General features: G+C 64.6%; 48 protein-coding genes (2 of these 48 cut by a window edge). 24 read left to right on the forward strand and 24 right to left on the reverse strand.

What is annotated here, in order from left to right; all coding sequences use genetic code 11:
- The 3 genes in view from HOP59_RS04105 to HOP59_RS04115 are tightly spaced (each overlapping or abutting the next) and all read left to right on the forward strand, a layout consistent with a single transcriptional unit that may run on beyond the window.
- On the forward strand, positions 1-290 hold the 3' portion of the coding sequence (locus HOP59_RS04105) for a TRAP transporter permease (protein ID WP_234252915.1). 1624 nt of this gene lie to the left of the window's left edge; 290 of the gene's 1914 nt are visible here — the last part of the coding sequence; the start codon falls outside the window, past its left edge; the stop codon is at positions 288-290.
- A complete protein-coding gene (locus tag HOP59_RS04110) occupies positions 287-1705 on the forward strand; it encodes an acyclic terpene utilization AtuA family protein (protein ID WP_234252916.1) in 1419 nt (472 codons plus the stop codon). The genes HOP59_RS04105 and HOP59_RS04110 overlap by 4 nt, the downstream gene beginning before the upstream one ends.
- Entirely contained in the window at positions 1692-2060 is a 369-nt protein-coding gene (locus HOP59_RS04115) for an AtuA-related protein (protein WP_234252917.1), read from the forward strand. Before HOP59_RS04110 ends, HOP59_RS04115 begins: the two co-directional genes overlap by 14 nt.
- Positions 2061-2123: 63 nt before the next feature.
- Here HOP59_RS04115 and HOP59_RS04120 read toward each other — a convergent pair whose 3' ends face one another.
- From HOP59_RS04120 to HOP59_RS04145, 6 genes are all read right to left on the reverse strand, one after another.
- Positions 2124-3014, reverse strand: a complete 891-nt coding sequence (locus HOP59_RS04120) for an ABC transporter ATP-binding protein (RefSeq protein ID WP_234252918.1) — start codon at positions 3012-3014, stop codon at positions 2124-2126.
- Between the two features lie 11 nt (positions 3015-3025).
- Entirely contained in the window at positions 3026-3880 is an 855-nt protein-coding gene (gene ntrB, locus HOP59_RS04125; RefSeq protein WP_234252919.1) for a nitrate ABC transporter permease, read from the reverse strand.
- Between the two features lie 25 nt (positions 3881-3905).
- A complete protein-coding gene (locus HOP59_RS04130; RefSeq protein WP_234252920.1) occupies positions 3906-5210 on the reverse strand; it encodes a CmpA/NrtA family ABC transporter substrate-binding protein in 1305 nt (434 codons plus the stop codon).
- A 317-nt stretch (positions 5211-5527) separates the two neighbouring features.
- Positions 5528-6820: a nitrate regulatory protein gene (locus HOP59_RS04135; protein WP_234252921.1), complete on the reverse strand. Its 1293-nt coding sequence runs from the start codon at positions 6818-6820 to the stop codon at positions 5528-5530.
- 91 nt (positions 6821-6911) lie between these two features.
- Entirely contained in the window at positions 6912-8264 is a 1353-nt protein-coding gene (locus HOP59_RS04140) for a NarK family nitrate/nitrite MFS transporter (RefSeq protein WP_010629444.1), read from the reverse strand.
- Between the two features lie 363 nt (positions 8265-8627).
- Complete coding sequence (locus HOP59_RS04145) at positions 8628-9353, reverse strand: murein L,D-transpeptidase catalytic domain family protein (RefSeq protein ID WP_010629443.1); 726 nt, start codon at positions 9351-9353, stop codon at positions 8628-8630.
- Between the two features lie 170 nt (positions 9354-9523).
- Here HOP59_RS04145 and HOP59_RS04150 point away from each other — a divergent pair, with 170 nt between their 5' ends.
- On the forward strand, positions 9524-11164 hold the full coding sequence (locus HOP59_RS04150) for a L,D-transpeptidase family protein (RefSeq protein WP_234252922.1): 1641 nt from the start codon (positions 9524-9526) through the stop codon (positions 11162-11164).
- Between the two features lie 50 nt (positions 11165-11214).
- Here the strand turns inward: HOP59_RS04150 and HOP59_RS04155 are convergent, their stop codons facing one another.
- The 4 genes from HOP59_RS04155 to HOP59_RS04170 all read right to left on the reverse strand — a co-directional run bounded on the left by HOP59_RS04155 (position 11215) and on the right by HOP59_RS04170 (position 16584).
- Complete coding sequence (locus HOP59_RS04155) at positions 11215-11481, reverse strand: YjiS-like domain-containing protein (protein ID WP_010629441.1); 267 nt, start codon at positions 11479-11481, stop codon at positions 11215-11217.
- Positions 11482-11794: 313 nt separating this feature from the next.
- Complete coding sequence (locus tag HOP59_RS04160; protein WP_234252923.1) at positions 11795-13654, reverse strand: ABC transporter ATP-binding protein; 1860 nt, start codon at positions 13652-13654, stop codon at positions 11795-11797.
- Positions 13655-13749: 95 nt separating this feature from the next.
- The gene (locus tag HOP59_RS04165) at positions 13750-15504 is read right to left on the reverse strand and encodes a peptidoglycan DD-metalloendopeptidase family protein (RefSeq protein ID WP_010629439.1); all 1755 of its coding nucleotides are present in this window, start codon (positions 15502-15504) and stop codon (positions 13750-13752) included.
- Positions 15505-15735: 231 nt separating this feature from the next.
- A complete protein-coding gene (locus tag HOP59_RS04170) occupies positions 15736-16584 on the reverse strand; it encodes a pirin family protein (RefSeq protein ID WP_234252924.1) in 849 nt (282 codons plus the stop codon).
- 99 nt (positions 16585-16683) lie between these two features.
- On the opposite strand from HOP59_RS04170, the gene HOP59_RS04175 reads away from it, so the two are divergent.
- Both HOP59_RS04175 and HOP59_RS04180 read left to right on the forward strand, forming a co-directional pair.
- Positions 16684-17583, forward strand: coding sequence for a LysR family transcriptional regulator (locus HOP59_RS04175; protein ID WP_234252925.1), 900 nt, complete (start codon positions 16684-16686; stop codon positions 17581-17583).
- A 99-nt stretch (positions 17584-17682) separates the two neighbouring features.
- On the forward strand, positions 17683-18687 hold the full coding sequence (locus HOP59_RS04180) for a glutathione S-transferase family protein (protein WP_010629436.1): 1005 nt from the start codon (positions 17683-17685) through the stop codon (positions 18685-18687).
- Here the strand turns inward: HOP59_RS04180 and HOP59_RS04185 are convergent.
- A complete protein-coding gene (locus HOP59_RS04185) occupies positions 18684-19133 on the reverse strand; it encodes a YaiI/YqxD family protein (protein WP_234252926.1) in 450 nt (149 codons plus the stop codon). The two genes, HOP59_RS04180 and HOP59_RS04185, sit on opposite strands and share 4 nt — an antisense overlap.
- A 441-nt stretch (positions 19134-19574) precedes the next feature.
- On the opposite strand from HOP59_RS04185, the gene HOP59_RS04190 reads away from it, so the two are divergent.
- Positions 19575-21290 (forward strand): DEAD/DEAH box helicase, encoded by a 1716-nt coding sequence (locus HOP59_RS04190; RefSeq protein ID WP_010629428.1) that lies wholly within the window; start codon positions 19575-19577, stop codon positions 21288-21290.
- Positions 21291-21411: 121 nt separating this feature from the next.
- Here the strand turns inward: HOP59_RS04190 and araD1 are convergent, their stop codons facing one another.
- The 4 genes from araD1 to HOP59_RS04210 form a co-directional block, all read right to left on the reverse strand.
- Positions 21412-22404, reverse strand: coding sequence for an AraD1 family protein (gene araD1, locus HOP59_RS04195; RefSeq protein WP_234252927.1), 993 nt, complete (start codon positions 22402-22404; stop codon positions 21412-21414).
- 30 nt (positions 22405-22434) lie between these two features.
- A complete protein-coding gene (locus HOP59_RS04200) occupies positions 22435-23718 on the reverse strand; it encodes a TRAP transporter large permease (protein WP_234252928.1) in 1284 nt (427 codons plus the stop codon).
- An 11-nt stretch (positions 23719-23729) separates the two neighbouring features.
- Positions 23730-24296, reverse strand: a complete 567-nt coding sequence (locus HOP59_RS04205) for a TRAP transporter small permease (protein ID WP_234252929.1) — start codon at positions 24294-24296, stop codon at positions 23730-23732.
- Between the two features lie 64 nt (positions 24297-24360).
- Complete coding sequence (locus tag HOP59_RS04210) at positions 24361-25440, reverse strand: TRAP transporter substrate-binding protein (protein WP_234252930.1); 1080 nt, start codon at positions 25438-25440, stop codon at positions 24361-24363.
- Positions 25441-25639: 199 nt separating this feature from the next.
- Between HOP59_RS04210 and HOP59_RS04215 the strand changes: the two genes are divergently transcribed.
- From HOP59_RS04215 to HOP59_RS04230, 4 genes are all read left to right on the forward strand, one after another.
- A complete protein-coding gene (locus HOP59_RS04215; RefSeq protein ID WP_234252931.1) occupies positions 25640-27388 on the forward strand; it encodes an IlvD/Edd family dehydratase in 1749 nt (582 codons plus the stop codon).
- Positions 27389-27455: 67 nt separating this feature from the next.
- Complete coding sequence (locus tag HOP59_RS04220; protein WP_234252932.1) at positions 27456-29258, forward strand: IlvD/Edd family dehydratase; 1803 nt, start codon at positions 27456-27458, stop codon at positions 29256-29258.
- Between the two features lies 1 nt (position 29259).
- Positions 29260-30204: a DMT family transporter gene (locus HOP59_RS04225; protein ID WP_234252933.1), complete on the forward strand. Its 945-nt coding sequence runs from the start codon at positions 29260-29262 to the stop codon at positions 30202-30204.
- A 31-nt stretch (positions 30205-30235) separates the two neighbouring features.
- Positions 30236-30994 carry a FadR/GntR family transcriptional regulator gene (locus HOP59_RS04230; protein ID WP_234252934.1) on the forward strand — a complete coding sequence of 253 codons (759 nt, stop codon included), beginning with the start codon at positions 30236-30238 and terminating at the stop codon, positions 30992-30994.
- Between the two features lie 52 nt (positions 30995-31046).
- On the opposite strand, the gene HOP59_RS04235 is transcribed toward HOP59_RS04230, so the two are convergent.
- Complete coding sequence (locus HOP59_RS04235; protein ID WP_234252935.1) at positions 31047-32246, reverse strand: ROK family protein; 1200 nt, start codon at positions 32244-32246, stop codon at positions 31047-31049.
- Between the two features lie 327 nt (positions 32247-32573).
- Between HOP59_RS04235 and HOP59_RS04240 the strand changes: the two genes are divergently transcribed.
- The 8 genes from HOP59_RS04240 (at position 32574) to HOP59_RS04275 (ending at position 41029) form a co-directional block, all read left to right on the forward strand.
- Positions 32574-33344: an SDR family NAD(P)-dependent oxidoreductase gene (locus tag HOP59_RS04240; protein WP_234252936.1), complete on the forward strand. Its 771-nt coding sequence runs from the start codon at positions 32574-32576 to the stop codon at positions 33342-33344.
- Positions 33344-34873, forward strand: a complete 1530-nt coding sequence (locus HOP59_RS04245) for a sugar ABC transporter ATP-binding protein (RefSeq protein WP_234252937.1) — start codon at positions 33344-33346, stop codon at positions 34871-34873. Before HOP59_RS04240 ends, HOP59_RS04245 begins: the two co-directional genes overlap by 1 nt.
- The gene (locus HOP59_RS04250; protein ID WP_234252938.1) at positions 34854-35867 is read left to right on the forward strand and encodes an ABC transporter permease; all 1014 of its coding nucleotides are present in this window, start codon (positions 34854-34856) and stop codon (positions 35865-35867) included. Before HOP59_RS04245 ends, HOP59_RS04250 begins: the two co-directional genes overlap by 20 nt.
- 52 nt (positions 35868-35919) lie before the next feature.
- Positions 35920-36870, forward strand: coding sequence for an ABC transporter substrate-binding protein (locus HOP59_RS04255; RefSeq protein ID WP_234252939.1), 951 nt, complete (start codon positions 35920-35922; stop codon positions 36868-36870).
- 63 nt (positions 36871-36933) lie between these two features.
- Positions 36934-37989 carry a sugar phosphate isomerase/epimerase family protein gene (locus HOP59_RS04260; protein WP_234252940.1) on the forward strand — a complete coding sequence of 352 codons (1056 nt, stop codon included), beginning with the start codon at positions 36934-36936 and terminating at the stop codon, positions 37987-37989.
- 11 nt (positions 37990-38000) lie between these two features.
- On the forward strand, positions 38001-39164 hold the full coding sequence (locus HOP59_RS04265) for a Gfo/Idh/MocA family protein (RefSeq protein ID WP_234252941.1): 1164 nt from the start codon (positions 38001-38003) through the stop codon (positions 39162-39164).
- Entirely contained in the window at positions 39157-40110 is a 954-nt protein-coding gene (locus HOP59_RS04270) for an aldose 1-epimerase (protein WP_234252942.1), read from the forward strand. Before HOP59_RS04265 ends, HOP59_RS04270 begins: the two co-directional genes overlap by 8 nt.
- Before the next feature lie 19 nt (positions 40111-40129).
- Entirely contained in the window at positions 40130-41029 is a 900-nt protein-coding gene (locus tag HOP59_RS04275; RefSeq protein WP_234252943.1) for an SMP-30/gluconolactonase/LRE family protein, read from the forward strand.
- On the opposite strand, the gene argE is transcribed toward HOP59_RS04275, so the two are convergent.
- Positions 41026-42180: an acetylornithine deacetylase gene (argE, locus tag HOP59_RS04280; RefSeq protein WP_234252944.1), complete on the reverse strand. Its 1155-nt coding sequence runs from the start codon at positions 42178-42180 to the stop codon at positions 41026-41028. The two genes, HOP59_RS04275 and argE, sit on opposite strands and share 4 nt — an antisense overlap.
- 80 nt (positions 42181-42260) lie before the next feature.
- Positions 42261-42839 (reverse strand): antibiotic biosynthesis monooxygenase, encoded by a 579-nt coding sequence (locus HOP59_RS04285; protein ID WP_010629401.1) that lies wholly within the window; start codon positions 42837-42839, stop codon positions 42261-42263.
- A gap of 442 nt (positions 42840-43281) precedes the next feature.
- Here HOP59_RS04285 and katG point away from each other — a divergent pair, with 442 nt between their 5' ends.
- The gene (katG, locus tag HOP59_RS04290) at positions 43282-45507 is read left to right on the forward strand and encodes a catalase/peroxidase HPI (protein WP_267963469.1); all 2226 of its coding nucleotides are present in this window, start codon (positions 43282-43284) and stop codon (positions 45505-45507) included.
- A gap of 113 nt (positions 45508-45620) precedes the next feature.
- A complete protein-coding gene (locus HOP59_RS04295; RefSeq protein WP_234252945.1) occupies positions 45621-48125 on the forward strand; it encodes an EAL domain-containing protein in 2505 nt (834 codons plus the stop codon).
- Between the two features lie 3 nt (positions 48126-48128).
- On the opposite strand, the gene HOP59_RS04300 is transcribed toward HOP59_RS04295, so the two are convergent.
- The 4 genes from HOP59_RS04300 to HOP59_RS04315 all read right to left on the reverse strand — a co-directional run bounded on the left by HOP59_RS04300 (position 48129) and on the right by HOP59_RS04315 (position 54144).
- Positions 48129-49007: an alpha/beta fold hydrolase gene (locus HOP59_RS04300; protein ID WP_234252946.1), complete on the reverse strand. Its 879-nt coding sequence runs from the start codon at positions 49005-49007 to the stop codon at positions 48129-48131.
- A gap of 98 nt (positions 49008-49105) precedes the next feature.
- Positions 49106-49474 (reverse strand): YciI family protein, encoded by a 369-nt coding sequence (locus tag HOP59_RS04305; protein ID WP_234252947.1) that lies wholly within the window; start codon positions 49472-49474, stop codon positions 49106-49108.
- Positions 49475-49555: 81 nt separating this feature from the next.
- Positions 49556-52852, reverse strand: a complete 3297-nt coding sequence (locus tag HOP59_RS04310; RefSeq protein ID WP_234252948.1) for an AAA family ATPase — start codon at positions 52850-52852, stop codon at positions 49556-49558.
- Entirely contained in the window at positions 52849-54144 is a 1296-nt protein-coding gene (locus HOP59_RS04315; RefSeq protein ID WP_234252949.1) for an exonuclease SbcCD subunit D, read from the reverse strand. The genes HOP59_RS04310 and HOP59_RS04315 overlap by 4 nt, the downstream gene beginning before the upstream one ends.
- A 131-nt stretch (positions 54145-54275) precedes the next feature.
- On the opposite strand from HOP59_RS04315, the gene nfi reads away from it, so the two are divergent.
- Both nfi and HOP59_RS04325 read left to right on the forward strand, forming a co-directional pair.
- The gene (gene nfi, locus HOP59_RS04320) at positions 54276-54971 is read left to right on the forward strand and encodes a deoxyribonuclease V (RefSeq protein WP_234252950.1); all 696 of its coding nucleotides are present in this window, start codon (positions 54276-54278) and stop codon (positions 54969-54971) included.
- Positions 54972-55031: 60 nt separating this feature from the next.
- Positions 55032-55583, forward strand: a complete 552-nt coding sequence (locus HOP59_RS04325; protein ID WP_234252951.1) for a DUF1415 domain-containing protein — start codon at positions 55032-55034, stop codon at positions 55581-55583.
- A gap of 25 nt (positions 55584-55608) precedes the next feature.
- Here the strand turns inward: HOP59_RS04325 and HOP59_RS04330 are convergent, their stop codons facing one another.
- On the reverse strand, positions 55609-56499 hold the full coding sequence (locus HOP59_RS04330) for an aldo/keto reductase (protein ID WP_234252952.1): 891 nt from the start codon (positions 56497-56499) through the stop codon (positions 55609-55611).
- 157 nt (positions 56500-56656) lie between these two features.
- On the opposite strand from HOP59_RS04330, the gene HOP59_RS04335 reads away from it, so the two are divergent.
- Positions 56657-57088: an OsmC family protein gene (locus HOP59_RS04335; RefSeq protein ID WP_035591632.1), complete on the forward strand. Its 432-nt coding sequence runs from the start codon at positions 56657-56659 to the stop codon at positions 57086-57088.
- 48 nt (positions 57089-57136) lie between these two features.
- Here the strand turns inward: HOP59_RS04335 and HOP59_RS04340 are convergent, their stop codons facing one another.
- A protein-coding gene (locus tag HOP59_RS04340) for a gamma-glutamyl-gamma-aminobutyrate hydrolase (protein WP_010629386.1) crosses the window boundary here: on the reverse strand, positions 57137-57436 show its 3' portion. It continues 372 nt past the right edge of the window; 300 of the gene's 672 nt are visible here — the last part of the coding sequence; the start codon falls outside the window, past its right edge — the gene reads right to left on this strand; its stop codon occupies positions 57137-57139.

Genomic DNA, 57436 nt, shown 5'->3' on the forward strand with positions numbered 1-57436 from the left:
TCGGCAGCGCCATCGACATTCTGCTGGCCAGCTCCCAGGGCGTGGTGTTCGTGCTCGCCTTCGCCACGCTGATGTCGCGGGTCGCCGTCACCGGCAGCCGGCTGCTCGACGTGGCGGGCTTGGGGCTGGTGGTGGGTCTGGCGCTCATTCCCGGCTGGCTGACCACCACTGGCGCCTTGCTGCTGCTGGTGGCGCTCTACGCCCGGCGGCGTCAGCGTCTGGCAGCGGCTCCGGTCGCTGCTAAGGCCCCAGGTGCACATGGCATGACGGCCAAGGAGACCCACTCATGACCTTTCTGTTGGGCAGTGGCGCCGGCTTTTCCGGCGACCGTACCGATGCCGCCATTCCCGTGGTGAGAGAGCTGATCCGCCGCGGCCAGCCCGCCGCGCTGATCTTCGAGACCCTGGGCGAACGTACCCTCGCCGCGGCTCACCGCGCCCTGCGCGACGACCCGACGGCGGGCTACGAGCCATTGCTGGAAGAGCTGCTCACTCCGGTGCTCGACGACTGCCTGCAGCACGGCATCGCCATTCTCGGCAACTTCGGTGCGGCCAACCCGGACGGCGCCTGCGGCGTGGTAGCCGAACTGGCCGCCCGCAGCGAGCGGGGCGGGGCGAGAATCGGCCGGGTGCACGGCGACGATATCCGCGCACGGCTGGGCGAAGTCGATCTCGAGCGCTGGGAGGCGGAGAGCCGCGAGCTGCCCGGCGAAGAGGCGCTGATCTCGGCCAACGTCTATCTCGGTGCGGCACCGCTGGTCGAGGCGCTGGAGCTTGGCGCCGAGGTAGTGGTCAGCGGTCGGGTGGCCGATCCGGCGCTGTTCCTGGCGCCGCTGGTGCACCACTTCGGCTGGGCCTGGAACGACTGGGACCGCCTGGCTGCGGGCATGATGGCCGGCCATCTGGGCGAGTGCGGCGCGCAGGTCACGGGGGGCTATTTCGCCGACCCCGGCTGCAAGGAGGTGCCGGGCCTGGCCCAGGTCGGCTATCCGATCATCGAGATGGAGGAAGACGGCAGCCTGGTGGTGACCAAGCCCGCCGGCACGGGCGGCACCGTCACCGAACGCACGGTCAAGGAACAGCTGCTCTACGAGGTGCACGACCCGGCCAACTACCTGACCCCCGACGTGGTGGTGGATCTTTCCGCCGTGCGGGTAGAGCAGATCGGCCCCGACCGGGTGGCGGTGCGCGGAATTCGCGGCAAGCCGGCACCGCAGCGGCTCAAGACCACCGTCTGCTACGAGGGCGGCTGGCAGGGCGAGGCGGAGATCTCCTACGCCGGCCCCAACGCGCTGGCCCGGGCTCAGCTGGCCGCCGAGGTGCTGCGCGAAAGGCTGACCTTCCGCGCGCCGCCGGAGCTGCGCACGCGGCTGGACATCGTCGGCCATGCCAGTGTGTTCGACAGCGATGCCGGTGATCTGCAGCGCAGCGTGCCGGCAGCCGCTGGCGGTGACTATCGACTGCGGCTGGCCGCCGAGCATGCCGAGCGGCGCTGGGTGGAGCGCGCGACTCAGGAACTGCTGGCACTGTACTGTGCTGGCCCGGCCGGCGGTGGCGGGGTGCGCCGGCAGTTTCAGCGGCGTGTATGCACCGCCTCCTATCTGGTGCAACGCAGCGACGTGGAAGCCTTTGCCACCTTGTTCGATACCACTCTTTTCGAGACGAAGATGGCCAACGAGAGGAGGGTCGCCCATGGCGCACGCTGACGTGAACAAGGCCGCAAGCCCCCGGGCGGGACATGCGGTCGCCCTGCACCGCCTGGCCCATGCCCGCGCTGGCGACAAGGGCGACCGGCTCAACCTGGCGCTGTTTGCCTATGAGTCAAGTCACTACGACACCCTAGTGGAACAGGTCACCGAAGAGCGGGTGCTGGCGCTGTTCGCCCATCGCGGTGCCAGCCGGGTGCGCCGCTACCTGATGCCGGGCCTGGCCGGCATGAACCTGGTGATCGACGACGTGCTGCAGGGCGGGGTCAACGGCGCCCTCAACCTGGACGGACACGGCAAGACACTCTCCTATCTGCTGCTGGGCATGAGCGTGACGCTCGCGGACGATCTTTAAGGTCGGCTCCAACGCCAACGGGCCACCCAAGGGTGGCCCGTTGGCGTTGGGGCAGGGCGAGGCTCACGCCTTGGCTCTGGCCCTCTCCTTGGCTTTCTCCTTCTCGTCTTTCTGCTTCTCGCCTTTCTCCTTCTCGCCGACGGCACCGCGCCGCTGGGCCAGGCTCTCCACCTTGCGCTGCTTCTCGTAGAGAAAGCGCAGCACCTCCTGGCGGTAGTGGTTGTAGCGCGGATCGTCGGCCAGGGCGATACGGTCGCGGGGGCGTGGCAGCTCGATGTCGAGAATCTCGCCGATGCGCGCCGAAGGGCCGTTGGTCAGCATCACGATACGATCCGAGAGCAGCACCGCCTCGTCGACGTCGTGGGTGATCATGATCACGGTGTTGCCCAGCTCGTCCTGGATGCGCATCACTTCCTCCTGCAGGTGGGCGCGGGTCAGGGCGTCGAGCGCACCGAAGGGCTCGTCGAGCAGCAGCACCTTGGGCTCCATGGCCAGCGCCCGGGCGATGCCCACGCGCTGCTTCATGCCGCCGGAGATCTCCGCCGGGCGCTTGTCCAGCGCATGCCCCATGCCGACCATCTCCAGGTTCTTGATGATCCACTCGTGGCGCTCGGCCTTGTTCTTGGTGCGTGCACAGGTCTTGTTCACCGCCAGGGCCACGTTCTCGTAGACGGTGAGCCAGGGCAGCAGCGAGTGGTTCTGGAACACCACGCTGCGGTCGGGCCCCGGTGAGTTGACCTCCTTGCCGTCGAGGATCACCGCGCCGGAAGTGGATTCGGTGAGCCCGGCGACGATGTTGAGCAGGGTCGACTTGCCGCAGCCGGAGTGTCCGATGATGGAGATGTACTCGCCGCGGTCCACGGTCAGATCGATGCCCTTGAGCACTTGGCTCTCCACACCCTTGGCATGGAAGGTCATGTCGACGTTTTCGATACTCAGATAGCGGTTGCTCATGTTCTTGCTCCTCAGCCTTGGGCGGTGCCGCGGGTCACCCAACTGCCGATGAAGGCGACCATGCGATCGAGGACGAAGCCGACGATGCCGACGTAGACCAGCGCCAGGATGATGTCGCTGATCATCGAGGCGTTCCAGGCGTCCCAGATGAAGAAGCCGATGCCCACGCCGCCGATCAGCATCTCGGCGGCGACGATGGCCAGCCATGACAGGCCGACGCCGATGCGCAGTCCCGAGAAGATGTAGGGCGCGGCGGCGGGCAGCATGATGCGGGTGAAATACTCCATGCCGTTGAGGCGCAGCACCCGGGCCACGTTGCGGTAGTCCTCGGGGATGTTACGAATGCCCACCGAGGTGTTGATGATGATCGGCCAGATCGCGGTGATGAAGATCACGAAGATCGCCGAGGGGGTGCTGTCCTGGAAGCCGGCCAGCGAGATCGGCAGCCAGGCCAGCGGCGGCACGGTGCGCAGCACCTGGAACACCGGGTCGAGGCCGCGCATGGCCCAGGTCGACTGCCCCACCAGCACGCCAAGGGCGATGCCCGCCACCACGGCCAGGGAGTAGCCGTAGGCCACCCGCTCGAGGCTGGCCAGTATCTGCCAGGCCATGCCCACGTCGTTGCCGCCATGGTTGTAGAACGGATTGACGATCAGCTCCCAGGTATCGCGCAGCACCTGGGAAGGGGGCGGCAGCACGGCACCGGGGGAAGAGCAGAGCAGCTCCCACAGAATGCCGAGCAGGGCGATGATCACCACCGGTGGCAGCACCCGCTGAACCAGCACTTGCTGAATGGCGGCGAAGTCGGGAGCCCAACGGAACGAGACCGCCTTGGCCATTGTGTTGCTGCGTTGCATGCTACTCATGACGATGTCTCCTTCTCGTGCGAGATCAGGCGAGGCGCTTGATCTCGAGGCTGTCGAGATAGGCCTGGGGGTCTTCTGGGTCGAAGGTCTTGCCGTCGAAGAAGGTCTCCACACCGCGGGAGGTGGAATCGGGAATGTCGGCGGAGTCGATACCGAGGGCGGCGGCCGCCTCGCGCCACAGGTCCTCACGGTTGACCTGCTCGATCAGCGCTTGACTGTCGAAGTCCTGAGGCAGGTAGCCCCAGCGCTTGTTCTCGGTGAGGAACCACAGGTCATGGCTCTTGAAGGGATAAGAGGCCTGGTTTTTCCAGTAGCGCATCATCTGCGGATGGTCTTCGATCACCAGGCCGGTGCCGTAGTCGAAGTTGCCCTGGATGCGGTCGATCAGATCGGCATAGGGGGCATGGATCCAGCGGCGGCGCGAGCAGATCTGGGCCATCTCCTCATGGTTGGCAGGGTCTTCGCACCACATCTGCGCTTCCATGATCGCTTTCAGCAGCGCCATGGCAGCGTTGGGGTTGGCTTCGACGTAATCGCTTCTCAGGGCGAAGGCTTTTTCGGGGTGATCGTTCCAGATCTCGCCGGTGGTATTGGCGGTGTAGCCGATGCCTTGATTGATCAACTGGTGGTTCCACGGCTCGCAGACGCAGAAGGTATCCATGCTGCCGACGCGCATGTTGGCCACCATCTGGGGCGGCGGCACGGTGATGGTGGAGATGTCGCGATTGGGGTCGATGCCGCCGGCCGCCATCCAGTAGCGAATCCACATGTCGTGGGTGCCGCCGGGGAAGGTCATGGCGGCATTGACCGCATCGCCCCCGGAACGCTTGGCGGCGATGGCCTCGGCGAACTCGCTGGTGTCGAGCCGTACCTTGAGGTCGGCGTGTTCGTTGCCCACCGAGATGCACTGGCCGTTGAGGTTGAGGCGCGCCAGGACGCTCATCGGCACCGGCCGGTTGTTGGGGGTGATGGCGCCGGCGCTCATCAGATAGGGCATCGGGGTGAGGATATGGGCGCCGTCGATGCCGTTGCGCTGGGAGCCCAGCACCAGGTTGTCGCGGGTGGTGCCCCAGGAGGACTGCTTGAGTACCTCGACGTCGGTCATGCCGTGGGCAGCGAAGAAGCCCTTTTCCACTGCCACGAACAGCGGTGCGGCATCGGTCAGGGCGATGAAGCCGAGCTTGGCCGAAGTGGTTTCAGGCCGTCCGCTGGCCACGGCCCAGCTCAACGGCAGGCTGCTGAGCAGAGCGGTACCGCCCACGACGCCAGCGGTCTGCTGCAGAAAACGGCGGCGGTCGAGTACGGGGTTGCCCTTGTTGGTCTTGTTCATGGGTATGGCTCCCAATAAGAAGTGTCTGGCCAAATGAAGACGGCGCCTGCCCCGATTCGCATGACGATGTCACGGGAACCTGGGCAGACGCCGTTGTCTGGTCCTGGTGCTGCATGGAAGCGCTGAACCGTCGTTGACTCAGCGGACGGTTAGACTTTGCAGCTTGGGTGCCATTGCGCCTTGTTATTGATTTATTTCTTTTAAAAACAATTCGTTGATATTTTGTTTGTGATGCCTGTCAAGGGCCGTGTCCGGCTCGCAGGCGCCGCGAAGGTGCGCTCGGGTTGTGCGATGCACCATTGCCGCCTGTGCCATTTTCAGTGCTCGATTCCGGTTTCCGCCGTTGGCTGAAGGATGTCGGCCAGCCCCAATACGGTCTGGGCGATCTCGGCCATGCTCTTGCTCTGGTCCATGGCCATCTTGCGCAGGAAGGCGTAGGCCTGTTCCTCGCTCATCTTCTGGTGGGACATGATCAGGCCCTTGGCGCGCTCGATCAGCTTGCGCTCACGCAGCGCCCTGCGCGTGTCCTCCAGCTCGTCGCTCAGGGCCTGCAGGCGCCCGGCCTGGGCGCGCATCAGCTCCACCAGCGAGCGATTGAGCGAGGAGCCCACTACCCGGGCGGTCACCTCGCCCAGCTCCTGGCTGGCGCTGCCGTCGAGCAACTCCACCAACTGCTGGCACACGCTCGGCAAGCCATCGTTCAACTGCTGGGTCAGCTCATCCCGGTGGGTCAGGCTGCGCCGCGCATCCAGGGTTCGCGTCAGGCACAGGCTGGTCAGCTCGCCGATCATGAAGGTCTCGACCCGCTGCATGGCATCGATCCGCCAGGTGGTCAGTTCGTACCAGGTCTCGCCCAGGGTGCTGGCACTCTCCGGCAGCGCAACGTCGCCGCAGGCCATCTCCCGCAGCTGCTGAATGCCGGCCAGCGTGCGGCCGGGCATCTCCAGCTGCCACTGTTCGCGCACTGCCTCGCTGGTGAACTCGAGACAGGTGTCAAAGCAGCGCTGCTGGGCGTCGATCAGGTGCAGCAGCAGCTGACGATGCGCGTCATCGAAGGTACCGGAGGTGAAGCCGGCGGCACCGCAGGCACGCTCCTGGCCGGCCAGCTCCTTGCCCTGCATCAGATGAAAGATGGCAACCAGTGCCAGGGTGATGTCGGGGTCGCCGGCGGTATCGGCGGCTTCGAACACCACCGAGAGCAGGGCGCTGATGAGCTGATTGTACGATTGCGTTGCCGCGTCGGGGCCGATGCCGAGTGCGGCGATGTCCCGGCGCAGCGCGTCCAGACCTTCGAGGGCGTGCCAGACGAAGGCGACCCGCTTGAGCAGCCTGGCGGTGGTGGCAGGGCGACCGGCGGTCTCGCCCAGCGCCTCCAGGCGGGAGCGCAGGGCGCGCTCGGTGGCCAGGCACTCCTCGATACGCTCCTGACGATGCTCGGCGAAGCGCTGTCCGCCGGAGGCCAGGTAGACGTTCGACGCGCCGCGTTCCTTTTGCAGCGCGTGGATGAAACGGCTGACGTCGCCGACGATGTCGCAGGCGGCGGTAAGGTGTTCGAGATCGTCGATTTCGCAGCGCTTGGCTGCCAGCAGCAGGCGTTCGGCGGGTGTCATGGCTCACCTCGTTCATACGCAATGGCCGCCGCCCCGAGGGCGGCGGCCAGATTGGGCAAGCGTTGCGGCACGGGTGCCGCGGTGCTTGCGATCAGCGCAGCGACAGCGCGCCGGCGCCGGTATCCTCGCCTACGGCCTGGCGATAGGCTTCGGCTTCCTCGGCTTCCGTTTCGTCGCTGAAGCGCACCAGCAGAGCGCAGGAGGCCAGTACCAGCACGATCAGGCCGAGGTAGAACAGGCCCTGCTGATAAGTGATGGCTTCGCTGCGGAAGAGGAAGGCGGCAGCCACGGCGCCGACGTTGCCACCGGCCCCGACGATGCCGGCCACCGCACCCAGGGCCTTCTTGTTGATGAAGGGCACCACGCCGTAGGTGGCGCCTTCGGCCATCTGCACGAACAGGCTGAACACCAGCATGATGCCGATGGCATAAGAGAGCACGTGCATCTGCGAAAAGGCCACCAGGGCGATGCCCTCGCAGATCAGGGCGATGAACAACCAGCGCACGCGCCCCTTGAGGCCGCCGTTGCGGGCGAACAGGTCGGAGAACACGCCGCCCAGGGTGCGGGCGAAGACGTTCATCAGCCCGAACAGGCCGGCGATCATGCCGGCGGTGGCCAGCGTCAGGTCGAAGTGATCGAAGAAGTAGATGGCGGCGATGTTGTTGATGGTCAGCTCGACGCCGAAGCAGATGGCATAGACCACGAACAGCGCCCACACGCGAATATCCTTGGCGGCGGACATGAAGCTCTTGCCGGCACTGTTCTCGCCGGTGGCGGGGGGCAGCTCGCCGCGTGCGCGCAGCTCGTCGAAGTTGCCGTTGGGGGCGTCCTGGGTGAACAGCCAGTAGCCGATGCCGGTGACGAACATCACCACGCCCGGTACCACCATGGCCAGACGCCAGCCCAGCGTCTCGCTGACGCCCAGCATCAGCAGTCCGGAGAAGATCAGCGGCATGACGATCTGGGTGGTGCCGCCCCCCAGGTTGCCCCAGCCGGCGCTGGTAGCGTTGGCCGTGCCCACCACGTTGGGCGCGAACATCATGGTGGTGTGGTACTGGGTGATGACGAACGAGGCGCCGATGGCACCGATAGCCAGGCGCGCCAGCAGGAAGGTCTCGAAGCTGTTGGCGAAGCCGATGCTCATCACCGGAATGGAGCCCAGCACCAGCAGGCCGGTGTAGGTCTTGCGCGGCCCGATACGATCGCACAGCACGCCGATCAGCAGCCTCACGATCACCGTGATCAAGACCGAGGCGATGATGGTGTTGCCGATCTGGGTCTGGGTCAGGTTAAGGTCTTCGCGTACCACCGCCATCAGCGGGGCGATGCCGAACCAGCCGAAGAAGCAGATGTGGAAGGCGAACCAGGAGAAGTGGAAGGCACGCATCTGTGGCGTGCGCAGGCTCAAGAGACGAATGCGGTTCGCCTTGTTGAGAATTTCCATGGGCTGTGACCTCGTACGGATTGTCGATACATGAGTTCGCCCTTCTCCGTTGAAGGTCTGGTCTGACGCACTCGTACTTCCCTTGGAAGCCTGGTCCACGCCTACCCGGCAATTTGATTCATATCAAGCAATCCGTTTGCCACATCTTCACGTTGTTCATTTAAAACATCGGGTTATGGTTTGATGGGTGGATCGGAGTCCGTATGACCCTGGAAGAGAATGACAAGAGAGAGGTGGGAGAGTGGTCACAGGGTGGCAAGAATGGTGCAGTGCCGCACGATAATGCCCCCTGCTGGTGCTAGGGGGGAGGGCGGCGAGATCGGTTCAGCAGGTCTTCAGGGTTCAGCAGGTCTTAACCGTGGATCAGTACATGGCCAGTTGGGTGGCGTCACGCTCGCAGCTGAGGAAGGCGGAGTTTTCCAGCCATTCGGGATCGGGGAAGTAGGCGAACAGGTAATGATCTTCCTTGATGCTGTCGATCAGCGGATAGGTCACTTCCTGGCGTACCGCCGGGCAGCCGTGACTGCGCCCCAGCCGGCCGGTCTGGCGGATGAAGGCCTCGCTGACGTAGTCGGCGCCGTGGATCACGATGGCACGCTGATAGGCAAGGTCGTTGACGCCTGGCTCCAGCCCTTCCAGGCGCAGAGAGTAGCCGTTGCGTCCGTAGTAGCTGTTCATGGTGCGAAACAGGCCGAGGCTCGACTGGTAGCTCTCGGGTGTGTTGGAGAACACCGTGGCCTCGGCATCGCCCGAGCCGCGGCCATGGGAAACCAGCTCCTCGAACATCAGGCGCTGCTGGGCCAGGTCGAAGACCCACAGGCGCGGCTCGGTGGAGGGGCGGGAGAAGTCGATGACGGCCAGGCGCCTGGCATCGGGCTCGGCGCAGGCCACGGCTTTGGCGGCCAGCTTCAGCACCACCGGGTTGGCGTCGGGAGCCAGGTTGGCCAGGGTCCGACTGAGCGGTGCGGGAGAAGGATACGAAAGCCCTGCCTGGCTCAGGAAGTTACCGGCATGGGCGGTGGGCAGGGTGACCAGCAGGGAGGCGGCCAGGGTCGAGAGCGGAAGTCGTAGCGTCGGTAGAAAGCGCATTGGCATGCCTATGGCGTTGCAACACCGCAGCGGCAGCGCCGCATACAGGGTAAACGTAAAGAAAAGTGAAGATGCACGGGCCCGGCTGGCTTGCAGCCACTAGCCAGGCACTATTATGAAGAGAGGGGCCAGGAAGGCCAGACCAGCCATCAACGGAGCAGGGGGGATCGATGCGCTTTATTACATGGATGGGAGTACTGGTGATGCTGCTTGTCGCCATGCCGGGAGCCTCGGCGGAGGAGCGGGCGCGCCAGGCGAGCGTTGACGATGCGGATGACAGGCCGAGCCTGTCGCGCGCGCTGGCCGATGAAAGCGAGTTGCTGCAGGCGTTCTATGCCCAGCGCGACCATCGACCGGCCTGGCGGGATGAGGAAACGATAGCCGGGCTCGTTTCAACGCTGCGTGCCCTCGATGAGGATGGCTTGACCCCCGAGGACTACCGTCCCGACGATATCGAGGCGGAATACCGCAGCGTGCGCGACGAGGACGCGGATAGCGAACGGCAAATCCACTACGAGCTATTTGCCAGCCGCATGTTGTTCACGGCGCTCGAACATCTGCAGCGGGGCAAGGTCGACCCCAAATCGCTGAGCGCGGATTGGGAGGTGCCGGTGGAGGCGCCCGACCTGGATCTTGCCGCGATATCGGATGCCATCGACCAGCAGCAATTCGACCGCATGCTGGTGGAGGCGCGACCGCCCTACACGCCTTACCAGCGCTTGCGTGAAGGGCTGGCTCGCTATCGCGACATCGAACGGCAGGGCGGCTGGGAGCGGCTGCCGGAACGCGATAGTGCGCTGCGTGTGGGAGACGACGACGACGTGGAGCTTCTGCGTGAACGTCTGGCCGTGGCCGGTGTGCTCGAAAATGGGGCGACCGACGACGGGGATGAAGACAACGGCGCCGCTTCCGGGGAGGCTCGGGAGGGCGCCGATCCGCGGCGTTTCGACAGCGACCTGGAAGCGGCAGTGCGCCGTTTCCAGCGGCGGCACCTGCTGGAGCCCGACGGCATCGTCGGACGTCAGACGCTTGCAGCGCTCAACGTTCCCGTCGAGCGGCGCATCGATCAGATTCGCCTCAACATGGAGCGTGCCCGCTGGTTGCTGCACGGCCTGCCCGAGGCCTATGTGCTGGTCGACATCGCCGGCTACGAGCTCAGCTACTTTCGTCCCGACGGTGAGGTCTGGCGCTCGCGTATCGTGGTGGGGCAGCCCTATCGGCGTACGCCGTCGCTGCGCTCCGAGATCACCCACATGACCGTCAATCCCACCTGGACGATTCCACCCACCATTCTGCGCCAGGACGTGCTGCCGGCGGTGCGCCGCGACCTGGGATATCTATGGCGTGAGCGCATCCAGGTACTGAGTCCTTCCGGGCAGCCGCTCGACCCCTGGCGGGTCGACTGGGACAATCCCGGCAACATCGTGCTGCGCCAGGCGCCGGGGCCGCAGAATGCACTGGGGCAGCTCGCCATCCGCTTTCCTAACGACCACATGGTCTATCTCCACGATACGCCGGCACAGGGAAATTTTTCGCGCTATCAGCGCGCCTTCAGCTCTGGCTGCATTCGCGTCGAGAACATTCGTGGACTGGCCCAACTGCTGTTCGACGATACCGACAGCGATCAGGACATCGACGCGCGCATCGACAGCGGAGAAACCCGCAACGTCTCGCTCGCCAACCGCATGCCGGTCATCCTGCACTACTGGACCGTCAACCCTGACGATGACGGTGCGCTCTCGTTCCGTCCCGATATCTACGAGCGTGACGACGAGCTGCTGCGCGAACTGGATCGCCCGCTGGAGCTGTGAGCCAGCGGGCGTGAAAAAAGCCCCGGCCACGTCCTGTGGCCGGGGCATGGCTAAGCCAGGCTTGCCCCGCAGCGGGGACAGACCGTGCGGGGGCTTTCGCTTGCAGCGGAGGCAGCGCCGGAAGTCGCTACGACTTCACTCTTGCCGGTGGCGATACGCTCCGGGTGGAGCGGTACCAGCTTGCCGCGTTCCCAGCGCAGGCCGATGTCCTTGAGCATGCGGGGATCGCAGTCGCGCAGCGAAGCATCGCGGCGGCGATTGGCGTAGTGGGCGCCCACGGCGCGTAGCAGACGACGGGTAGTGCGAAGTAGTGCCATGATCTCGGTCTCCTTGAGTGGAGGCCGGGAACTTGTGCGCGGTAGACGGGAAAAGTGCTATCCAGGCTTGGCCGCGACAAGTGCCGCGGCCAGCGTCCTTCAGGTGTCGTCGTTTCGACGGCCGGCCCACGGCAGCAGCAAACGGGTACGCATCGCGTTAATGGATACGCGATGTTGCCGACTTGCCTTGTTGCCTGGAAGTAGCCAGCGCATGAGGGACGTTTCTCGATGGGTAATGAACAATGGATTGTGCCGCATCGTCGATGCGACTCTTTTCTTATAGCCAATCGCTCAACAAGCGTCAACGAATGATCTAACGGTAGCCTTCCGCCTGCAGCCGGAACAGCCTGGCATAGCGGCCGTTCTGACCCATCAGGCTTTCATGGTTGCCGCGCTCGATGACCTTGCCATCGTCGATCACGAGGATCTGATCGGCGGCGCGCACGGTGGAGAAGCGGTGCGAGATGAGGATGGTCATCTTGTCGCGGCGGTGCTCGCGGAAGTCGGCATAGACGGCCGCTTCGGCGGCGGCGTCCATGGCCGCGGTGGGTTCGTCGAGCACCAGGATGTCGGCGCTTTCCCGCATGTAGGCCCGGGCCAGGGCGATCTTCTGCCACTGGCCACCGGAGAGCTCCTGGCCCCCTTTGAACCAGCGGCCGAGCTGGGTGTGATAACCGCCGGGCATGTTGCGGATGAACTCGTCGGCCAGGCCGCGTTCGGCCGCCTCCTGCCAGCGCGCTTCGTCGCCGAACGCCTCGACGTCGCCGGCGCCGAGGTTCTCACCCACCTTGAGCTGGTAACGCACGAAGTCCTGGAAGATCACGCCGATGCGCCGGCGCAGGGTCGCCACGTCCCATTCGTGCAGCTCGCTGCCGTCGAGCAGTATGCGCCCTTGGCTGGGCTCGTAGAGACGTGTGAGCAGCTTGATCAGCGTGGTCTTGCCCGAGCCGTTGGCGCCCACCAGCGCCAGGCTTTGCCCTGGCGCGAGGTGCAGCGTGATGTCCTGCAGCGCCGGCCGCTCGGCGCCAGGGTAGGTGAAGCCCACCCGCTCGAAGCGAATGCCGTCGCCGGGGTGGGCACCCTGGGTGAGGCGGCCGGGCTCGGCGGTCACCGGCTGCTCCAGGTACTCGTAGAGATTCGACAGGTAGAGGTTGTCCTCGTACATGCCGCTGATCGAGGTGAGGCTGGCCGACAGCGCCGCCTGGCCCTGCTTGAACACCATCAGGTACATGGTCATCTCGCCCAGGGTCAGCGCGCCCGAGATCGTTTCCGCCACCACCCAGGCATAGGCGCCGTAGAAAGCCAGTGTGCCGAGCAGACCGAGCAGAAAACCCCAGCTCTCGCGGCGGATGGTCAGGCGGCGGTCTTCGCCGTAGAGTGTCTCGAAGATCCGGCGATAGCGCTGCAGCAGCAGCGGCTCCAGCCCGAACAGCTTGACCTCCTTGATGCTGTCCTCCCGGGCCAGCACGGTCTCCAGGTACATCTGCATGCGGGTCTGAGGGGAGCGCCAGCGGAATAGACGGAAGGCGTCGCCGGAGAACTTGGCCTCGGAGACGAATACCGGCAGGGCGCCGATCACCAGGATCAGGATGGCCCAGGGCGAGAACTGCACCAGCAGCACGCCGAAGCTGACCAGCGAGATGGCATTCTGCAGCAGCGAAAAGGTCTTGTTGACCAGCCCCAGCGGACGGATCGAAGCCTCACGGCGCGCCCGGGTGAGCTTGTCGTAGAACTCGGAGTCCTCGAACTGGGCAAGCGACAGGGTGCCCGCCTTCTCCAGGATCATGACGTTGACCTTCTGACCCAGCAGCGCCCGCAGCAGCGACTGCTGTGCCGACAGGCCGCGCTGGGCCAGGGCGATGGCGGCAATGACTCCGGCTTCCGCCAGCACGTAGCGCAGCACCGGCCAGGCGCTCTCGAAGGTGAGGGAGGCGCCGGTCTCGCGATGATAAGCCATGGCCTCGACCACGGCATCGACGATTAGTTGGCCGATCCAGGCCGCCACCGCCGGCAGCACGCCGGCGACCAGGGTGCAGACCGCCAGCCCAAGGGTGAGGGGTCGGGAGGTTTGCCATACCAGTGCCAGCGCGCGGCGGCTGTAGCGGAACACGCCGAAGAAGGCGGTCAGGCGATTGCCACTGGCTGGCGGCGGGGCTGGGATGGCGCGGCGCATGGGTTAGCTGGAGACGACCAGGGAGTGGTGCTCAACAAACGACGCCCTGCACTGGGGCAGGGCGTCGTTTGACGTGCATCGGCGATGATATCGGATCAATCGTCGTCGCTCTCTGCGCTGGCGCTGGCCTGTGCCACTGCCGGCCCGGTCTGACCGGAGCGCAGCGTGGCGAGCAGCGGCTCGGCCTGGCGCTGGAAGGCCATCAGGCGTTGGCCTTCCAGACTCTTGCTTTCGGGCAGATCGACCTTCATGGCATCGACAGCCGTGTTGTTGACATGCACCTCATAATGCAGGTGCGGGCCAGTGCTGCGGCCGGTATTACCCGACAGTGCGATGCGCTCTCCCATGGTGACACGGTCGCCGCGGCTCACGATGGCGCGAGAAAGGTGGAGGTAGCGCGTGCGGTAACCGTTGTCGTGACGGACCACCAGATAGCGACCTGCCACCGGGTGGTTGCCCACCTTTTCCACGCGGCCGTCGGCCGGGGCGATGATCGGCGTGCCGATGGGCATGGCCCAGTCGGTGCCGCGGTGCGGGCTGACCCGGCCGGTGACCGGATGGGTACGGCGCGGATTGAACCCTGAGCTCATGCGATAGCTGCCCTCGAAGGGGTAGCGGGCGAAAGCGGGGTCAAGGCTCTGGCCATCCGGGGTGTAGAAGTTGTTGTCGTCGCTGTTGCGCACCAGGGTCAGGTCCATGCGCGCCCCGGTGTACTGAATCGCCAGTACGCGGGAGTCGAAGCTGCTGCCATCGATGATGTCGGATTCGACCAGCACCTTGAATTCATCGCCGCGGCGGGTGTCGCGGCGGAAGTCGAGCTTCTTCTCCAGCAGCCGTGTGACCTGTGCCACTTCGGTACTGGAGAGACCGGTGGACTGAGCGGAACGGGCAAAGCTGCCGCTCACGCTGCCGGCGAACAGACGCTGCGTGGCCTCGCCGGCACGTTCGATGGTGGCGACGTCGAAACCGTCTTCGTCGCGCTCGAGCAGGAAACCTTCACGGGCATTGCGCATCACGCGCAATGCCAGCAGTTGGTCGTGCTCGTCGAGCTGATATTCGAAGGTGTTGCCGACCCGCCAATGGGTCAGCAGGCGCTTGTCCGGGAGGCTGTCGAGCAGGCGCATGGCCTCGCTGTAGCCCATGCCCAGTTCATTCTGTGCCAGCACGGCGAAGGTATCGCCCTGCTCTACGGTATAGGTGCGCCATTCCGGCACGAAGGGCTCGGCAGCAGCAACCTCATGATCGAAGAGGATCGGGCCGTCCACGAACAGCGCCAGCTCTTCGTCAGGATAATCTTCGTAGGAGGTGGCATCGTCGAAGGAGGTGGCATCCGCCGCGGCCAGTGCTTCGTCATCGGTATGGATGTCGTCGAGCATGCCGTTGGCCAGGGTGCCGATCACCATCGCCATGTGCAGCGCCCCGGGGTCGAGCTCCGTTGTCAGTTCGATACCGCCGTCATCGGGCATGGTGGCGGTATCGAGCTCGGCAGCGGCTCTGACGGGGGTGGGCGGTGTCGCCTGTTCTGCCTGAGCCATAGCGACCCCGGAGAGGTCGATGATCTCGGTCGGCTTGAGCTGGGAGAGCGGAATGTAGTCTCGGGTGGCATCGATGGCCTGAGTGGCGATCTCGATGGCATCGGCGACGGAATAGCGGTCACTGTTGAGTGCGGGGAGGCCTGGTTGAGCCTCGGGCGACAGGGGGAACAGCACGGTTTCGGGAACCTGACCCTGACGCTGGGTATTCTCTACGACGGTAACGATCTTTTGTGCGCCCAGCACGGTCACCATGGTGGCAACGGGTAGCAGCAGCAACTTATGCGTGCGGGGCAGCGAATGAAGGATTCGCAACATTGGTATCGGCCATAAAAAAAGATGACAAGAATATAAAAAGGCATGGGAACCTTAACCCATGATATATGGCCTGCCTAGACTGTACGTGCATACAGCAAGGTGCGCCCCGGCGCCTCACTGTCGAGACCCCGGGCCGTCAAGTGTTGTCGAACACTGTTCAACAATGTTCATTGAACGTGAAGAAAAGAGGGAAGACAACCCCTTTTCGGTAACTTTTACTGAACCGCCTGTTTAGTCAGTGAAGGTACCGTTGCGGTAGTCACGCAGGGCCTGCTCGATCTCGTGCATGCTGTTCATCACGAACGGACCGTAATGAGCGATCGGTTCGCGGTGAGGTGTGCCCGCCAGCAGCAGGCACTGGGCGCCAGGCTGGCTGGAAAGGGCCACCGAATCGCCGGGGCTTAGCCTGGCCAGCTGACCGGCGGCCACATTCTCCCCCTCGATCTGCAGAGTGCCTTCGAAGACGTAGACGGCCAGTGTCTCGCTCGGCGCCGTGAGTGTGAGCTTCCCATCGGCCTCGAAGCGGGCATGGGCCACGCCGCCACTGCCCGCCAGGGCGTCCAGAGGTCCCGACACGCTCTCGCCTTGCTGTGTCGACCAATTGCCACCGAGAGCAATCAGCTCTGCCTTCTCTTTCTTAAGGCGCGGCATCTCGTCGCTGCGCACGTCGCGATAGCGCGCCGCACTCATCTTTTCCCGGGCGGGCAAGTTCAACCACATCTGGAAGCCATGCAGCCCCTGGCTGTCGGTGAGCGGCATTTCCGAGTGCACGATGCCGCGCCCGGTGTGCATCCACTGGGCGTCGCCGGCCTGGATGGCGCTGCTGTGCCCCAGGTGGTCCTCGTGGGTGATGCCGCCATGCACAATGTAGGTCAGCGTCTGGATGCCGCGGTGCGGATGCGGCGGGAAGCCGCCGATGTAGTCGTCAGGACGGTCGGAGCCGAGCTCGTCGAGCATCAGGAAGGGGTCGAGCTCGCCGTCGAAGCAGTGGATACGCTGGATATGAACGCCGTCGCCATCCTGGCTGGGGTGGCTGTGAAACAGGCGCTCGATGCGCCGGATGCTGGGGCTGGTGGCCATGACTTGCAGTCTCCAATGATGGATATGACTGGTATTTTAGGCCGTTTTTTTCGAAGATTAATCGCAACGTTTCGCACTTTTCATTCGAGGAAGTCGAATATGTCTCGCGTTACCCTGGCCCAGTGGCAGATGCTTGCGGCAGTCGTCGATCACGGCGGCTTCGCTCGCGCCGCCGAGGTGGTCCACAAAAGTCCCTCCACGCTCAATCATGCCGTACACAAGCTGGAGCAGCAGCTTGGCGTCAAAGTGCTGGAACCCGTTGGGCGGCAGGTACGGCTGACCGATGCGGGGGAGCTGCTGCTGCGCCGGGCGCGTCAACTGATCGAGAGTGCCGAGGCGCTGGAGGACGTAGCCGGCCGGCTCTCCGAAGGCCTCGAGGCGGAAGTGGTGCTGTCAATCGACCAGATATTTCCCAACGCCGCGCTGGCGGTGGCGTTAAGTCGCTTTTCCGCCGCTTACCCCTATGTGCGCGTGCAGCTCCACGAAACGGTGCTCAACGGCGGCATAGAGATGCTCTACGACGGCCGCGCCGATATCGCCATATCGGGTCTGGCGGCTCAGGGGTTTCTTGGCGAGCCGCTGGTCACCGTGCGTTTCGTTGCGGTGGCGCATCACGAGCATGAACTGCATGGGCTCGAGCGGCAGCTCGATCTGCGCGATCTGCAGCGGCATCGCCAACTGGTGGTGCGCGACTCGGCGCTGCGCCAGTCGATGGATGCCGGTTGGCTCAAGGCCGAGCAGCGCTGGACGGTTAGCCATCTCGAAACCTCCATCGACATGGTACGGCGTGGCCTGGGCTTTGCCTGGCTGCCCGAGACCCGCATCCACACTGACTTGGAGAGCGGCGTGCTGCGACCGCTGCCGCTTGCGGCCGGTGGGGTCCGCGAGGTGCCCATGCAGATGATCTTCCGCGACCGGGACCGGGCCGGCCCCGCCACCCGTGCCATGGCGCGTGCGCTCAAGGAAGCCGTGGCGAGTGAATGTACGGGTCGAGTGTGACCGTTCGGAATTTTCATTGCATGAAACGGAAAAACTGCGCTTGAGCGAGAGGCCGAACGGTTTACTCTGACTAGCAAATTCTGTTTGCCGGAGAACGTTATGGGCCTGCTGATCGACGGAAAGTGGCACGACCAGTGGTACGACACCAAGAAGCACGGCGGCGAGTTCGTACGCGAATCCGCCAAGCTGCGCGACTGGGTCACGCGTGACGGCAGCGCCGGCCCCGAGGGCCATCGCGCCGTGCCGGCCGAGGCGGGGCGCTTCCATCTCTATGTCTCGCTGGCCTGTCCTTGGGCGCATCGCACCCTGATCATGCGCAAGCTCAAGGGGCTGGACGACCTGATCGGAGTGTCCTGGGTCAGTCCGCTGATGCTCGACCAGGGCTGGACCTACCACGAGGACGAAGGCGCCAGCGGAGATCCGGTCAACGGCGTCGAATACCACCGCGAACTCTACACGCTGACCGACTCTCGCTACACCGGCCGGGTCACGGTGCCGGTGCTGTGGGACAAGCACGAGAAGCGCATCGTCAACAACGAGTCGGCCGAGCTGGTACGGATCTTCAACGATGCCTTCGATGACCTGACCGGCAACCGTCTCGACTTCTACCCCCTCGACCTGCGCGAGACCATCGATGCGATCAACGATGACGTCTACGACCACATCAACAACGGGGTCTACAAGTCGGGCTTCGCCACTGAGCAGGCGGTCTACGAGAAGCACGTCACGGCCCTGTTCGAGGCGCTGGATCGGGTCGAGAGACGGCTGACCGAGCACCGTTACCTGGCCGGGGAGTGGCTCACCGAGGCCGACATCCGCCTGTTCACCACCCTGGTGCGTTTCGATGCGGTTTACTATGGCCACTTCAAGTGCAACTTCCGCCGCATCGAGGACTACCCCAGCCTCTCGAACTACCTGCGTGAGCTGTACCAGTGGCCGGGCGTGGCCGAGACGGTAAGCCTGGACCACATCAAGCGCCACTACTATTACAGCCACGACACCATCAATCCGACCCGCATCGTGCCCAAGGGGCCGCTGCTCGACTTCGACCGGCCCCACGATCGGGAGCGGTTGCCGGGGCAGGGCATTCGCGAGAAGGGTTAACGGTTCTTGGCCAGCCAGCGATCCAGAGCATTGGCGAACTCGCGCCGGTCGGTGTCCGAATAGCCTTTCGGCCCGCCGGTGTGTTCGCCGCTGGAGCGCATCGTCTCCATGAAATCGCGCAGCTGTACCTTGGCGCGAATGTTATTTTTATCGAGCATCTCGCCGCGAGTGGTCATCACCGCCGCGCCCTTGTCGATGGCCTCCATGGCCAGCGGCAGGTCGGAGCTGATCAGCAGGTCCCCGGCGGCGAGGCGCGCCACGATCTCGTTATCGGCGGCGTCGAAGCCATGGCTCACCGACAGCGATTTGACCCACTTCGAGGGCGGCAGCGGGATCGAGTGGTTGGCGACGAACCAGGTGGGCGTGGTGGTGCGCTCGGCGGCACGAACGATGATCTCGCGCGCGACCTTGGGGCAGGCATCGGCATCGACCCAGAGCGTGGGCATTCGGCAGGGCTCCTCGAAGTTGAGTGACGGTTCTATGTGAGCGCAGCGTTGAAAGTACTGGTCAGGAAACCAGTCTTGATGTTAGCATGCGCGCTCCTCGCATGTGTTGACCCCGCCATCATGACGATTCGCTCCGAGCGCCGCGCGTTCGAGAGGCAATCACCGAGACCGACAGCGATCCGCTGCAACGTCCGAGATGTGAAGATGGAGCGCTACAGGATGCCGCCAACCGGGCGACATCGGCGCAAAAAGGTCGCCACAGCGGTTCCCGCCGATGGCGCGAACCGGATGCCAGGTGCGACCGGCATCCCACGATAACGTGATCCGCTCTGTCCAGGCCCTATCGGCCAGTGAAGACAGAGCCACCGACCTGCCAAGAGCGGTGTCGGGGATGCCTCAATGTGATTTGCCGGCGAGTGCCGGCCTACCAAGGTGTGATTGATGACCTCGACTTCTGTCGCCTCGCCGAGCTTCGGCGATCTTGCTCTGCTGCCTGCCGTTCTCGCCGCTGTCGAAACACTGGGTTACGAAACTCCTTCACCGATTCAAACACAGACCATTCCTGCGCTGCTGGAAGGTCGTGACATGCTGGGCCAGGCGCAGACCGGCACCGGCAAGACCGCTGCCTTCGCGCTGCCCCTGCTGTCGCGGCTCGAGCTGACTCGCCGCGAGCCCCAGGTGCTGGTGCTGGCACCGACCCGTGAGCTGGCCCAGCAGGTGGCCGTCTCCTTCACCAAGTACGGCCAGAACCTGCAGGGTCTGGAAGTGGCCACCCTGTGCGGTGGCCAGGAATATCGTGAACAGCTGGGTGCGCTGAAGCGCGGCGCCCAGGTAGTCGTGGGTACCCCGGGCCGGGTGATCGATCACCTCGACCGCGGCAGCCTCAAGCTCGACGGCCTCTCCGCCCTGGTGCTGGACGAAGCCGACGAGATGCTGCGCATGGGCTTCATCGACGACGTCAAGCGCGTGGTCGCCGATACCCCCAAGGACGCTCAGCGCGTGTTCTTCTCCGCCACCCTGCCGGCCGAGATCGAGCGCATCGTCAATCGCTACCTAGTCGATCCGGTCAAGGTTGCCATCGAGTCGCGTACCACAACCGGCGAGAACATCGAGCAGCGCCTGGTGCGGGTCGACGGCGGGGCCAAGCTGGAAGCGCTGGCACGTATCCTCGAGGTCGAGCCGGTGGATGCCGCCATCGTCTTCGTACGCACCCGTGCCGCCTGTACCACGCTGATGGAGCAGCTCTCCGCCCGTGGCGTGAACGTGGCCAGCCTCTCCGGCGACCTCGATCAGAGCCTGCGTGAGCGCACCATCCAGCGCCTCAAGCGCGGCAAGGTCGACGTGCTGATCGCCACCGACGTGGCCGCTCGTGGCCTCGATGTGCCGCGTATCACCCACGTCTTCAACTACGACCTGCCCCAGGACAGCGAAGCCTATACCCACCGTATCGGCCGTACCGGCCGGGCGGGACGTACCGGCATCTCGATCACCTTCGTGGGCTTCCGTGAAGGCCGCAAGGTGGGCTGGATCGAGCAGGCTACCGGCCAGCGCATGACCGAGATGGCGCTGCCCGACGAAGCGGCCATTCGCGCCCATCGTGACGAGGTGTTCCATCAGCGCATCATCGGTTCCCTGACCGCCGGAGCCGACGAGCAGCGTGCGCTGGTCGAGCGTCTGGTGGCGGAAGGTCATGACCCGGTCGAGCTGGCCTGTGCCTTTGCCGCCCTGGCCCGCGCCGACGAGGCGCCCATCGGCCGCCTGCAGGCGCCGCGCAAGGAGCGTGTCGAGCGTGGCGGCGAGCGTGCCCCGCGTGACGGCAAGGCCCCGCGTCGCGACCGTGCTCCGAGCGAAGGCATGACCCGCTATCGTGTGGCTGTCGGCCACAAGGATGGCGTCAAGCCGGGCCAGCTGGTCGGCGCGTTGGCCAACGAGGGTGGTATCGAAGGTTCGCGGATCGGCCGTATCGACATCCGTAACGCCTTCTCGGTGGTGGAGCTGCCCAGCTCGCTGCCGCCCAGCATCCTGGCCAAGATGGCTCGCGCCCGCGTCGCCGGCCGTGCGCTGGAGATCAGCGAAGACAGCGGTGCCCCCGAGCGTGCCCCGCGCCGCCGCCGTGAAGACGGCGATGCGCCGGTGCGTCGTCGCACCAGCGCTTGATCGCACCCTCGGCCGCTACGGTGGCTGAGGCGAACGACACCCAGGCCGGGTACCGGCCTGGGTTTTTTTATGCTCAAGGGAAGCGATCATGGCCATGGTGCGCGCGGCTTGGGCCGGTTTCTCAGAGCGATTTCACTGCGATGGCGGGGCTGCTTGACTCGAAGCGCAGAGGATTGCGTAGTGGCCTGCCAAATTCGGGAAGGCTGATCTCGAAGCGGTCGCCGTCTTGGGTCTGGATGCCATCGGCGAAGCTCAGGGTCGCTGTGCCGAAGAAGTGCACGTGCACGTCGCCGGGGCGTCGAAAGTTTGGGTACTTGAAGTGGTGATGCTCCAGGTTGGCCAGGCTGTGGGCCATATTGGCCTCGCCGGTGAGGAAGGGCTTCTGCCACACGGTCTCGCTGCCGCGTACGATGCGGCTGGTGCCTTCCAGGTGCGCTGGTAGCTCGCCGATCAGCAACTCGGGGCCGAAGCTGCAGGCGCGCAGCTTGGAGTGGGCCAGCCACAGGTAGTTGAAGCGCTCGGTGATGTGATCGGAGAACTCGTTGCCGATGGCGTAGCCCACCCGCCAGGGCTGGCCGTCGTCGCCGATCACGTAGAGCCCGGCCAGCTCAGGTTCCTCGCCAGCATCCTCGGCGAAGTGTGGCACGGCAATCGCTGCCTCGGGGGCGACGACACAGCTACCGTCGCCCTTGTAGAACCACTCCGGCTGGGCGCCGGTCTCGCCGGGAGCGGGCTTGCCGCCCTCTACGCCGAGCTTGAACATGCGCATCGAGTCGGTCAGGGCTGCATCCTCGACCTGCGCCTTGGCATGCATGGCATCGCGGGTATCGGCGCTGCCCAAGTGGGTAAGTCCGGTGCCGGTGACCAGACAGTGGGCCGGGTCGGGATGGGTCAGTGGCGGCAGCAGGCGTCGATCGTCGATCAGCGACTGGTAGCCGCCTTGGGAGGCTCCGAGGCGTGCCTCGACCACCCGGGTGATCGGTTGGCGCGAGTCGAGGGCGATACGCGCCAGCCCATAAGTGCCACCCTCGATATCAATCGGACGCAGCGTATCGAGGCTTTCTACCAAGGCCACACGCAGTTGGCCCTGATCGTGATATTGGATCAATCGCATGAGTCATTTTCCTTGTAAGGGGCGCTTGCGTCAGTTACCGCGCACGGCGGTAAGGTCGGGAAGCCAGGTAACCAGGCCGGGAAAGGCGATCAAAATTACCGCTACCACCAGCAGCGTTGCGTAGTAGGGCAGCATCGCACGTACCAATTGCTCCATGGTGACCCTGCCTACCCCGCAGCCAACGTACAGGCAGGTACCTACCGGCGGAGTCAGCAGGCCGATACCGAGAATGAAGGCCATTAGAACGCCGAAGTAGACGGGATCGATGCCCACCGAGGTGACGATAGGCGTGAGCATTGGCGCCATGATCACCATGGCCGGGGTCAGATCCATGACGAAACCCACCAGCAGCAGCAGGCCGGTGACGATCAGCAGCAGTAAGAACGGATCCTCAGTGATCGCCTGTACCTGCATCACCAACGTTTGCGGCACCATGTTGATGGTCAGGAACCAGGCGATCACCGTGGCGAAGGCCAACAGCAGCAGTACCATGCCGGTCAGTCGCGCGGTGCGAATCAGCATTCCCCACAGCTCGCGGGGGTGGAACTCGCGATAGACAACCAGCGAGATGGCTAGTGAGTAGAGCAGTGCCACGACTGCCGCCTCGGTGGCGGTAAAGACGCCGCCGATGATGCCGCCAATCACGATGACCGGCAGTACCAGCGCCAGCCAGGCTGCCTTGAACGCTCGCCACAGGCGGCCCAGTTCGAAGCGGCGGGTCTGTCCGGCACCGCCGAAGCTGGCCATGATGAAAGTCGTGACCATCAGCCCGAAGCCGATCATCAGCCCAGGTACGATGCCGGCAATGAAGAGCCGGCTGATCGAGGTCTCGGTGACGATACCAAACAGGATCAGCGGGATTGACGGTGGGATGATGATGCCGATCACCGAGGAGACGGTATTGATCGCCGTGGCCTGAGGTGCCGAATAGCCCTGCTGCTTCATCGACGGGATCATCATCGAGCCGGTGGCGGCGGTGTCGGCCACCGCCGAGCCGCTGATGCCACCGAAGAACATCGAGCCGGTGATCGCTACCTGCCCTAACCCGCCACGGACGAAACCGACCAGGGCGCCGGCCAACTCCATCAGCCGCCGGGCGATACCACCGGCGCTCATTACTTCACCCACCAGAATGAAAAACGGAATCGCCAGCAGCGGGAAATTGTTGACCCCGCGGATCGACTGCTCGATGAGGATCGACAGGGGGATATCAGAGATTACCGCCATTACGACGGCTGCAATGCCCAGGCCAAAGGCGATCGGTAGTCCCAGCGCGAGGGAGCTGAAGAGGATGCCGAGAAATATCCACAGCATGAAGAAGCCTCCTATCGAGAGCCGAGCATCGATTGGCCGGCGCGCCAGGCACGCCAGATGGCAACTGCTGCTATGAAGGCGGCGCACAGCACCAGCGAGACGTTGATCAGGTTCCAGGGCACGCCGAGGATGGCGGTACGCCCGGTGGAACGAGCCAGTACGAAGTAGCCACCGGTCATGATCACAACCATCAGGCCGGTAATCAGCAGGTGCTGGAGCAGATAGAGCCCGTAGGCGGCGCGCTGAGGGAGCTTGCGTAGCAGCAGATCGACTGCGATGTGCTCGTAGCGCGCGAAGGCTGCCGCGGCACCGACGAAGATCAGCCAGATGAACAGCATGCGTGCCAGCTCGTCGGCCCACGGCAGCGAGCGGTTGAGCAACGAGCGGCCGATAACGTTGGCCGAGACCGAGAGAATCAGTGCCACCAGGATCGTGGCGATCAGGTGTTCCATGGCAACGGTCAGCCAGCGAAACACGGCGGGACCGCGACGCTGCTCGGTATCGATCTCCAATGGTAGGCGGCGCGGTTCGTCGAGAAATTCTGATGGGTCCGGGGGCGGGCGGTGCGGGGTATCCATAGACGCTCCAGAGACGGATCAACGTGACACGGGGCCCCATGCCCCGTGTCGGCTAGGTGATTCCTCAATGGTTCATGGTCTCGTCGACGATCTGCTGGATCTCGGCGATAAGGTCCTCTCCGATGCGTGGTGCCCACTGGTCGTAAACTGGCTGAACCGCTTCTTGGAAGGCGGCGAGCTGGTCATCGTCGAGGCGGGTGATCTGCATGCCGCGTTCTTCTAGCTGATCGCGAGCCCAGTCGTCGTACTCGGTAGCCAGCTGAATTTCGTAGGCTGCCGCAGCGTGGGCTGCTTCCTCGACCAGCTCCTGGTAGGCCGGGTCGAGCCGATCCCAGGTGCGCTCGGACATCATGATGATGAAGGGCGTGTAGACGTGGCGAGTCTCGGAGCCGTAGTCCTGCACCTCATGAAAATTCGAGGTGAGAATAGTGCTCCAGGGATTTTCCTGACCGTCGATCACGCCTTGCTCCATGGCCGAGAACACCTCGCCGAAGGCCATCGCCGTGGGGTTGGCCCCTAGTGCTTCCCAGATGCTCAGCTGTACTGGATTTTCCATGGTGCGGATAGTCAGGCCTCTGACGTCGAGCCCGGCGACATCCTCGGGGGATTCGACAGGCCGCACGCTATTGGTCAACTGGCGATAACCGTTCTCGTGATAGGCGAAGGCTTTGATGCCGGTGCCCTCGAACTTGTCGAGCAGACCTAGAGCAATATCGCTTTCGAGCACTGCGATGGCTGCCTCGCGGGTTGGCAGCAGGAACGGCAGGTCGAAAACTGCCAGCTCTTCGACATAGGTGGTGGCCGGCGAGGTCGAAGGGATGGTCATGTCCAGCGATCCGGTCTGCAGCATTTCCATCATTTGCGCATCGTCACCCAACTGACTGCTGGGGAAGACGTTGACGGTCAAGCGCCCCTCGGTGCGCTCGGACAGAATGTCGCCGAAGTATCGGGTGGAAATATAGAGCGGCGAGGTTTCGGCCAGACCCAATCCGACGCGGATGGTGTGGGAGCCCAGGTCCTCGGTAATCACCTCGCCCTCAATGGGTGGTGGGTCGGAAAGATCGGGGGTGTTGGCGTGGGCAAGGCTTAGCGAGAGCGTGACGGTGCCTGCCAGCGTGAGGCTGCTGCGCCAATTTGCATGCATGGCGAGGATCTCCATTGTGTCGTCATGTGGTTGTTGTAGTCATAACGCCGCGGCGAGGAGCCAAGGAATCGGCGCTCGCCAGTTCAATGTCGAACCTATGCTCTATTTGTTCAACATATACTTTTGTATGTGTCGACTGTGAGTGGGAAGACGACTAACGTCAATCCACGACAACCTGCTGCTACCAACCGAGGCGCCCATGAGTAATCAGCCCACACGCCCCCTTCGCTCCGCCGCGTGGTTCGGCAGTGCCGACAAAAACGGTTTCATGTACCGCAGCTGGATGAAGAACCAGGGCATCCCGGACCATGAGTTCGAGGGCAAGCCGATCATCGGCATTTGCAACACCTGGTCGGAGCTTACGCCCTGCAACGCGCACTTTCGCAAGCTGGCCGAGCACGTCAAGAAGGGGGTGCTGGAGGCGGGCGGCTTTCCGGTGGAGTTCCCGGTGTTCTCCAACGGCGAGTCGCTGCTACGGCCCACAGCCATGTTCACTCGCAACTTGGCCAGTATGGACGTGGAGGAGTCGATCCGCGGCAACCCGCTCGACGCCGTGGTGCTGCTGGTGGGCTGTGACAAGACCACGCCCGCGCTGCTGATGGGGGCGGCGAGCTGTGACATTCCGACCATCGTGGTCAGCGGCGGGCCGATGCTCAACGGCAAGCACGAGGGGCGGGACATCGGCTCGGGCACCGTGGTGTGGCAGCTCTCCGAACAGGTCAAGGCGGGCAAGATCTCGATTCACGAGTTCATGGCCGCCGAGGCCGGCATGTCGCGCTCGGCGGGTACCTGCAACACCATGGGCACGGCCTCGACCATGGCCTGCATGGCCGAGGCGCTGGGCACCTCTCTACCGCACAACGCGGCGATCCCCGCGGTGGATGCAAGACGTTATGTGCTGGCGCACCTCTCCGGCAACCGCATCGTCGAGATGGTCGAGGAGGACCTGCGGCTTTCCCGGGTGCTCACCCGGCAGGCCTTAGAGAATGCCATTCGTACCAACGCCGCCATCGGGGGCTCGACCAACGCGGTGATTCACCTCAAGGCAATCGCCGGGCGCATCGGCGTCGAGCTCGACCTCGACGACTGGAGTCGCATCGGCCGCGGCACGCCGACCATCGTCGACCTGCAGCCCTCGGGGCGTTACTTGATGGAGGAGTTCTACTATGCCGGCGGACTGCCCGCGGTGCTGCGCCGGCTGGGCGAGGCCGACCGTCTGCCGCACAAGGAGGCGCTGACGGTCAACGGCAGGACGCTGTGGGAGAACGTCAAGGAGGCTCCGCTCTACAACGACGAAGTGATTCGCCCGTTGGAGCGGCCACTGCGCGAGGATGGCGGCATGTGCGTGCTGCGCGGCAACTTGGCGCCGCGCGGGGCGGTGCTAAAGCCCTCGGCGGCGAGCCCTGAGCTGATGACCCACCGCGGTCGGGCGGTGGTGTTCGAGGACTTCGACGACTATAAGACGCGCATCAACGATCCTAGCCTCGAGGTCGATGCCGACAGCGTGCTGGTGATGAAGAACTGCGGGCCGCGCGGCTATCACGGCATGGCCGAGGTCGGCAACATGGGGCTGCCGGCGAAGCTGCTCGAGCAGGGCGTGACCGACATGGTGCGTATCTCCGATGCGCGCATGAGCGGCACCGCCTACGGTACCGTGGTGCTGCACGTGGCGCCCGAGTCTGCCGCCGGCGGGCCGCTCGCGGCGGTGCGCGACGGCGACTGGATCGAGCTCGACTGCAACGCCGGCATCCTGCACCTGGAGGTCGACGATGCCGAGCTGCAGGCGCGGCTGGCCGAGCGCGATCCCACCGCCGAGTCGCGCCGGATCGCCAGCGACGGCGGCTATCGCCAGCTCTACATTGAGCGGGTGCTGCAGGCCGATGAAGGCTGCGACTTCGACTTCCTGCTCGGCTGTCGCGGCGCCGACGTGCCGCGTCATTCTCATTAAGCATTGATCACTTGTACGCTGGTCATGGTGATTATCAGCGTCAACCTGGCGAATGGAGCAGAAAAAGATGGCAACGAATAACAACATCACGCCCGACCAGCTGCGCTCGCGCTGGTGGTTCGACAACCCCGAATCGCCCGGTACCACGGCGCTGTGTATCGAGCGCTACATGAACTACGGCATTACGCTGGAGGAGCTCGCCGGCGGCAAGCCGATCATCGGTATCTGCCAGTCGGGCTCCGACCTGACGCCGTGCAACCGCCACCACATCGAGCTGGTCAAGCGGGTCAAGGAGGGCATTCGCGCCGCCGGTGGGGTACCGTTCGAGTTCCCGCTGCACCCGATCCACGAGAATGCGCGGCGGCCCACCGCCGCGCTGGACCGCAACCTGGCCTACCTGGGCCTGGTCGAGGTGCTGCACGGCTACCCGCTTGACGGTGTGGTGCTCACCACTGGCTGCGACAAGACCACCCCGGCGAGCCTGATGGCGGCGGCCACGGTCAACATTCCCGCCATCGTGCTCTCCGGCGGGCCGATGCTCAACGGCTGGCGCGGTCCCGATCGGGTCGGCTCTGGCACCATCATCTGGGAGCTGCGCAAGCGGCTCGCGGCTGGCGACATCGACTACGCCGAATTCCTTGCCCGGGCCACCGACTCGGCGCCCTCGGTGGGGCACTGCAACACCATGGGTACTGCCTCGACCATGAATTCCATGGCCGAGGCGCTGGGCATGAGCCTGCCCGGCTCGGCAATGATCCCGGCGCCCTACAAGGAGCGCGCCATGGTGGCCTACGACACCGGCGCGCGCATCGTCGACATGGTGTGGCAGGACCTACGCCCCAGCGACATTCTCACCCGCCAGGCGTTCGAGAATGCCATCGTTGTGTGCTCGGCGCTGGGCGGCTCCTCCAACGCGCCGATCCATATCAACGCCATCGCCCGTCACTCGGGCATCGAGCTGACCAACGACGACTGGCAGGCACTGGGCCATGCCATCCCGCTGCTGGCCAACGTAATGCCCGCCGGGGCCTACCTCTCCGAGGAGTTCTATCGCGCCGGTGGCGTGCCGGCGGTGGTCAACGAGTTGCTCGGTGCCGGCAAGCTGCATGGTGAGGTGCTCACCGTGAACGGCCGCACGCTGGCCGACAACTGCGCCGGGCGCGAGACGCAGGATCCCGAGGTGATCCGCCGTTACGCCAACCCGCTGGTCGAGCAGGCCGGCTTCCTCAACCTCAAGGGCAACCTGTTCGATTCGGCGCTGATGAAGACCAGCGTGATCTCCGCCGACTTCCGCGCGCGCTTCCTCTCCAATCCCGATGACCCCAACGCCTTCGAGGGCAAGGTGGTGGTGTTCGACGGCTCGGAGGACTACCACGCGCGCATCGACGACCCGGCCCTCGACATCGACGAGCGCACCATCCTGGTGATGCGCGGGGCCGGCCCGGTGGGCCACCCCGGCGGCGCCGAGGTGGTCAACATGCAGCCCCCCGAGGCGCTGATCAAGCGCGGCATCGAATCGCTGCCGTGCCTGGGCGACGGGCGCCAGTCGGGCACCTCCGGCTCGCCGTCGATCCTCAACGCCGCCCCCGAAGCTGCCACCGGCGGCGGCCTGGCACTACTCGAGGACGGCGACCGTCTGCGCGTCGACCTCAACCGCGGCGAAGTTCGCCTGCTGGTCGAGGACGCCGTGATCGAGGCGCGCCGCGAGCGACTGGCGCAGCAGGGCGGTTACCGCTACCCCGGCCACCAGACGCCGTGGCAGGAGATCCAGCGCACCTTGGTCGAGCCGCTCGATCGCGGCATGACGCTGGAGGGGGCCACCAAGTACCGTGACGTGGCACGTCGCAGCCCACCGCGGGACAATCACTGACATGATGGGGGGCACGACACTTTCCCATCGTCAGCGAGGACTGCTACTGACCGCCGGTGGGGCGCTGATCATGGCCCCGGACGCGCTGCTGATCAAGGTGGCTAACCTGCCCGACGCCGAGATCCTGATGTGGCGGGGTTTTCTCTCGGCGCTGGGTTTCTTTCTGATTGCCCTGATGCGCCATGGCTGCAGCATCTGGGGTGTATACCGCCGCTGTGGCTGGACCGGCATCGCCGTGGCGCTGCTGTTCAGTCTCACCACCTGCGGTTTCGTGCTCGGCAATCAGTACACCAAGGCTGGCAATGTGCTGATGATTCTTGCCGGCGCGCCGTTGATCGCCGCAGCGCTTTCGTGGGTGATACTCAAGGAGCGACTGCCGCGTCGCACCTGGGTAGCGATCTGGCTGTGCCTGGCGGGGATCGCTATGATCGCCCTGGATGACGCCGGGACCGGCAGTTGGGTAGGCAACGCCTTTGCGCTGATGGCAGCCACGACTCTGGCGATCAACTTCACGCTGTGCCGCACGCGGCCGGGCGTGGACATGAGTCCAATGCTGGTCTTCAACGGTCTCATCGTCGGCAGTGTGGCTGGGCTGTTCTGGTTGGCCGGTGGCGAGCCGGCGTTGCCGCCGACCGACCAACTCGCGGTGGTAGTCCTGCTGTGTCTGCTCATCGTGCCTTGTGGGGTGACCCTGCTGCAGCGCGGCCCGCTCTATCTACCCGCGGCCGAGGTAGGATTGCTGCTGCTGCTGGAAGTGGTAGTCGGGACTCTGCTGGCGTGGTGGATCATAGCTGAGCAGCCGGCTCCCATGGCGCTGGTGGGTGGAGTCATGGTGCTCGGCACGCTCACTGTCAAGGGGCTCTATGAACGGCACCTGGAGCTGCGCCTGCGCGGCGGTGGCGGGGCGGCGCTACAGCCCCCAGCCGAACGTGCGAATACGTTATGATGATCGGGTATCACTACAGGATCTCTCAGCCTTGACGTCACCACTACCCAAGCCGGCGACACGACCCAGCATTGCCGAGTACCTCGCCGAGGCGATCTTTTCCGGGCGCTATCAGCCCGGCGAGTTCGTGCCTCGCGAACTGGATCTCTGCGAGCGCTTTGCCATCAACCGCTCGGCGGTGCGCAGTGACCTGCGCCAACTTGTCGATGTCGGCATCATCGAGCGTATCTCCGGCCACGGCTCCAAGGTGCGTGAGTACAGCGAGTGGCACATCCTCGACCCCCAGGTCACCGACTGGATGACTCGTTACGCAGCGCCTAACCCACAGATTCAACGTGAAATCCTGGCCTTTCGGCTGGATGTCGAACCCTATGTGGCGATGACCGCCGCCCGACGCGCCAAGGCCCGCGACCTGGTCGCCATCGAAGAGGCTTTCGAAGGGCTGGGCCAGAACCTGCGCAACGCCAGCTGTGCCGAGGAGCGACGCCTGCACAGCGAGTGCGATGTGGCCTTTCACGTGGCGATCTTCAAGGCCACCCATAACATCGTCTGGGCCCAGCTGTCGCATATCCTGCGACCCTCGATTCACATGCTGGTGTCGATGTCCAACGAGAGCGCCAGCGACCCGGAAGAGAGCCTCGAACGTCACCGTCAACTGATGGAGAGCATCCGCATGCGGCGCCCGCGCGAGGCGTTTCTGGCTGCCCAGGCGGTGCTCGCCGGCACCGCCGATGCGCTGGGCCTGGAGCCTGGCGCCAGCTCCCTGGGTCGCTGTGTGGATCTGCCCTGATCGAGGCAAAACCCAGTGGATTTGCAGGGCTGGCCAATCGACGCAGGCGGCCTCAGATCAGGTCGCTGGAGCCGTGTACGAGGCTGGCAAGCACCTGGGCGGCAGCGCCACGAGCAGCGATGAAGGTGGAGTCCTGGATGACCCGCAGAGGCACCTGTTGGGTGGTGCCGAGCAAACGGTTCTGATTGGCCTTGAAGAAGTCGAGGGCGGGAGCGAGTAGAGAGTCGCCCAACTGGGTGAGAGAGCCGCCGAGTACGATCTCGGAAGGGTTCTGAGTATGGTGAAGATTGAGCAGCAGGACCCCCAGTGCCTCGCCGGCGCGGCGCAGGGCGACCTGGACCTCGGCTTCTTCCAGGCGAGGCAGCAGGGCGGCGATGAGATCCTCTTCTTCGGCAATCCCCAGCGCAGCGCGGATCGACCAGCCGCTGACCAGGGTTTCGGCGCAGCCACGGTTGCCGCAATGGCAGTAGAGCCCACCGGGTTGCAGGATAGTGTGCCCGATCTCTCCAGCCAGCCCTTGCACGCCGCGGGTTAGCAGGGGGGGATGGCTGCCTACGACCATGCCGCTGCCGATCCCCGTGCCGGCGCTGACGTATATCAGCGACTCGGGAACGTGGCCGGTTCGGAAGTAGTGCTCACCGAAGGCCGCCGCCTTGGCCTCGTTGTCCATCAGCCAGACACCCTCGAGCTTCGGGAGATGGGGGCGCAGCAGTTCGAGGAAGCGTATGTCCCGCCAACCCAGGTTGGGTGCCAGGCGCAGCACGGGCTTGTCGGGGGCGATGGGGCCGGGTAGCGCGACGCCGAGACCCAGGCAAAGACGGCCCTTGACCGCGACTTTGCTCATCAGTCGACGTAGCAGCTCTCCAAGCAGTTCGGCAGTGACCTCGGGGGTGGTAGGGACAAGGTGCTCATGGTGCGAGGCAAGTACCTGGCCTGCCAACGTGCAGGCCACCAGGCGCAGGCCATGTACACCTACCTCGGCGCCGAACAGCACATGACGATCTTCGTTGAGATGCAGGGCGCGGCCTGGGCGACCGCCGCTGCTTTTTTGCAGCTCCCCTTCGCGAAGCCAGCCGTACTCCAATAGCGATTGAATGCAGGCGCCCACGGTGGCCTTGGTCAACTGCGCTTCGGTAGCGATGTCGGCACGGGTAAGGCCGGGGCTTCGGCGTACCAGCTCGAGGATGGCGCTGCGATTGAGCCGCTTGAGAAAGTGGAGGTCGCCTGCCTTGTGTTGGTTGCTGGTTGGCATGGAGTTGGGTCCTGCAGTCGGCGCGTTTCGAGCGCCGCAGAGAATGAAAGCCGAGCGTGACGCTGCGCGCATCGATGATGCCATTCGATGGTGAGGCGCGCGAGGCCTCGCCAAGGAAGCGCGGCACGAATGCCATGAATTAGTATTGATAATAAACTAATGATTTTACGCCATCCATTACGGTGAAGCGCTATTTTCTTTCATAATAGTGGTTAAATATTTGATTTTTATATTCTAATTCAACAATTAGACCAAGGTGGTATTGCTGCGCTTTCAACCGGTGACCATTCTCCAGTTAGTAAAAACAAAATACTAAGTGGGGCGAGCATGAGCAACAGCGCGGCACGATACCCTAGTCTTGAGCAGCGGGTAGTCTTCATTACTGGCGGCGGCAGCGGCATCGGCGCTGCGATGACCCGGGCCTTCCACCGCCAGGGTGCAAGAGTTGCCTTCGTCGACATCGATGATGCAGCCAGCCATGCACTGGTTGAGGAGCTCCAGGCTACGACTGGCCGGGCTCCTCACTACCATCGCTGCGATATCCGTGACGTGGCAGCACTGCAGGCAACGATTGCCGCCGTAGGCCGCGAATTGGGATCCATCCATACCTTGGTCAACAACGCCGCCAATGACGATCGCCATGACTGGCAGGATGTCGACGTGGCCTATTGGGACGAGCGCATGGCGCTCAATCTGCGCCCTATGTTTTTTGCCGCCCAGGCGGCGGCACACCAGATGATCGAAGCCGGCGGCGGCGCGATCATCAACTTCGGCTCCATCAGCGTCACGACAGCCATTCCCCGGCTGTCGGCCTACGTCACGGCCAAGGCGGCGGTGCATGGGCTGACGCGCAGCCTGGCGCGGGATCTGGGAGAGCGCAATATCCGTGTCAATACCGTAGTCCCGGGCTGCATCATGACCCAGCGTCAACTCGACAAGTGGATCGGGCCCGACGACGAGGCGCGTATCCGCGAACACCAGTGCCTCAAGGTTCGCCTGTCGCCTGATCATGTGGCCCCGATGGTCCTTTTCCTGGCGGCGGACGACAGCGCCCAGCTGACTGGCCATGAATTCACCGTCGATGCGGGGTGGGGCTGATGCACACACAGAATCAGTCGCTGCTGTCGGCCCGCCGGATCTGCCGCTCATTTGGCCAGAATCAGGTGCTGTTCGATATCGACCTCGAGCTGGTGCCAGGCGAGGTCCATGCGCTGCTGGGTGAGAACGGCGCAGGCAAGTCGACGCTGGTGCGCATTCTTGCCGGCTATCTGAGTCCCAGCGCAGGTGAGATCCGCCTTGAGGGCGAACTACGCCGCTACCGCAGCAGCGGTGATGCCGAAGCCGACGGCGTGGTGATGATTCATCAGGAGCTGGCCTTGGCTGAGCAACTGACTGTGGAGGAGAACGTCTTTTTGGGTCGCGAGATTCGACGCGGCCCCTTCCTCGACCATCGGGCCATGCGCGAGCGTTGTCGTGCAGCGCTGGCCGAACTCGAAACCCGTGTTGACCCGCGGGCAAGGGTCAAGGATCTCAGTACGTCCGATCAGCAGATGGTGGAAATCGCCAAGGCGATCACGCGCGACGTGCGCGTGCTGATCATGGACGAACCCACGGCAACTCTCACCGAGCATGAAGTCGAGGTGCTGTTTGCGCTTATTGCACGGCTGCGTGAGCGCGGTGTGGCGATCCTCTACATCTCCCACAAGCTTCGCGAGATCGAGCGGATCGCTGACAGGGTCACGGTGCTGCGCGATGGCCGGCTGATCGACAGTGGGCCGATGGCCGGGCGTAGCAAGGAGGAGCTGGCGCGACTGATGGTGGGGCGCGAGATCAGCGACATGTACCCCGAGCGCACCAAGCTGGCGAGCGACGCGGTGGTAGTGCTTGAGGCGCGCGATATCGTCGTTCCCGGTGCCGTGAAGCAGGCGAGCTTCACTCTGCGTCGCGGTGAGGTGCTGGGTTTCGGCGGGGTGGTGGGTGCCGGGCGCACGGCACTGATCGAAGCGGTGTTGGGGCTGCGCGCTCGCAGTAGCGGAGAGGTGCTGCGCAACGGGCAACCGGTTGCACTCCGCCACCTGCGCGATGCGGTGCGCCAACGTATCGCCTACCTCACCGAAGACCGCAAGGGCAAGGGCCTGGTGCTCAACATGGGGCTGCGACCCAATCTCACCCTACTCAACCTGCGCGCCTACTGCCGCCCGTTGATCGACCGTCGCCGCGAGGAGATGGCCTTCCAGGAGGCCATAGAGCGCTTCGACATTCGCTTGCGCACCCAGGCGGCGACTGCCGCCGAACTCTCCGGTGGCAATCAGCAGAAACTACTGCTGGCCAAGGTCATGTCCATCGATCCCGAGATCGTCGTCATCAACGAGCCGACCCGCGGCATCGACGTTGGCACCAAGCACCAGATCTATCACTTCGTGCGAGAGCTCACCGAGGCCGGGCGCTCGGTGATTCTGGTCTCGTCGGAGATGGCCGAGCTGATCGGCCTCTCGCACCGGGTGGCGGTGATGTGTGCCGGGGTACTGACAGGCGTGCTCGAGGGCGAGCAGATCAACGAACAAGAAATCATGCAGTACGCATCCGGTATCAAGGGGGTGGAAGTCGATGAACAACGCCGTGCCTGACAACAAATCGCTCACGCAGAGTAGGGTCTCCGTCGACCTCAAGACATGGGGGCCTTTCATCGCCTTGCTGGCCCTGGCGTTGCTGGGCGTGTTGATCAACCCCGCCTTCCTGGGGCTGGACAACCTCTCCAACATGCTTACCCGCAGCGCCTTCATCGGCATCATCGCCATCGGCGCCACCTTCGTGATCACTGCCGGCGGGCTGGACCTCTCGGTGGGCTCGATGGCGGCCTTCATCGCCGGGGTGATGATCATCCTCATGAACAGTCTGGTCGAGCAGTTCGGCCCGGGTCTCACCACCATATTGCTGGGCATTGGCGCCTCGTTGCTGCTGGGTCTGTGTGCCGGTTTCATCAACGGCATGGTGACTACCAAGGGCAAGATCGAGGCCTTCATCGTCACCCTCGGCACCATGGGCATCTACCGCTCGCTGGTGACCTATCTCGCCGATGGCGGGACCCTGTCGCTGGACTGGGGGGTGCGTGACATCTACCGGCCGGTCTACTACGGCCATCTGATGGGTATCCCGATTCCGGTGCTGGTGTTCCTGCTGGTGGCGGTGGTCGGCTACATCCTGCTCAACCATACCCGCTTCGGTCGCTACTGCTTTGCCATCGGTTCCAACGAGAAGGTGGCCGAATATAGCGCCATCCATGTCGATCGCATCAAGACCATGACCTACATGCTGCAGGGCTTATGCGTGGCGCTGGCGACCATCATCTACGTGCCGCGGCTGGGCTCTGCCTCGGGGGCCACCGGGGTGCTGTGGGAACTCGAGGCGATCGCCGCGGTGATCATCGGCGGCACCGTGCTCAAGGGTGGGCACGGCCGCATCTGGGGCACGGTAGTGGGAGCGATCATGCTGACCATGATCGGCAACATTCTCAATCTTACCGATGCCATCTCCAACTATCTCAACGGTACGGTGCAGGGAATCATCATCATCGTCGCGGTGTACCTGCAGCGCGCATCGTGGAGGAAGTCGGCGCCATGAGGCGCTCTTGTAGCAGCACGATAACAAGCACAAACAGCTAAGGAGCATCAGCATGCCAACCAAGAGGACCCTAGCAGCCTTCGTTGCCGCTGCAGCGTTGGGACTGCCCACTTTCGCCGCCGCTCAGGAGTATACGATCGGCGTCTCCATTCCTGCCGCCACCCATGGCTGGACCGGCGGGGTCAACTTCCATGCCCAGCAAGCCAAGGAGCGCCTCGAGTCGCTCTATCCCGAGATTTCCATCACCATCACCACGGCGAGCGATCCGGGCGGACAGGCCAACGATCTCGAAGATCTGGTCTCGCAGCGCAACATCGATGCGCTGGTGGTGCTGCCCTTCGAGTCCGGCCCGCTGACCGACCCGGTGCGGCGGGTCAAGGATGCCGGTGTGTTCGTCACCGTGGTCGACCGCGGCCTCGAGCAGGAGGGTATCGAGGATCTCTATGTGGCTGGCAACAACCACGAGCTGGGGCGTGTCTCCGGTGAGTACATTCGCGACCAGCTCGATGGGCAGGGCGATATCGTGGTGCTGCGTGGGATTCCCACTGTGATTGACGACGAGCGCGTGCAGGGCTTCCAGGAAGCCATCGAGGGCTCCGACATCAATATCCTCGACATGCAGCACGCCAACTGGAACCGTGACGACGGCTTCGAAGTGATGCAGGATTTCCTGGCACGCTTCGATCGCATCGATGCGGTGTGGGCTCAGGACGACGATATCGCCATCGGGGTGATCGAAGCGGTGCGTCAGGCCGGGCGCGAGGACGAACTCTTCATCGTCGGTGGCGCCGGCATGAAGGACATTATCAGGCGAGTCATGGAGGGCGATCGGCTCGTGCCGGTCGACGTGCTGTATCCACCGGCAATGATCGCTACCGCCATGGACCTCACGGTGCAGAATTTCGTCTCCAATGGCCCAGTGGTCGGCCAGTACATTCTCGGCTCACCGCTGATTACTCAGGAGAACGCCGAGCAGTATTACTTCCCCGATTCACCGTTCTGATCGATCCGGGCGGGCGCTCGACGCCCGCTCGGTTCACCTGTCGATCATCATCGGAGAGCCATTATGAAAACAATCAAAGGGCCGGCGATCTTCCTTGCTCAGTTCGCCGGAGACGATGCCCCCTTCAATAGCCTGGACAGCATCGCCGCCTGGGCGGCGAACCTGGGCTACAAGGGAGTTCAGCTTCCCAGCTGGGACGCGCGTCTGATCGATCTGAAACGTGCCGCCGAGAGCCAGACCTATTGCGACGAGATCAAGGGCACCCTGGCCGAGCATGGTTTGGCACTGACCGAACTCTCCACCCACCTGCAGGGCCAACTGGTTGCCGTGCATCCGGCCTATGACGAGATGTTCGATGGTTTTGCCGCGCCTGAAGTGAGGGGCAATCCTCGGGCGCGCCAGGCCTGGGCGGTGGAGCAATTGCATTTTGCCGCACGCGCCTCACGCAATCTGGGGCTGACCGACCACGGCACCTTTTCCGGCGCCTTGGCCTGGCCCTATGTCTACCCGTGGCCACAGCGTCCAGCTGGCCTGATCGATACCGCCTTCGACGAGTTGGCCAGGCGCTGGCGGCCCATTCTCGATGCGTTCGACGAAGTCGGGGTCAATCTCTGTTACGAGATCCATCCCGGCGAGGATCTGCATGACGGTATCACCTTCGAGATGTTCCTGGAGCGGGTGGGCCATCATCCGCGCTGTCACATTCTCTATGATCCCAGCCACTTCGTACTGCAGCAGCTCGACTATCGCGGGTTCCTGGACGTCTACCGCGAGCACATCCAGATGTTCCATGTGAAAGACGCCGAATTCACTCCCAGCCCCAGGCAGGGCGTCTACTCCGGCTACCAGGGCTGGGTCGGGCGCGCCGGCCGCTTTCGTTCGTTGGGCGACGGCCAGGTGGACTTCAAGCACATCTTCTCGTGGATGGCGGCCAACGACTATCACGGCTGGGCGGTGCTCGAGTGGGAGTGCTGCCTCAAGCATCCCGAAGCTGGCGCGCGGGAGGGCGCGGCCTTCATTCGCGACCATATCATCGAAGTCACCGAGCGGGCCTTCGACGACTTCGCCGATGGCGGTGCCGACGAGGCGGCCAACCGTCGCCTGCTGGGTCTCGACTGAGGGAGAACGACATGAGCCAACATCACGACACTCCTCGCCGGCTGCGCCTGGGCATGGTCGGCGGCGGCCAGGGGGCCTTCATCGGCGGCGTGCACCGTATTGCCGCCAGGCTCGACGACCACTATGAGCTGGTTGCCGGCGCTTTCGCCTCCGACCCCGAGCGTAGTCGCGCGGCTGCCGCCGAACTGCATGTGGCCGAAGAACGTGCGTATCCCGACTACCGCACCATGGCCGAGGCCGAGCGCCTGCGTCAGGACGGTATCGACGTGGTCGCTATCGTCACCCCCAACCACCTGCACTTCGACGTGGCGCGCACTTTTCTCGAGGCTGGCATCCATGTGATCTGCGACAAGCCGATGACCACCAACCTGGCGGATGCCCAGGCACTGGCTGAACTGGTCGAGCACAGCAGGCTGTTTTTCGGCCTGACCCACAACTACTCCGGCTATCCCCTGGTGCGCCAGGCCCGCGACATGGTCGCCGCCGGCGAGCTGGGCGAGCTCAGGGTGGTGCAGGTCGAATATCCTCAGGATTGGCTCTCCACCCGCCTGGAGGAGAGCGGCGTAAAGCAGGCGGAATGGCGCACCGATCCGCAGCGCAGCGGGCCGGCCGGCTGTCTGGGCGACATCGGCACCCATGCCTATCACCTGGCACGCTTTGTCACCGGGCTCGAGCTGGAGTCGCTGGCGGCGGATCTGCACACCTTCGTCGAGGGTCGTGCCCTCGACGACAACGTGCACATGATGCTGCGCTTCAAGGGCGGGGCGCGGGGCATGCTATGGTCGAGCCAGGTGTCGCCGGGCAACGAGAACGGCCTGCGGCTGCGGGTCTACGGTAGCCGTGGCGGCCTTGAGTGGAGTCAGGAAGAGCCCAATCGGCTGTTGCATTCGCCGCTGGGCGAACCGTCGCGCATTCTGACGCGCAACGGTCCTGGCCTTGGGGAAGCGGCCCTGGCTGCATCGCGCATTCCTCCGGGGCATCCCGAAGGCTATCTCGAGGCCTTTGCCCAGCTCTACGCGGACTACGCCGAGCAGATACGCGCCCTCCAGGCAGGGCGTAAGGCCCATGCACTTAGCGTGAGCACTCCGGGTGTGATGGATGGCGTCGATGGCCTGAGGTTCATTACGCGTGCGCTGGAGTCTTCCGTGTCAGGGGGCGTGTGGGTGAATGTATGAGACGCTGACCCTCGATAATGGCCGGCTACGTGTGGTGGTGGCGCCCGATATCGGCGCCAGCGTGGTGCGCTTCGATGCCCTGACGCCGGAAGGGCCTGTGGCGTTGATGCGTCCCGGTGGTGCGGGAGAGGGTGATCCCAATCGACTCGCCATGTATCCGTTGGTGCCGTGGTCGAATCGTATCGCCGAGGGGGGCTTCGAGTGGCGCGGCCAGCACTACTCGCTTGCGGTCAATTTGCCAGGCGAGCCGTTGCCGATTCATGGCGACGGCTGGCAGCGGGCTTGGAAGGTAGAGGCTCAGCATGAATCGGAGCTGCGGTTGAGCCTGCGCTCCTGGCAGCAACCCCCTTTCGATTACCGGGCAGAGCTGACGTATCGGCTGGTGGACGATGGGCTTGCGGCGACACTGGCCGTGACCCATCTGGGCGATACACCGGCGCCCTATGGCGTCGGGCTGCATCCTTGGTTTCCGCGCACTGTCGATGTGTGCCTCGAGGCTGCTGCAGAAGGGGTCTGGGAGGTCGATGCCAAGCAATTGCCCACCGTCTGGCGTCGTATCTCGCCCGGTGAAGCGTGGGATTTCGCGCGTGGAAATGCGCTTCCCGAACGCAAGATCGACAACCTGTTCACCGGCTGGAGTGGCCAAGCCACGCTGTGTTGGCCTCGGCGTGGCGTGGCGTTGTCGGTGATAAGCAGTGCCTCGCGCTATCTGGTCTTCTCACCCGGCGCGCAAGCGGACTTCTTCTGCTTCGAGCCGGTCTCTCATTGCGTCGATGCCCACCACTTCGACGATCCGTCAGGCCATGGGTTGGTGGTGCTGGCAAGCGGAGAGAGTCACGCGCTGCACTTCCGTTTTCAGTATTCGACCATCCTCAGCCTGCCTTCCTTGAAGCGGCAGGCCGAGGCCAATTGCGTGGCTGCCACTATGGCAAGGTCGCGTCCCTGAACGCGAACGGAGACGAGTGATGCAAGACGGTGTGATCGAAGTGGCGGTGAAGCTCGACATGAGCCTGGGCGAGAGTCCGGTGTGGTCGGTGGCGCGCCAGACCCTCTACTGGACCGACATCAACAACGGCTACGTCTATGCCTGGCGCCCGCAGCAGGGCGGGACGCCGATGCGTACCGAGCTGGGCGAGAAGGTAGGCTGCGTGGCGCTCGACGAGGCGGGACTGGTAGCCGCTGCGGCCTCGGGCATCCTGCGCCTGCCCGAAAATGGCGAGCCCGAGCGGCTGGCCGACAACCCCGAGTGGGTGAAAGAACGACGGCAGGCGGGGCAGGGCAATCGCTTCAACGACGGTCGCTGCGACGCCGCCGGGCGCCTGTGGGTGGGCACCATCGATGCCGACGAATCGAGCCCCAGCGCGGCGCTCTACTGTCTCGACAAGGGTGAACTAAGTCGTCGATTGAAGGGCCTCGGCATCTCCAACGGCCTGGCCTTCAGCCCCGACCGGCGCTGGCTCTACCACACCGACTCGCTGAGCCGGCGCATCCTGCGCTACCCCTTCGACGTCGAAAGCGGCACCTTGGGCGAGGGCAAGACCTGGGTCGACCTGGAAAGGCTGGGATTGCCCGGCGTGCCCGACGGTGCGGCGGTGGACAGCGAGGGCTGCTACTGGAGCGCACTCTACGACGGCGGGCGTATCGTGCGCTTTTCGCCCGAGGGCGAACTGGTGGCGCAGCACGAAGTACCGTGTCCGCACCCGACCATGGTGGCCTTCGGTGGGGCCGATCTGTGCACGCTCTACATCACCACTGCCACCCAGCACCTGGACGCCGAGGGCAAGGCGCGCTGGCCGCAGGCCGGCAGCCTGCTGCAAATGAAAACCGGCGTGATGGGGCTCGCCGAGCCCGGCTTCGCCGCTTAGTCGCTCGCCAGCCGCTGCCCCAGCGCCTGCATGAAGCGCGTGCCCGCCGCGAGCTGTTCGATCTCGATGTATTCGTCGGGCTGGTGGGCCTGGCGAATGCTGCCGGGACCGCAGATCACGGTGGGCAGCCCCACGCGCTGGAACTGGCCGGCCTCGGTGGCGTAGGCGACCGCGCCGCTGGGCTGTTCGCCGAGCAGCTCGCGGCACAGGTCGAGTACTGCGACATTGTTGTCATCGGCCAGTGCCGGCACCGTGAGGTTGAGTGCCTCGGTGACGATGCTCGTCTCGGGGGCGCGGCGCTGCATCTCGGCCTCCAGTTCGGCGGCATAGGCATTCACGCGTTCGAACAGCTCCTCGAAGCGGTCTCTGGGCAGGTGGCGAATCTCCCACTCGAAGGTGCACTCCCGGGCCATGATGTTGATCGCGGTACCGCCGGCGATCTTGCCCACGTGCAGGCTGGAGTGGGCGACGTTGAAGGCTTCATCGATGCGCCCCTCGGCGCGCAGCTCGGCCATGACATCTTCGATCTTCGTCACCAGCCGTGCGGCTACGTGGATTGCCGACACGCCCTGGTCGATCTGGCTGGAGTGCGAGGCGCGACCGGTCACGGTGGTACGCAGGTTGGTGGCGCCCTTGTGAGCCACCACCGGTTGCATCAAGGTCGGTTCGCCGACGATCACTGCGGCCGGGCGTGGGTGGTCGGCCATCAGCCGCTCGATCATGCGCGGCGCGCCGATGCAGCCCACTTCCTCGTCGTAGGAGAGCGCCAGGTAGATCGGCTTGTCCAGGCCGCGCTTCAGCCACTCGGGCAGTTCGGCCAGGGCGCAGGCGATGAAGCCCTTCATGTCGCAGGTGCCGCGTCCGTAAAGCTTGCCGTCGCCCTTGTCGACCAGAGTGAACGGGTCGGTGGACCAGGGTTGGCCGTCGACCGGCACCACGTCGGTATGCCCCGAGAGCACCACACCGCCCTGTACGTCAGGCCCGATGCGCGCTAGCAGGTTGGCCTTCCTGCCGTCGTCGCTTTCCACCCGCCAATGCTCGACCCCGTGCTCGTCGAGGTAGCTCTCGACGAAGGCGATCAGATCGAGGTTGGAATCGCGGGAAACGGTGGCAAAGCCAACCAGGCGTTCGAGCATCTCGGCGGCGGTCATGATTCTCTCCTTCAGGGTATTGCCTGAAGCCTATCACGCTAGTGGCGAGCGAGCAGAGCGCCTGCTGTCATGAGGGCTTATCAGGCCCTGCGCTGGTGCAGCCGACGCTCCAGTTGTTCCAAAAGGGTGGTCTCACCTCGCAGCCACGGACCGAGCAGGCGCATGGAGAGCGGAATGAACAGGAACACCATTAGCGGGGTCAGCGCCAACGTGCTGAACATGACCTTGGGTAACAAAGGCAAGTGCACAAGAAAAGGGCCTGCAAGCCACTGGAACGCAAGTGATACCGGAAAGAAGGCCAGCCAGATGGCAATCGCCTGCTTCCAGCGCGGCGGCGTCTTGCCGGTGGCCTCCTGGAACCATCCATCGAGGCCAATGGCGCGGTGAGCATGCGGTGCCTCATAAAGGCCTCGTCCGCGAGCAAGCCAGGCTCGACGCGAGGCGGAGTGCTCCCAGGCGGCCATCGTCTCGGCGTCCTTGAAGCGAAAGATGAGCTGATATTCATCGTCACCGGGTGGAGGGGCTAGCACGCCGGAGCCCAGGTAGCCGGTGAAGTCGGCTGCCAGCTCGCGGCCCTCTTCGAGCCAGGCGATGAAATCGAGGTAACGCCCACTCGCCACGCGGCGCGCCACCATCAGAGTGACAGGGGAGGATGACATTGTGTATCTCCTTGGCTTATGGCTCGGCGCCCGGGTAGGGGCCGATATCACTCGAGCCGGGTAGGCCCTCATGAATTTATAGCAAGAAGTATACCATGCTTGATCTTTCCGCTACTGAAGGCGTCGGTTTGTAGGCAAATGTTCGGCGAAGGGAGGCTCGAGTCATCATCAGAAAGAGGCAAAAGCAATGACTCGACATGTTTTCATTGATTGTGACTATCGATCCGGTGCATAAAAACAAGTCCCTTCTAATTTATCTTGCCTGGTATACCTATCTTCACGTTGATGGCTGGCAAGGAAACATGCGCCTCGGGAAACCTCTCGGCAACAAAGAGGTGGCAGTGCAGGCCGGTGATGAGCCGGGCCTCACTACGGCAAGACTCCATCAGCTCAACGATTTTGCACTTGATACAACACAGCGCGTCACCGAAGGGAGAGCATCATGGATAAAAAAGTCGACAGCAGCGCGGGCAAATGCCCCGTCATGCATGGGTCACGCACCAAGCGTGGAGATACCGGCAACTCCAATCAGGATTGGTGGCCCAACCAACTGAATCTCGGCATTCTTCACCAGCATGCTCCCAAGTCCAATCCGCTGGGCGAGGCGTTCGACTACGCCGAGGCGTTCAAGTCCCTCGATCTTGCCGCCGTCAAGCAGGACCTCGAAGCGCTGATGACCGACTCCCAGGAGTGGTGGCCGGCGGACTACGGCCATTACGGTCCGCTGTTCATCCGCATGGCCTGGCACAGTGCCGGCAGCTACCGGGTGGGCGACGGGCGTGGCGGCGCCGGTACCGGCACCCAGCGCTTCGCGCCGCTCAACAGCTGGCCCGATAACGGCAACCTGGACAAGGCGCGGCGCCTGCTGTGGCCAGTCAAGCGCAAGTACGGCAACAAGCTCTCCTGGGCCGACCTCTACATTCTGGCGGGCAATGTCGCGCTGGAGTCCATGGGCTTCAAGACCTTCGGCTTTGCCGGTGGACGTGAGGACGTCTACCAGCCGGAAGAGGACATCTACTGGGGCGCCGAGGACGAGTGGCTGGCCGACAGCGGCCATGCCAAGAGCCGTTACTCGGGTGAACGCGAGCTGGAGAATCCGCTGGCCGCGGTGCAGATGGGCCTGATCTACGTCAACCCGGAAGGGCCGGATGGCAACCCGGACCCGCTGGCCTCGGCCAAGGACATCCGTGAAACCTTCGCCCGCATGGCGATGAACGACTACGAGACCGTGGCGCTGACCGCCGGCGGCCACACCTTCGGCAAGACCCATGGCGCCGGCGATCCGGTCAACGTGGGCCCCGAGCCGGAGGCCGCGCCCATGGAAGAGATGGGCTTCGGCTGGAAGAGCCGCTACAAGAGTGGCAAGGGCCGCGACACCATCACCAGCGGCCTGGAAGGTGCCTGGACGCCGACGCCGACGAAGTGGGACATGAGCTACTTCGACGTGCTGTTCGGCTACGAGTGGGAGCTGACCACGAGCCCAGCAGGCGCCAAGCAGTGGGTCCCCAAGAACCTGGCCGAGAAGGACATGGCACCGGATGCCGAAGATGCCTCGAAGCGTGTAGGCATCATGATGTCCACCGCCGACATGGCGATGCGCGAGGATCCGGAATACCGCAAGATCTCCGAGCACTTCCACAACAACCCGGACGAGTTCGCCGATGCCTTCGCCCGCGCCTGGTTCAAGCTGACCCACCGCGACATGGGGCCGAAGGCGCGCTACCTGGGCCCGGAAGTGCCGGCCGAAGACCTGATATGGCAGGATCCGGTGCCCGCCGTGGACCATGAGCTGATCGATGTTCAGGACATCGCCAGCCTCAAGAGCAAGATTCTCGGCTCGGGCCTGAGCGTTGCCGAGCTGGTGTATACCGCTTGGTCTTCGGCTTCCACCTACCGCGGCTCCGACATCCGCGGCGGGGCCAACGGAGCGCGCATTCGCCTGGCGCCGCAGAAAGATTGGGAAGCCAACCAGCCGGAGCAACTGGCCAAGGTGCTGACGACGTTGGAGAGCATCCAGAATGACTTCAACGCCACCCAATCGGGCAACAAGAAGGTATCGCTTGCCGACCTGATCGTGCTGGGCGGTGCTGCTGCCATCGAGAAGGCAGCCAGGGGTGCCGGCCACGATATCGAGGTGCCGTTCACGCCGGGCCGCACCGACGCCAGCGAGGCGCAGACCGACGCTGAGTCCTTCGAGTGGCTGCGCCCCGAAGCCGATGGTTTCCGCAACTACCGCCGCGCTCGCTTCACCGTCTCCGACGAGGAGATGCTGATCGACAAGGCCCAGCTGCTGGGGCTCAGCGCGCCGCAGATGAGCGTGCTGGTGGGCGGGCTGCGGGTGCTCGAGGCCAACTACGGCAACTCGCGCCACGGCGTGTTCACCGAGCGCCCCGGGACGTTGACCAATGACTTCTTCGTCAACTTGGTCGACATGGGTACCCAGTGGCAGCCCGCCTCGGTGGATGCCGACGTGTTCGAAGGCCGCGACCGCAAGAGCGGCGAAGTGAAGTGGACCGGTACTCGGGTGGACCTGGTGTTCGGCTCCAACTCGCAGCTGCGTGCCATCGCCGAGGTCTACGCCCAGGACGATGCCAAGGAGAAGTTCGTCAGCGACTTCATCGCCGCCTGGAACAAGGTAATGAACGCGGATCGCTTCGACCTGGTGTGATCCAGCGAGCTAGCGAGAAGAGAGAGGCGCCCCGGCAACGGGGCGTTTTTTCTCATTGGCGTTCTTGGGCAGGCCTTCCTCAAGAAAGCAGGCTCGCTGCCGAAGATCAGTTCATGACGACACTGACCCTTCTCATTTTCGATCCACATGCCCTGGATGCCGTGCAGGGGGAACATCACCTCCCTTTGGTACTGGTCTCTTGGGCGATCGCGCTGGCGGCCTCCTATGCCGGCCTGGATCTGATCAAACTGGTCAGTAAAGCCAAGCACGCTGGCTGGCGCAGGCTCTGGTTGCTCGCTGGGGCCGGCATCATGGGGTTGGGCGTATGGAGCATGCACTTCACCGGTATGCATGCCTATCGGCTTGCCTTCCCCGTGCAGCATGACCCGATCCTGACGCTCTTATCCATCGTGCCCGCCGTGGCGGGGAGCCTGGCGGCCATCTTGCTACTTTCGCGTGAGACTTCAACTCACCGAGAGCTGATGCTGGCCGGCACCAGCCTGGGGCTGGGGATCGGCATGATGCACTATGTCGGCATGGCCGCCATGCATATGCCGGCATCGCTTTATCATGAATTCTGGCTGTTCCTCCTGTCGCTATTCGTGGCCGTCGGTCTCGGCGTCGCTAGCGCCTATGCGTATCGCCTATGCCGCCAGGAGTGGGGTATGCGACGCGCCAAGACCTGCGCCTTCATCAGCGCCTTGTTCGTTTCCCTGGCCATCTGCAGCATGCATTACGTGGCCATGGGGGCTGCCTGGTTCGTTCCCCATCCAGGCGCGGCTTCGCTGCCGCCAATGGCGGAATCGCACTGGATGATCTATCTCATTGGCGGCTGTGTCGTTCTGGTCGCTTTGCTGACTGTGGTGGCGACACAGGCCCAGCGCCGTTTGCACCTCAGCGAGCAGCATGAACACATGACCCGCACGCGACTGCTGGAGGTGATCTCCGCGCTTCGCGACGGTGTCGCGCTCTTCGACGGCAAGGGACGTGTGCGGCTCAGCAATGCTGCTCTCGAGCAGCTGCTGGGGTGGGAGGTCGAGCAGAGTATCGGCAAGTCGGTGTGGAAGCTGGGTTTCGCGGTCAATAGCCGGGAACTGAGAGACATCATCAGGCAAGCGCTGGAGCAACAGGGAGAATGGAATGGCCTGATCGAAGCTCAGCATGAGAATGGCTGGCGCTTTCCCGCCTGGCTCAGCGTCAGCAGGGTGATCTATGCCGATAGCAATGAGCGGGACTATGTGGCGTTGATATCCGATCGCTCCGCTGAACAGGAGGCTCAGCAGCGGATACGCTACCTCGCCTACCATGACACCCTGACCGAGTTACCCAATCGGCGTGCTCTGCAGGAGCGGTTGAATGGGTGTGAACGTCATCTGGGTAGCGGAACGGCCTTGTCGCTGTTGGTGCTGTTCGACATCGACCGTTTCAAGATCCTCAACGACAGCTTGGGTCAGGACATCGGCGATGAGCTGCTGCGCCAACTGGCGACACGTCTGCGCCAATGGGCTAATGACGATCTTCATGTCGCTCGTCTGGACGGCAACGAGTTCGCTCTGCTGGCGCGCTTGAGTGCCACCCACAGGTCGGCCGCCGGGCGTGAAGCGCGCGGGCTTACCGAACGTGTGCTGGCGTCACTCTCCGCCGATTATCTTCTGCACGGCCATACCTACCCCTGCCGACTCAGTGTCGGCATGCTGGTGTTCGATCCTTACATGGGTACGACTCCGGCAATGCTGTTCAAGCGTGCCGGTCTGGCGCTCCTCGAGGCCAAGCGACAGCGCGATGCGGTTCCTCAGCTGTTTTCTCCGGAGCTGGAGCAGGAGCGGGAGGCGAGGCTTACGCTCGAGCGTGAGCTGCGACATGCCATCGACAACGGTGAGTTGCGATTGCATCTCCAGCCCCAGGTTGATGCCGACCGGCACGTCATCGGTGCAGAAGCGCTGGTGCGTTGGCAGCATCCAGCTCGGGGCTTCGTCTCGCCAGGGGAGTTCATTCCGCTGGCGGAAGAGAGCGGGTTGATCCTGCCCTTGGGCAGTTGGGTCCTTCAGGAGGGCTGCCGTCTCTTGGGGGAGTGGCGGCGCCGTTCCGAATTCAGCGATCTCAAGCTCTCCCTGAACGTCAGCGTGCGTCAGTTCCAGCAGCCCGACTTCGTCGACCAGGTGCTCACGGCCATCTATCGTCACTCGGCGGCACCGGGCAGCCTGACTCTCGAGCTCACCGAGTCGCTGCTGCTCAAGGATCCGGAAGGTACCATCGAAAAGATGTTGCTGCTGCGTCGCATAGGCGTCAGCTTCGCGTTGGACGACTTCGGCACCGGCTACTCTTCCATGGTCTATCTCAAGGCACTGCCTCTGGATACCTTGAAGATCGACATTGCCTTCGTCCGTGACCTTAGCCATGACACCCAATCCACCCCCATTGCCGCAGCCATCGTGGCCCTGGCTCAGAGTCTGGAGCTAGGCGTCATCGCCGAGGGCGTCGAAACCGAGACACAGCGCGCCGTGCTTGCCGGGTTGGGTTGCCACCAATACCAAGGCTACCTGTTCGGCCGACCGCTGCCGGTCGAGGAGTTCCACCCTACGCCGGTTGCCCAGAGAGAGGCGCCGCCGGCCGCTTAGCAATCATGGCGGCGTGCCGATTACCCGGTCCAGCTCCCGGTTGAATTCTGCAGGTTTGGCCATGTGCAGGAAGTGGTCGGTGCCTTCTACGATCACGGCATCGAATTCGGGTAGCAGCTGCCGGTTGGCTTCGATATCGGTCGGCCACAGGTCGGCATTGATGGCCACCACTGGTACCGTCAGCTCCTCGAAGTGCTGCGCTGCCTCGCCCTCGGCATGCCGGGTAAACATGTCTTGCATGGCACTGGTAGCCACCTGAGGCGGCGCTGCCGCCATGTCCTGCACGATCCAGTCGCGCAAAGTGGCATCGGTCTCCTCGAGGAACATCGAGGCGACGAAGTGGCGGGTAGCGGAGACGAAGTCCTGCTGGATCGGCCCCAGCATTTCGTCGATCTGGGCCTCGGTGATTTCCTCTGCGACGTTGTGGAAGGTATCGACACCCACGATCCCGATGACGCGTTCCGGCATGAGTCGCGCCGCTTCCACGGCGACCGGTCCGCCCATGGAGTGCCCGATCAGAAGGGCCTGATCCACCTCCAGCTCCTCCAGCACCGCCTTCACGTCCTCGCCGAAGGCCGGCATGGTGAAGTCTTCACGCTCCTGGCCGGAATGGCCGTGCCCGGCGAGATCGATCGTCACCACCCGATGTTGCTGAGAGAAGTGAGGCACCTGCCCGCGCCAGTAGCGCCCGTCGCAGCTCCAGCCGTGGATGAACACGAGCGTGGGTTCGCCACTGCCGTGAACCTCATAGGCGATCGGTACCCCGTCTGCCGACTCGGTCATTCGCGGCCAGTTCACCTCGGCTGCCAGCGCCTGGCCCGCCAGCCCCAACAGCAGTGCCAGGCGCAGGTAACGTATGCCGTGCAACGCCAACTCCTTCATGCTGCCTCCCTCAATCTCTCCATGACTCATGCAGCATAGCCGAGCCAGGCCGCCTATCGATGTTTCTTCGAGCGGCTAGACACTCACCAACCTCCCGCTCAGTAACGGCTTTCGTGTCTCAATTCCTCCTCGACGGGCCTTACCTCGATGGTGCCAAGTCGCGCTGACGGCCAGCCGGCAGCAATCTCCAGGGCTTCCTCTTCTGACGCGACCTCGATCAGGAAGAAACCGCCTAGCTGCTCCTTGGTCTCGGCAAAGGGCCCATCGGTCATGGTCAGTTCGTCATTACGAACTCTCAGAGTGTGAGCCTTGGTGGCGCTCTGCAAGGCGTTGGTCAGGACCAGTTTGCCTCGTTTCTGCAGGTCGTCCACATAATCCAGGGTTTCCTGTAGTAGCTCATGCCACTGGGCTTCCGTCATTTCGCTGAATATTCGCTCTTCCTCATAGGCGAGACAGAGGTACTTCATGGGAGACCCTCATGTTGGGAATGCTGACCCGTAGAAGATGGCGCACGGGCTGGACCGGCGCAATGGAAGGACGAAGAGACCTCAAAGGCTGACCAACCTTGCCCGACTGGTGCCATTCCCCAGCGGTTCCACCTGGATCTGCACTGGAATACGCTCGTGCATTTCCTGCACGTGGGAGATCACCCCGACGCGGCGGCCCAGGGCTTGCAGGCCGTCGAGCGCTTCCATGGCCAGCGCCAGCGACTGCGGGTCGAGGCTGCCGAAGCCCTCGTCGATGAACAGCGACTCGATGGTGAGCTCGCCCGAGGCCATGGAGGCGAGTCCCAGGGCCAGGGCCAGCGAGACGAGGAAGGTCTCGCCGCCGGAGAGCGAGTGCACCGAGCGGCGCTCGTCGCCCATGTCGTGGTCCACCACCAGCAGGCCCAGCTCGCTGCCGCCGCGGGCCAGCCGGTAGCGGCGGCTGAGATTGGCCAGATGGGCGTTGGCGTGCTCCAGCAGCTGCTCCAGGTTGTAGGCCTGGGCGATGCGGCGAAACGCCTTACCGTCGGCGGAGCCGATCAGTTCGCTGATGCGCCCCCAGCGGACCTGTTCGGCACGGGCGGCTTCCAGCTCGGCCTGGCCCTGCTGCTGGCGCAGACGCCGACGGTCGTCGTCGCGCAGGGCGTGAACGGCATCGTCACGCACCTGCTGCGCTTCCGCCAGCTTGGGCCGTAGCGCCGTTTGCTGGGCGTCCAGCGTTTCCCTGATGCTGGCGATTCGGGCTTCGACCGCTTCGCTCAGCAGTTCGGCCTCGCTGTCGGCCAGTGCCCGCTCGCGGCGGTGTTCGAGCAGGGAATGACGTCGCTCGGTGAGACTGGCCTCGGTGCGCTGGCGTGCCTCGTCGGCATCGGCAAGCTCACGCTCCTGGCGGGCGGCCTCGTCCTCGGGTTGCGCCAACAGCCGCGCCAGGGTGGCGTCGTCCAACTGTGGATGCGCGTGGCGCCACTCGGCCAGCCGAGCATCCAGCGTGACCCGCTCCTGACGGAGCCCTTCGATGCGCTCGGCCTCGTGGTTGGCCTGCTGGGTGAGCCGAGCCTGCTCGCGTTCGGCGCCGTGGCAGCGCTCGATGGCCTGGTCGCGCTCACGGCGGGCGGACTCCTGGCTGGCTTCCAGCCGCTGCTGCCAGGCGTCGGCCGAGGCGTGCTCGCCGAGCAGAGCCTGGAGCCGCTCGGCGAGTGACTGCCGCTCCTGGCGCAGGGGCGGTAGCTGGGCGTCGAGCTGGGCCTGCGTTTCTTTCAGCGTAGCGCTGCGGGCCTCGTGCTGGGCGCGTTCGAGCTCGCCCTGGCGCAGGGCCTCTTCCAGCGGGCTCAGCTCCGCCTCGGCACGGGCCAGCTCCTGGAGCGTACGCTCGGCCCGTTCACGCTCGGTGGCGCTATGCCGCCGCTGGTGAGCGAGCCATGTCTCACGCTCCTCAGGCGCAACGTCGGCCAGCTCCGCATGCAGGGGATGTCCGCTCAAGGCCTGCCGGGCCTGGGCCAGTCTCTCCTCTGCCTGTTGCAGCTCCTGCCGGCCGCGTGTGATCGACGCCAGCGCGGCACGGTACTCGCCCTCGAGCTCGCTGCGTGCCAGTTGGGCCTGCTCGAAGGCCTGTCTGGCCTCGGCCAGCTGTGCGTCTTCCTGCTCCTGCTGGGCGGCGAGCTGGGCCGCCTCTGGGGTGGCTGGCGGCCGCTGGCGGAAGGGGTGGTCGTGGCCGCCGCAAACCGGGCAGGGCTCGCCTTCCCGCAGGGTTTCGCGCAGCCGTGCCACGCTCTCGCTGCGAGCGGCACGGCTGCGCTCGATGAAATCGCGCAGGGTGGCGTAACGCCGCTCGCTGTCGTCGAGCCGCTCACGGGCGGCCTTGCCCTGAATGGTCAGTTCGGCCTGCCGCTTCTCATCCGCGGCCAGGCGCTCGTTCAACTGACGCTGGGCAAGCTCGGCCCGCAGGGACTCCTGCCAGCGGCTGGCGAGTTCATCCAGTTCCAGCCCGCGGCGGGCGGCGTGGTCGTGGGTCTGTTGTGCCGCCTGGCGGACAGCATCGAGCCGCTCATGGCTGCCCATCAGTTGGCGCAGGGTGGTCTGCCATTCGTCGCGCCGGCGTTGCAGTTCGTGCAGCCTGGCCGCGGTGGCCCGATGCTGCTGGTCAAGAGTCTTTGCCTGCTGGCGGCAGCTCTGATGACGGGATTCGAGCTCGGCCAGTTGGCGCTCCAGGGTAGCCAGCGCCTGGGCGTGTTCGCGCGCCTCGCGCAGGCTCGGTTCGGCCTGCTGGCGGGCCTGGCTGGCGGCTTCCAACTGGCGAGCGGCCTGATCCCGGGACTGCTCTGCCTGGGTTTGCAGGGTGCGGGCCTGCTCGAGGGCTGCCTGCGTCTGCCGGTGGGCCTGCTCCAACGCGGCGATTTCATCCGGCAGCGCGGTCTGGCGCAGCAGGTGGTGGCGCTGGGGGGCAAGCAGGCGGCGGCAGTCGCGGTCGGCCCGGGCAGCGGCCAGCGCCTGCCAGCGATCCTCGGCTTCGCGCTGCTGACGAACGCCATCGAGATAGGCCTGGCGCAGCCGCTCGTCGGCGCCATGCCACTGTCGCTGGGCGTCGAGCTCCCTGGCCTGCTGCTGCAGGGCGACCAGGGCCTGCTCGGCGGTTTCGGCCTGGCGTTCCAGCTCGCTGCGGGCCTCGGGTTCGGCGGGCAGGTCGTCGGCGAGTTTTGCCTGCAGGGCCTCGACGTGTCGCTTGGCCGTGATCGCCCGCCGGTAGGCGGCTTCGGAAATGCGTGAATACTCGGCGGTGCCGGTGAGCCGTTCTAACAGATCGCTGCGCTCGTTGTCATCGGCCTTGAGGAAGGCAGCGAACTCGCTCTGGGCCAGCAGCACGGCACGGGTGAACTGATCGAAGGTCAGCCCCAGGCGTTCCGGCAGAAGCTCGGCGAACTCGCGCTTCTGGGCGGTGAGCAGGCGCTCGTCGTCGAGATCGGTGAGCGACTGCTCTACCGCCTGTAGACGACCGCTGGCCTTCTCACGGGCGCGGCGCACGGCCCAGCGGGCGCGGTAGCGACGCCCATCGCGACCGAGAAAGTCGACTTCGGCGTAGCCGCCGGCAGTGCCGCGGCGCAGCAGGGTGCGCGGGTCGGCGGTGCTCACCGTCTCGCCTTCCACGTCGGGCAGCGGTGCATCGCGACCGGGCGCCTGGCGCAGCCTTGGGGTGTTGCCGTAGAGAGCCAGGCACAGGGCGTCGAGCAGGGTGCTCTTGCCGGCGCCGGTGGGGCCGGTGATGGCGAACAGGCCGGCATCGCTGAGCGGTGGTGCGGTGAAGTCGAGCTCCAGCGGGCCGGGCAGGGAGGCGAGGTTGGCCAGGCGCAGGGCGAGAATCTTCATGGGCGCCGCTCCCCGCTACGCGGCTCTTCATGGGTGTCGAGCACGTCCTGCAGCAGCTGGTCGAAGTCGGCCAGCACGTCGTCGCTGGGGGGCTCGCCCCACTGTTTTTCCCAGGTCCGCTGAAACAGCTTTCTCGGGCCCAGCTGCTGCAGGTCGACTCGCTCCGGCTTGTCTCCGGTAGCCTGCTGAGGCAGGCGCCGCTCCAGGCGCAGCAGGCGCACGGCCTTGCCGTCGAGAGCCACTTCCACCCGGGCGCGCAGGTCGGGCACCGGGGCGGTGAGCGAAACACGCACTTCCAGCCAGGGCCACCGCTCGCGTGGTAGGGCGGGGTCGTGGGGCAGTGCCTCGAGTTCGGACAACACCTCGTCGAGCTCGCCGGGGCCGACACGATTCATGGCCACGGGGCGCGGCACGGCAATTGCCTCCACCTGGGCGAGGCTCTCGCCTTCAAGTACCGCCGCCACCACCTGATGAGGGTAATTCACCTCGCTGAAGTCCAGCGGCAGGGGGCTGCCGCTGTAGCGGATGTGCGCCTCGCCGACCTGCTGGGCGCGGTGCAGGTGGCCCAGCGCCACATAGGCGATGTCGGTAGGAAAGAGCCCGGCAGAGATCGACTCCTCGCCGCCGATGACGATGGGCCTTTCGCTGGCCTCGGAAACGGCGGCACCGTGCAGGTGGGCGTGGCTCATGGCCACCAGCGCCTGGCCGGGCGCGCGCCGCTTGCGGGCAGCGTCGATCAGTTGCTCGTGCACCCGGGAAATGCCGGCGACGTAGTCGTTGCGTGGCTTGTCGCTGAGCGGTTCGCCTTCGTTGGCTTCTGCAGGGGCCAGGCCATGGCCGGTGACCTCGGCGGGGCGCAGGAAGGGCAGCGCCAGGCACCAGGCGCGGGTTTCGCCGTGGGCGTCGGTGAGTGGTACCAGCAGGCGTTCGGCGTCGAGGCTGCCGTCGTCGAGCCAGCACACCCGGCCCAGGGCGTGGGTGCGCAGCCGGCGCATCAGCGGCGCCGGCAGCTCGATCCGGTTGCCGCTGTCGTGGTTGCCGGCAATCAGCACGATGTCCAGTGCCGGCAGGCGCTCGTGGGCGCTGACGATGAAGTCGTAGAGCAGTGCCTGGGCGGCAAGCGAGGGATTGACCACGTCGAAGACGTCGCCGGCGACGAGCAGGGCGTCGGCCTCGCGTGCGACGAGGGTATCGAGCAGCCAGTCGAGAAACAGGCGGTGTTCGGCGTGGCGCTCCTGGCCGTGGAAGGTCTGGCCCAGATGCCAGTCGGCGGTGTGGATCAGCTTGAGCACGGTATCCCTCGTCGTCGGTTCTGCGCCGATGATACACGAAGCCATCGCCGCGCCGTCGTACCGCCTGGTCTTGGGAAGTGCCCTGTGACCGCCTACACTGCGGAACAGTTTACGTTGCAAGGATGCCAAGGATGACGCCACTGCATGAATGGACCCCCACGCCGGAGAAGGCCATCGCGCTGCAGCGCGAGCTGGCCCCACGCATCGAGCGCGAGGACCGTCTGGTTCCGGTGCGCCATATCGCCGGGGTCGACATCGGTTTCGAGGAGAACGGCGAGATCACCCGGGCGGCAGTGGTGGTGCTGGCCTGGCCCGACGACCCCATGGCCGGTTGCGAGGTGGTGGAGCAGGTGGTGCACCGCGAGCCGACCCGCATGCCCTACATTCCGGGGCTGCTCTCCTTCCGTGAGATTCCCGCGGCGCTGGCGGCCTTCGACATGCTCGCCACACGGCCCGAGCTGGTGATGGTCGACGGCCAGGGTATCGCCCATCCGCGCCGTCTTGGCGTGGCTTCGCACCTGGGGCTGTGGCTCGACCTGCCCACCATCGGCGTGGCCAAGTCGCGGCTGTGCGGGGTACATGATGAGGTGCCGGAGGCGCGTGGCGAATGGACGCCGCTGCGCCATCGCGGCGAGACGATCGGCGCGGTACTGCGCACCCGGGTAGGCGTCAAGCCGGTGTTCGTCTCGCTGGGGCATCGCATCAGCCTTGCGACCTCGCTCGACTGGGTGGTGAAGTGCCTGGGTCGCACCAAGCTGCCGGAGCCCACGCGGCTGGCCGACAGGCTCGCCTCGCGACGCGGGCCCATGCCGCGACCGGCGGATTGAGCCACGCTGCGTGCGGGCTCGGGTATACTGCCAGGCCATTTTTTGCCGACGAGGCCCATCATGCCCGACACCCTGACGCCCGCCTGCGCTGCCACTCGTGATTGGGTCGAGGGCTTCGTCGTGGCCCACAACGTCTGCCCCTTCGCCCGCCGCGAGCTGGTAAACGACAGCATTCGTTTCGTCGAGGTTTCTGCCGCTCAGTGGGAGCCTGCGCTGCAAGCACTGGTGGAGGAGTGTCGCCGCCTGGATGACACGCCGCAGATCGAGACCACCCTGATGCTGCTGCGCCCGGGCCTCGAGGACTTCGACGACTATCTCGACTTTCTCGACGTGGCCGAGGCACTGCTGATCGAGCAAGGCTACGAGGGGGTCTATCAGCTGGCCAGCTTCCATCCCGATTACTGCTTCGACGGCGCCGAGCAGGATGACCCGGCCAATTTCTCCAACCGCTCGCCCTGGCCGATGCTGCACCTGCTGCGTGAGGCGGGGCTCGAACATGCCCTGGCGCACTATCCGGACCCCGAGGCGATTCCCGAACGCAATATCGAACGGATGCGCCAGCTCGGCAGCGAACGCCTGGCCGCCGAGTTGGCGGCGCTGCGTGGCCAATGACGAATAGACCTATCGAAAACGGCCGCTAGACGATATCAAGCGGCACCTTGCGCCCAGGCGCCGGGTAGGCCGCGTCGAGCCGAGCCAGGGCTTCATCGGTGAGCTCGACCTGGAGAGCGGCGGCATTCTGTTCGACGTGCTGCGGCTGCACCGCCTTGGGAATGGCGATGACGTCGCGCCGGCCGTTCAGCGGGCGAATGGCCCAGGCCAGCAGTAGCTGGGCGGGGGTGATGCCGAGTCCGTCTGCCACTTCTCTCACCACCGGATGGCTGAACAGATCCTGGCGCAGCTGGCCAGCCTGGGCCAGCGGGCAGTAGGCCATCAGCGGCATGCCGAGTTGCTGCATCCGTGGCCGCAGGGCATGTTCGATGCCGCGCGAGCCGAGATGGTAGAGCACCTGATTCACCGCACACTCGCTGCCGCCGGGCAGTATCACCAGCGAGTCGAGTTCGTCTACGTCGAAGTTGGAAACGCCATAGCGGCGAATCTTGCCCTGCTCGCGCAGGCGCTCGAAGGCTTCCAGGGTCTCCTCCAGCGGGATGCTACCGGGCCAGTGGAGCAGGTAGAGGTCGAGATGATCGGTGCCCAGGCGCTTCAGGCTGCGCTCGCAGGCGGCCATGGCGCTGTCGCGTCCGGCGTTCCAGGGGTAGACCTTGGAGACCAGGAAGGCCTGGTCGCGACGACCGACCAGGGCTTCGCCGACGACTTCCTCGGCGCCGCCATCGGCATACATCTCGGCGGTGTCGATCAACGTCAGGCCCAGCTCCAGGCCCTGTTGCAGGGCGCGCACCTCGTCGCTTCGCGGTACCAGGCCCTCGCCCATGTACCAGGTACCCTGGCCGATGGCGGGCAGCTCGAGAGCGGGAGCATGGGCGGTGGCGGGCAAGGTCGCGTGAGGGGGGCGGTGGTCGGTCATGGTGGGCTCGTAAGTATTTTTTTGGAAAATATTTTCAAAATTATTCGCCAAAGAGATGGCGAAGACAAGTCGATGCGCTATGGTGAGGGAGTGGCAGCGTCCCATGACGCTGTCGGCGTTTTTATTGCAGTTCTCCCATCGCAAGGAGTCGACCGAGATGAGCATCAAGAAAACCGGTAGCGCTGTGTGGCAGGGTAGCCTGAAAGAGGGCAAGGGTCAGGTCTCCACCGAGAGCGGTGTACTGAATGACGTGCCCTACAGTTTCGCCAAGCGCTTCGAAGGTGAAGCCGGCTCCAACCCGGAGGAGCTGATCGGCGCGGCACACGCCAGCTGCTACTCCATGGCGCTCTCCATGATCATGGGCGAAGCGGGGCTGACGCCCGAGCGCATTGCCACCGAGGCGGCCGTCACTCTTGAGCAGGACGCCGGCGGCTTCAGCATCAGCAAGATCCACCTCACCACGCGGGTTCGCAGCCCGGGCGCCGATGAGCAGGCGTTCCAGGACGCGGCCAACAAGGCTAAGGAGGGGTGCCCGGTGTCCAAGCTGTTCAAGGCCGAGATCACGCTGGACGCCTCATTGGAAAGTTGAGTCGTTCTCCGTGTGCCGGCGGCCACCCAAGGGTGGCCGCTGTCATGTTCAGGGCATGGTGCGCCGCGCAGCAACGACCAGGGCACGAACCAGTCGCTGCTGAGGGCGGTTGAAGATCAGCCACTCCGGATGCCACTGCACGCCGATCAGGAATTCGTGGTCGCGGGATTCGATTCCCTGCACCAGTCCGTCGCGGTCGCGGGCGACGATCTCGATGCCGCGCCCTGCTTCCTGCACGGCCTGGTGGTGCAGGCTATTGATGCGGCACCAGCTCACCTTGAGGATACGGCGCAGCTGGCTGTTGTCTAGGATGTCCACGGTCTTGCGCGGCAGCACGGTGCGGCGGCG

Source organism: Billgrantia aerodenitrificans (genome assembly GCF_021404405.1).
Taxonomy (GTDB): Bacteria; Pseudomonadota; Gammaproteobacteria; order Pseudomonadales; family Halomonadaceae; genus Halomonas; species Halomonas aerodenitrificans.

Excerpts from the sequence above, each read along its gene's own strand:
- HOP59_RS04335 (WP_035591632.1), top strand. The coding sequence starts at position 56,657 with ATGAGCATCAAGAAAACCGGTAGCGCTGTGTGGCAGGGTAGCCTGAAA.
- HOP59_RS04160 (WP_234252923.1), bottom strand. The coding sequence starts at position 13,654 with ATGCGCCGCGCCATCCCAGCCCCGCCGCCAGCCAGTGGCAATCGCCTG.
- HOP59_RS04220 (WP_234252932.1), top strand. The coding sequence starts at position 27,456 with ATGGCAACGAATAACAACATCACGCCCGACCAGCTGCGCTCGCGCTGG.
- HOP59_RS04250 (WP_234252938.1), top strand. The coding sequence starts at position 34,854 with ATGAACAACGCCGTGCCTGACAACAAATCGCTCACGCAGAGTAGGGTC.
- HOP59_RS04330 (WP_234252952.1), bottom strand. The coding sequence starts at position 56,499 with ATGACCGACCACCGCCCCCCTCACGCGACCTTGCCCGCCACCGCCCAT.
- HOP59_RS04210 (WP_234252930.1), bottom strand. The coding sequence starts at position 25,440 with ATGCATGCAAATTGGCGCAGCAGCCTCACGCTGGCAGGCACCGTCACG.
- araD1 (WP_234252927.1), bottom strand. The coding sequence starts at position 22,404 with ATGCGATTGATCCAATATCACGATCAGGGCCAACTGCGTGTGGCCTTG.
- HOP59_RS04135 (WP_234252921.1), bottom strand. The coding sequence starts at position 6,820 with ATGACACCCGCCGAACGCCTGCTGCTGGCAGCCAAGCGCTGCGAAATC.
- HOP59_RS04180 (WP_010629436.1), top strand. The coding sequence starts at position 17,683 with ATGGGCCTGCTGATCGACGGAAAGTGGCACGACCAGTGGTACGACACC.
- HOP59_RS04175 (WP_234252925.1), top strand. The coding sequence starts at position 16,684 with ATGTCTCGCGTTACCCTGGCCCAGTGGCAGATGCTTGCGGCAGTCGTC.
- HOP59_RS04115 (WP_234252917.1), top strand. The coding sequence starts at position 1,692 with ATGGCGCACGCTGACGTGAACAAGGCCGCAAGCCCCCGGGCGGGACAT.
- HOP59_RS04305 (WP_234252947.1), bottom strand. The coding sequence starts at position 49,474 with ATGAAGTACCTCTGTCTCGCCTATGAGGAAGAGCGAATATTCAGCGAA.
- HOP59_RS04255 (WP_234252939.1), top strand. The coding sequence starts at position 35,920 with ATGCCAACCAAGAGGACCCTAGCAGCCTTCGTTGCCGCTGCAGCGTTG.
- HOP59_RS04300 (WP_234252946.1), bottom strand. The coding sequence starts at position 49,007 with ATGAAGGAGTTGGCGTTGCACGGCATACGTTACCTGCGCCTGGCACTG.
- nfi (WP_234252950.1), top strand. The coding sequence starts at position 54,276 with ATGACGCCACTGCATGAATGGACCCCCACGCCGGAGAAGGCCATCGCG.
- HOP59_RS04245 (WP_234252937.1), top strand. The coding sequence starts at position 33,344 with ATGCACACACAGAATCAGTCGCTGCTGTCGGCCCGCCGGATCTGCCGC.
- HOP59_RS04285 (WP_010629401.1), bottom strand. The coding sequence starts at position 42,839 with ATGTCATCCTCCCCTGTCACTCTGATGGTGGCGCGCCGCGTGGCGAGT.
- HOP59_RS04145 (WP_010629443.1), bottom strand. The coding sequence starts at position 9,353 with ATGCGCTTTCTACCGACGCTACGACTTCCGCTCTCGACCCTGGCCGCC.
- HOP59_RS04235 (WP_234252935.1), bottom strand. The coding sequence starts at position 32,246 with ATGCCAACCAGCAACCAACACAAGGCAGGCGACCTCCACTTTCTCAAG.
- HOP59_RS04190 (WP_010629428.1), top strand. The coding sequence starts at position 19,575 with ATGACCTCGACTTCTGTCGCCTCGCCGAGCTTCGGCGATCTTGCTCTG.
- HOP59_RS04295 (WP_234252945.1), top strand. The coding sequence starts at position 45,621 with ATGACGACACTGACCCTTCTCATTTTCGATCCACATGCCCTGGATGCC.
- HOP59_RS04185 (WP_234252926.1), bottom strand. The coding sequence starts at position 19,133 with ATGCCCACGCTCTGGGTCGATGCCGATGCCTGCCCCAAGGTCGCGCGC.
- HOP59_RS04260 (WP_234252940.1), top strand. The coding sequence starts at position 36,934 with ATGAAAACAATCAAAGGGCCGGCGATCTTCCTTGCTCAGTTCGCCGGA.
- HOP59_RS04150 (WP_234252922.1), top strand. The coding sequence starts at position 9,524 with ATGCGCTTTATTACATGGATGGGAGTACTGGTGATGCTGCTTGTCGCC.
- HOP59_RS04170 (WP_234252924.1), bottom strand. The coding sequence starts at position 16,584 with ATGGCCACCAGCCCCAGCATCCGGCGCATCGAGCGCCTGTTTCACAGC.
- HOP59_RS04130 (WP_234252920.1), bottom strand. The coding sequence starts at position 5,210 with ATGAACAAGACCAACAAGGGCAACCCCGTACTCGACCGCCGCCGTTTT.
- HOP59_RS04215 (WP_234252931.1), top strand. The coding sequence starts at position 25,640 with ATGAGTAATCAGCCCACACGCCCCCTTCGCTCCGCCGCGTGGTTCGGC.
- HOP59_RS04240 (WP_234252936.1), top strand. The coding sequence starts at position 32,574 with ATGAGCAACAGCGCGGCACGATACCCTAGTCTTGAGCAGCGGGTAGTC.
- HOP59_RS04120 (WP_234252918.1), bottom strand. The coding sequence starts at position 3,014 with ATGAGCAACCGCTATCTGAGTATCGAAAACGTCGACATGACCTTCCAT.
- argE (WP_234252944.1), bottom strand. The coding sequence starts at position 42,180 with ATGACCGCCGCCGAGATGCTCGAACGCCTGGTTGGCTTTGCCACCGTT.
- HOP59_RS04310 (WP_234252948.1), bottom strand. The coding sequence starts at position 52,852 with ATGAAGATTCTCGCCCTGCGCCTGGCCAACCTCGCCTCCCTGCCCGGC.
- HOP59_RS04325 (WP_234252951.1), top strand. The coding sequence starts at position 55,032 with ATGCCCGACACCCTGACGCCCGCCTGCGCTGCCACTCGTGATTGGGTC.
- HOP59_RS04110 (WP_234252916.1), top strand. The coding sequence starts at position 287 with ATGACCTTTCTGTTGGGCAGTGGCGCCGGCTTTTCCGGCGACCGTACC.
- HOP59_RS04270 (WP_234252942.1), top strand. The coding sequence starts at position 39,157 with ATGTATGAGACGCTGACCCTCGATAATGGCCGGCTACGTGTGGTGGTG.
- HOP59_RS04200 (WP_234252928.1), bottom strand. The coding sequence starts at position 23,718 with ATGCTGTGGATATTTCTCGGCATCCTCTTCAGCTCCCTCGCGCTGGGA.
- katG (WP_267963469.1), top strand. The coding sequence starts at position 43,282 with ATGGATAAAAAAGTCGACAGCAGCGCGGGCAAATGCCCCGTCATGCAT.
- HOP59_RS04205 (WP_234252929.1), bottom strand. The coding sequence starts at position 24,296 with ATGGATACCCCGCACCGCCCGCCCCCGGACCCATCAGAATTTCTCGAC.
- HOP59_RS04155 (WP_010629441.1), bottom strand. The coding sequence starts at position 11,481 with ATGGCACTACTTCGCACTACCCGTCGTCTGCTACGCGCCGTGGGCGCC.
- HOP59_RS04165 (WP_010629439.1), bottom strand. The coding sequence starts at position 15,504 with ATGTTGCGAATCCTTCATTCGCTGCCCCGCACGCATAAGTTGCTGCTG.
- HOP59_RS04140 (WP_010629444.1), bottom strand. The coding sequence starts at position 8,264 with ATGGAAATTCTCAACAAGGCGAACCGCATTCGTCTCTTGAGCCTGCGC.
- ntrB (WP_234252919.1), bottom strand. The coding sequence starts at position 3,880 with ATGAGTAGCATGCAACGCAGCAACACAATGGCCAAGGCGGTCTCGTTC.
- HOP59_RS04265 (WP_234252941.1), top strand. The coding sequence starts at position 38,001 with ATGAGCCAACATCACGACACTCCTCGCCGGCTGCGCCTGGGCATGGTC.
- HOP59_RS04275 (WP_234252943.1), top strand. The coding sequence starts at position 40,130 with ATGCAAGACGGTGTGATCGAAGTGGCGGTGAAGCTCGACATGAGCCTG.
- HOP59_RS04225 (WP_234252933.1), top strand. The coding sequence starts at position 29,260 with ATGATGGGGGGCACGACACTTTCCCATCGTCAGCGAGGACTGCTACTG.